At 38.4% G+C, this 57,671-nt stretch carries 52 protein-coding genes and 1 pseudogene (1 of these 53 cut by a window edge); 29 read left to right on the forward strand and 24 right to left on the reverse strand.

Annotated elements, in window-relative coordinates; genetic code table 11:
* Window positions 1-323: 323 nt before the first annotated feature.
* Window positions 324-965 carry an orotate phosphoribosyltransferase gene (pyrE, locus tag AC2INI_RS00490; protein WP_274443612.1) on the forward strand — a complete coding sequence of 214 codons (642 nt, stop codon included), beginning with the start codon at window positions 324-326 and terminating at the stop codon, window positions 963-965.
* Window positions 966-998: 33 nt separating this feature from the next.
* On the opposite strand, the gene AC2INI_RS00495 is transcribed toward pyrE, so the two are convergent.
* Window positions 999-1,739, reverse strand: coding sequence for a ParA family protein (locus AC2INI_RS00495; RefSeq protein WP_486305080.1), 741 nt, complete (start codon window positions 1,737-1,739; stop codon window positions 999-1,001).
* 209 nt (window positions 1,740-1,948) lie between these two features.
* Between AC2INI_RS00495 and ompR the strand changes: the two genes are divergently transcribed.
* Window positions 1,949-2,668 carry an osmolarity response regulator transcription factor OmpR gene (gene ompR / locus AC2INI_RS00500; protein ID WP_122033350.1) on the forward strand — a complete coding sequence of 240 codons (720 nt, stop codon included), beginning with the start codon at window positions 1,949-1,951 and terminating at the stop codon, window positions 2,666-2,668.
* A 576-nt stretch (window positions 2,669-3,244) separates the two neighbouring features.
* Entirely contained in the window at window positions 3,245-4,552 is a 1,308-nt protein-coding gene (envZ, locus tag AC2INI_RS00505) for a two-component system sensor histidine kinase EnvZ (RefSeq protein ID WP_486305081.1), read from the forward strand.
* A gap of 371 nt (window positions 4,553-4,923) precedes the next feature.
* On the opposite strand, the gene AC2INI_RS00510 is transcribed toward envZ, so the two are convergent.
* The gene (locus tag AC2INI_RS00510) at window positions 4,924-6,315 is read right to left on the reverse strand and encodes a uracil-xanthine permease family protein (protein WP_486305082.1); all 1,392 of its coding nucleotides are present in this window, start codon (window positions 6,313-6,315) and stop codon (window positions 4,924-4,926) included.
* Window positions 6,316-6,500: 185 nt separating this feature from the next.
* Complete coding sequence (locus AC2INI_RS00515; RefSeq protein ID WP_486305083.1) at window positions 6,501-7,190, reverse strand: ComF family protein; 690 nt, start codon at window positions 7,188-7,190, stop codon at window positions 6,501-6,503.
* A gap of 66 nt (window positions 7,191-7,256) precedes the next feature.
* Here AC2INI_RS00515 and bioH point away from each other — a divergent pair, with 66 nt between their 5' ends.
* Both bioH and AC2INI_RS00525 read left to right on the forward strand, forming a co-directional pair.
* The gene (gene bioH / locus AC2INI_RS00520) at window positions 7,257-8,024 is read left to right on the forward strand and encodes a pimeloyl-ACP methyl ester esterase BioH (protein WP_486305084.1); all 768 of its coding nucleotides are present in this window, start codon (window positions 7,257-7,259) and stop codon (window positions 8,022-8,024) included.
* 54 nt (window positions 8,025-8,078) lie between these two features.
* Complete coding sequence (locus AC2INI_RS00525) at window positions 8,079-8,558, forward strand: ATP-dependent Lon protease (protein WP_486305085.1); 480 nt, start codon at window positions 8,079-8,081, stop codon at window positions 8,556-8,558.
* Between the two features lie 579 nt (window positions 8,559-9,137).
* Here AC2INI_RS00525 and AC2INI_RS00530 read toward each other — a convergent pair.
* The 5 genes from AC2INI_RS00530 to coaBC form a co-directional block, all read right to left on the reverse strand.
* Window positions 9,138-11,474: a Tex family protein gene (locus AC2INI_RS00530; protein WP_486305086.1), complete on the reverse strand. Its 2,337-nt coding sequence runs from the start codon at window positions 11,472-11,474 to the stop codon at window positions 9,138-9,140.
* A 377-nt stretch (window positions 11,475-11,851) separates the two neighbouring features.
* Window positions 11,852-12,319: a transcription elongation factor GreB gene (gene greB, locus AC2INI_RS00535; protein ID WP_486305087.1), complete on the reverse strand. Its 468-nt coding sequence runs from the start codon at window positions 12,317-12,319 to the stop codon at window positions 11,852-11,854.
* 36 nt (window positions 12,320-12,355) lie between these two features.
* Window positions 12,356-13,294 carry a Kdo(2)-lipid IV(A) acyltransferase gene (locus AC2INI_RS00540; RefSeq protein WP_486305088.1) on the reverse strand — a complete coding sequence of 313 codons (939 nt, stop codon included), beginning with the start codon at window positions 13,292-13,294 and terminating at the stop codon, window positions 12,356-12,358.
* A gap of 58 nt (window positions 13,295-13,352) precedes the next feature.
* Window positions 13,353-13,943: a nucleoid occlusion factor SlmA gene (gene slmA / locus AC2INI_RS00545; protein WP_122033341.1), complete on the reverse strand. Its 591-nt coding sequence runs from the start codon at window positions 13,941-13,943 to the stop codon at window positions 13,353-13,355.
* 47 nt (window positions 13,944-13,990) lie between these two features.
* Complete coding sequence (gene coaBC / locus AC2INI_RS00550) at window positions 13,991-15,220, reverse strand: bifunctional phosphopantothenoylcysteine decarboxylase/phosphopantothenate--cysteine ligase CoaBC (protein ID WP_486305089.1); 1,230 nt, start codon at window positions 15,218-15,220, stop codon at window positions 13,991-13,993.
* Between the two features lie 215 nt (window positions 15,221-15,435).
* Here coaBC and radC point away from each other — a divergent pair, with 215 nt between their 5' ends.
* From radC to AC2INI_RS00580, 6 genes are all read left to right on the forward strand, one after another.
* Entirely contained in the window at window positions 15,436-16,110 is a 675-nt protein-coding gene (gene radC / locus AC2INI_RS00555; protein ID WP_122033339.1) for a RadC family protein, read from the forward strand.
* A gap of 195 nt (window positions 16,111-16,305) precedes the next feature.
* The gene (rpmB, locus tag AC2INI_RS00560) at window positions 16,306-16,542 is read left to right on the forward strand and encodes a 50S ribosomal protein L28 (RefSeq protein WP_122033338.1); all 237 of its coding nucleotides are present in this window, start codon (window positions 16,306-16,308) and stop codon (window positions 16,540-16,542) included.
* 13 nt (window positions 16,543-16,555) lie between these two features.
* On the forward strand, window positions 16,556-16,723 hold the full coding sequence (rpmG, locus tag AC2INI_RS00565) for a 50S ribosomal protein L33 (RefSeq protein ID WP_012549068.1): 168 nt from the start codon (window positions 16,556-16,558) through the stop codon (window positions 16,721-16,723).
* 446 nt (window positions 16,724-17,169) lie between these two features.
* Window positions 17,170-17,625 carry a hypothetical protein gene (locus tag AC2INI_RS00570; protein ID WP_486305090.1) on the forward strand — a complete coding sequence of 152 codons (456 nt, stop codon included), beginning with the start codon at window positions 17,170-17,172 and terminating at the stop codon, window positions 17,623-17,625.
* 228 nt (window positions 17,626-17,853) lie between these two features.
* Entirely contained in the window at window positions 17,854-18,678 is an 825-nt protein-coding gene (gene mutM / locus AC2INI_RS00575) for a bifunctional DNA-formamidopyrimidine glycosylase/DNA-(apurinic or apyrimidinic site) lyase (RefSeq protein WP_486305091.1), read from the forward strand.
* A gap of 7 nt (window positions 18,679-18,685) precedes the next feature.
* Window positions 18,686-20,665 carry an LTA synthase family protein gene (locus tag AC2INI_RS00580; RefSeq protein WP_486305092.1) on the forward strand — a complete coding sequence of 660 codons (1,980 nt, stop codon included), beginning with the start codon at window positions 18,686-18,688 and terminating at the stop codon, window positions 20,663-20,665.
* Between the two features lie 112 nt (window positions 20,666-20,777).
* Here AC2INI_RS00580 and coaD read toward each other — a convergent pair whose 3' ends face one another.
* From coaD to AC2INI_RS00600, 4 genes are read right to left on the reverse strand one after another with little or no spacing between them, the layout of a single operon-like run.
* The gene (coaD, locus tag AC2INI_RS00585) at window positions 20,778-21,260 is read right to left on the reverse strand and encodes a pantetheine-phosphate adenylyltransferase (RefSeq protein WP_486305093.1); all 483 of its coding nucleotides are present in this window, start codon (window positions 21,258-21,260) and stop codon (window positions 20,778-20,780) included.
* Window positions 21,261-21,262: 2 nt separating this feature from the next.
* Window positions 21,263-22,309, reverse strand: a complete 1,047-nt coding sequence (locus tag AC2INI_RS00590; RefSeq protein WP_486305094.1) for a glycosyltransferase family 4 protein — start codon at window positions 22,307-22,309, stop codon at window positions 21,263-21,265.
* A gap of 5 nt (window positions 22,310-22,314) precedes the next feature.
* Window positions 22,315-23,097, reverse strand: a complete 783-nt coding sequence (locus tag AC2INI_RS00595; protein WP_486305095.1) for a glycosyltransferase family 2 protein — start codon at window positions 23,095-23,097, stop codon at window positions 22,315-22,317.
* Between the two features lie 35 nt (window positions 23,098-23,132).
* The gene (locus AC2INI_RS00600) at window positions 23,133-24,176 is read right to left on the reverse strand and encodes a glycosyltransferase family 9 protein (RefSeq protein WP_486305096.1); all 1,044 of its coding nucleotides are present in this window, start codon (window positions 24,174-24,176) and stop codon (window positions 23,133-23,135) included.
* Window positions 24,177-24,369: 193 nt separating this feature from the next.
* On the opposite strand from AC2INI_RS00600, the gene AC2INI_RS00605 reads away from it, so the two are divergent.
* Genes AC2INI_RS00605 through rfbC form a run of 5 tightly spaced genes read left to right on the forward strand, consistent with a single transcriptional unit; the run spans window position 24,370 to window position 28,509 of the window.
* On the forward strand, window positions 24,370-25,062 hold the full coding sequence (locus AC2INI_RS00605; protein WP_486305097.1) for a 3-deoxy-D-manno-octulosonic acid kinase: 693 nt from the start codon (window positions 24,370-24,372) through the stop codon (window positions 25,060-25,062).
* 16 nt (window positions 25,063-25,078) lie between these two features.
* Complete coding sequence (gene rffG, locus AC2INI_RS00610; protein WP_486305098.1) at window positions 25,079-26,173, forward strand: dTDP-glucose 4,6-dehydratase; 1,095 nt, start codon at window positions 25,079-25,081, stop codon at window positions 26,171-26,173.
* Window positions 26,173-27,066 carry a glucose-1-phosphate thymidylyltransferase RfbA gene (gene rfbA / locus AC2INI_RS00615; RefSeq protein WP_486305099.1) on the forward strand — a complete coding sequence of 298 codons (894 nt, stop codon included), beginning with the start codon at window positions 26,173-26,175 and terminating at the stop codon, window positions 27,064-27,066. Before rffG ends, rfbA begins: the two co-directional genes overlap by 1 nt.
* A complete protein-coding gene (gene rfbD / locus AC2INI_RS00620) occupies window positions 27,066-27,947 on the forward strand; it encodes a dTDP-4-dehydrorhamnose reductase (RefSeq protein ID WP_486305100.1) in 882 nt (293 codons plus the stop codon). The genes rfbA and rfbD overlap by 1 nt, the downstream gene beginning before the upstream one ends.
* A gap of 4 nt (window positions 27,948-27,951) precedes the next feature.
* Window positions 27,952-28,509: a dTDP-4-dehydrorhamnose 3,5-epimerase gene (gene rfbC / locus AC2INI_RS00625; protein ID WP_486305101.1), complete on the forward strand. Its 558-nt coding sequence runs from the start codon at window positions 27,952-27,954 to the stop codon at window positions 28,507-28,509.
* 40 nt (window positions 28,510-28,549) lie between these two features.
* On the opposite strand, the gene AC2INI_RS00630 is transcribed toward rfbC, so the two are convergent.
* Window positions 28,550-29,512 (reverse strand): glycosyltransferase family 9 protein, encoded by a 963-nt coding sequence (locus tag AC2INI_RS00630; protein ID WP_486305102.1) that lies wholly within the window; start codon window positions 29,510-29,512, stop codon window positions 28,550-28,552.
* Window positions 29,513-29,611: 99 nt separating this feature from the next.
* Here AC2INI_RS00630 and AC2INI_RS00635 point away from each other — a divergent pair, with 99 nt between their 5' ends.
* Window positions 29,612-31,462: a DUF3413 domain-containing protein gene (locus AC2INI_RS00635; protein WP_486305103.1), complete on the forward strand. Its 1,851-nt coding sequence runs from the start codon at window positions 29,612-29,614 to the stop codon at window positions 31,460-31,462.
* Window positions 31,463-31,512: 50 nt separating this feature from the next.
* Here the strand turns inward: AC2INI_RS00635 and AC2INI_RS00640 are convergent, their stop codons facing one another.
* The 7 genes from AC2INI_RS00640 to rfaD form a co-directional block, all read right to left on the reverse strand.
* Window positions 31,513-32,784 carry a hypothetical protein gene (locus AC2INI_RS00640; RefSeq protein ID WP_486305104.1) on the reverse strand — a complete coding sequence of 424 codons (1,272 nt, stop codon included), beginning with the start codon at window positions 32,782-32,784 and terminating at the stop codon, window positions 31,513-31,515.
* Between the two features lie 11 nt (window positions 32,785-32,795).
* Window positions 32,796-34,064, reverse strand: a complete 1,269-nt coding sequence (gene waaA / locus AC2INI_RS00645) for a lipid IV(A) 3-deoxy-D-manno-octulosonic acid transferase (protein WP_486305105.1) — start codon at window positions 34,062-34,064, stop codon at window positions 32,796-32,798.
* Window positions 34,061-35,230 carry a glycosyltransferase gene (locus AC2INI_RS00650; protein ID WP_486305106.1) on the reverse strand — a complete coding sequence of 390 codons (1,170 nt, stop codon included), beginning with the start codon at window positions 35,228-35,230 and terminating at the stop codon, window positions 34,061-34,063. Before AC2INI_RS00650 ends, waaA begins: the two co-directional genes overlap by 4 nt.
* 21 nt (window positions 35,231-35,251) lie before the next feature.
* The gene (locus tag AC2INI_RS00655; protein ID WP_486305107.1) at window positions 35,252-36,076 is read right to left on the reverse strand and encodes a glycosyltransferase family protein; all 825 of its coding nucleotides are present in this window, start codon (window positions 36,074-36,076) and stop codon (window positions 35,252-35,254) included.
* Between the two features lie 6 nt (window positions 36,077-36,082).
* Window positions 36,083-37,423, reverse strand: coding sequence for an O-antigen ligase family protein (locus tag AC2INI_RS00660; protein WP_486305108.1), 1,341 nt, complete (start codon window positions 37,421-37,423; stop codon window positions 36,083-36,085).
* Window positions 37,424-37,431: 8 nt separating this feature from the next.
* Window positions 37,432-38,454, reverse strand: coding sequence for a lipopolysaccharide heptosyltransferase II (gene waaF, locus AC2INI_RS00665; protein ID WP_486305109.1), 1,023 nt, complete (start codon window positions 38,452-38,454; stop codon window positions 37,432-37,434).
* A gap of 135 nt (window positions 38,455-38,589) precedes the next feature.
* Window positions 38,590-39,531, reverse strand: coding sequence for an ADP-glyceromanno-heptose 6-epimerase (rfaD, locus tag AC2INI_RS00670; RefSeq protein WP_486305110.1), 942 nt, complete (start codon window positions 39,529-39,531; stop codon window positions 38,590-38,592).
* Window positions 39,532-39,911: 380 nt separating this feature from the next.
* Between rfaD and AC2INI_RS00675 the strand changes: the two are divergent.
* The 4 genes and pseudogenes from AC2INI_RS00675 (at window position 39,912) to AC2INI_RS00690 (ending at window position 43,773) form a co-directional block, all read left to right on the forward strand.
* Window positions 39,912-41,286 (forward strand): annotated as a pseudogene (locus AC2INI_RS00675) (MBL fold metallo-hydrolase RNA specificity domain-containing protein).
* 149 nt (window positions 41,287-41,435) lie between these two features.
* Window positions 41,436-41,657 (forward strand): four helix bundle protein, encoded by a 222-nt coding sequence (locus AC2INI_RS00680; RefSeq protein WP_486305111.1) that lies wholly within the window; start codon window positions 41,436-41,438, stop codon window positions 41,655-41,657.
* 179 nt (window positions 41,658-41,836) lie between these two features.
* Window positions 41,837-42,481, forward strand: coding sequence for a TetR/AcrR family transcriptional regulator (locus tag AC2INI_RS00685; RefSeq protein WP_486305112.1), 645 nt, complete (start codon window positions 41,837-41,839; stop codon window positions 42,479-42,481).
* A 164-nt stretch (window positions 42,482-42,645) separates the two neighbouring features.
* Window positions 42,646-43,773, forward strand: coding sequence for an LPS O-antigen chain length determinant protein WzzB (locus AC2INI_RS00690; protein WP_486305113.1), 1,128 nt, complete (start codon window positions 42,646-42,648; stop codon window positions 43,771-43,773).
* Window positions 43,774-43,941: 168 nt separating this feature from the next.
* Here the strand turns inward: AC2INI_RS00690 and AC2INI_RS00695 are convergent, their stop codons facing one another.
* From AC2INI_RS00695 to AC2INI_RS00710, 4 genes are all read right to left on the reverse strand, one after another.
* On the reverse strand, window positions 43,942-46,152 hold the full coding sequence (locus AC2INI_RS00695) for a YjbH domain-containing protein (RefSeq protein WP_486305114.1): 2,211 nt from the start codon (window positions 46,150-46,152) through the stop codon (window positions 43,942-43,944).
* A gap of 2 nt (window positions 46,153-46,154) precedes the next feature.
* Entirely contained in the window at window positions 46,155-46,874 is a 720-nt protein-coding gene (locus tag AC2INI_RS00700; RefSeq protein ID WP_486305115.1) for a capsule biosynthesis GfcC family protein, read from the reverse strand.
* Between the two features lie 10 nt (window positions 46,875-46,884).
* Window positions 46,885-47,487: a YjbF family lipoprotein gene (locus tag AC2INI_RS00705; RefSeq protein WP_486305116.1), complete on the reverse strand. Its 603-nt coding sequence runs from the start codon at window positions 47,485-47,487 to the stop codon at window positions 46,885-46,887.
* A gap of 197 nt (window positions 47,488-47,684) precedes the next feature.
* Entirely contained in the window at window positions 47,685-47,924 is a 240-nt protein-coding gene (locus AC2INI_RS00710) for a hypothetical protein (RefSeq protein ID WP_486305117.1), read from the reverse strand.
* A gap of 437 nt (window positions 47,925-48,361) precedes the next feature.
* Between AC2INI_RS00710 and AC2INI_RS00715 the strand changes: the two genes are divergently transcribed.
* The 8 genes from AC2INI_RS00715 to AC2INI_RS00750 all read left to right on the forward strand — a co-directional run.
* Window positions 48,362-49,504: a polysaccharide export protein gene (locus AC2INI_RS00715; protein ID WP_486305677.1), complete on the forward strand. Its 1,143-nt coding sequence runs from the start codon at window positions 48,362-48,364 to the stop codon at window positions 49,502-49,504.
* 1 nt (window position 49,505) lies between these two features.
* Complete coding sequence (locus AC2INI_RS00720) at window positions 49,506-49,946, forward strand: arsenate reductase/protein-tyrosine-phosphatase family protein (protein ID WP_486305118.1); 441 nt, start codon at window positions 49,506-49,508, stop codon at window positions 49,944-49,946.
* A gap of 71 nt (window positions 49,947-50,017) precedes the next feature.
* On the forward strand, window positions 50,018-52,180 hold the full coding sequence (locus AC2INI_RS00725; protein WP_486305119.1) for a polysaccharide biosynthesis tyrosine autokinase: 2,163 nt from the start codon (window positions 50,018-50,020) through the stop codon (window positions 52,178-52,180).
* Between the two features lie 764 nt (window positions 52,181-52,944).
* Window positions 52,945-53,094: a hypothetical protein gene (locus AC2INI_RS00730; RefSeq protein WP_486305120.1), complete on the forward strand. Its 150-nt coding sequence runs from the start codon at window positions 52,945-52,947 to the stop codon at window positions 53,092-53,094.
* 395 nt (window positions 53,095-53,489) lie between these two features.
* Window positions 53,490-54,770 carry a Vi polysaccharide biosynthesis UDP-N-acetylglucosamine C-6 dehydrogenase TviB gene (gene tviB, locus AC2INI_RS00735; protein WP_486305121.1) on the forward strand — a complete coding sequence of 427 codons (1,281 nt, stop codon included), beginning with the start codon at window positions 53,490-53,492 and terminating at the stop codon, window positions 54,768-54,770.
* Between the two features lie 81 nt (window positions 54,771-54,851).
* Window positions 54,852-55,871, forward strand: a complete 1,020-nt coding sequence (locus AC2INI_RS00740; RefSeq protein ID WP_486305122.1) for an NAD-dependent epimerase/dehydratase family protein — start codon at window positions 54,852-54,854, stop codon at window positions 55,869-55,871.
* A gap of 93 nt (window positions 55,872-55,964) precedes the next feature.
* Entirely contained in the window at window positions 55,965-57,101 is a 1,137-nt protein-coding gene (locus AC2INI_RS00745; RefSeq protein WP_486305123.1) for a hypothetical protein, read from the forward strand.
* Window positions 57,076-57,671, forward strand: partial view of a lipopolysaccharide biosynthesis protein gene (locus AC2INI_RS00750; RefSeq protein WP_486305124.1) — the beginning only. 658 nt of this gene lie beyond the right edge of the window; the window shows 596 of its 1,254 coding nt (coding positions 1-596); its start codon is at window positions 57,076-57,078; the stop codon falls past the right edge of the window. Before AC2INI_RS00745 ends, AC2INI_RS00750 begins: the two co-directional genes overlap by 26 nt.

Consider the following 57,671-nt stretch of genomic DNA (forward strand, 5'->3'; position numbering starts at 1 on the left):
ATTGCAGTGTTCACAATACTGTTCCTCCCCTTGTTCACAAATGTGACTTGGTTTTCAATGCCAATATAAGGGGAGGCTAGGAGGGGTTGTAAATGATGAAGTTCGGTTTATCTGAATAACGTAAAAACAGCATAACCAACCCCCTCTAACTCCCCCTTGTATTAACTATGTTGATCTCATAGTAATAGTAATAAAAGGGGGAGAACTATTCTTTGTCGCTATGATAACAACATTCACCTCTGAACCCTGTAAGCGTAGCGACCTGAAACCTGCTCTTACCAATTTGAAAGTTATAAATTATTAACCAAAAAGAGAGAATGAAAATGAAAGCATACCAGCGTGAGTTTATTGAATTTGCCCTTGAGAAAGAAGTACTAAAGTTTGGTGAGTTTACTTTAAAGTCAGGCCGCACAAGCCCATATTTTTTCAACGCTGGTCTATTCAATACCGGTCGTGATCTAGCGCGCTTAGGTCGTTTCTATGCCGCGGCATTAGTTGAATCAGGTATTGATTATGATGTGCTATTTGGCCCTGCGTACAAAGGCATTCCAATCGCAACGACAACAGCTGTAGCCTTAGCTGATCACCATGATACCGATAAGCCATATTGCTTTAACCGAAAAGAAGCAAAAAATCACGGTGAAGGTGGTAACCTAGTCGGTAGCGCACTTGAAGGTCGTATCATGTTAGTTGATGACGTTATCACAGCAGGTACTGCAATCCGTGAATCAATGGAAATTATCCAAGCAAACGGTGCTGATCTTGCCGGTGTTCTTGTGGCAATCGATCGCCAAGAAAAAGGCAAAGGCGAATTATCTGCAATTCAAGAGGTAGAGCGTGATTTTGGTTGCTCAATTATCTCAATCGTAAGCTTAACTGATTTGATCTCTTTCTTAGAAGAGAAAGGCGGTAATGCTGAACAACTTGAATCAGTAAAAGCGTACCGTGCTGAGTTTGGTATTTAATTCCAAAGCAGTTAAATACCTAACGTAAGGGTATTAATAACGCTTTTTAAGTAAAGAACGATAAGTGGTTGGCTTCGGCTCAGCCACTTTTTTTGTTTCTGGGGCTGGCGTTTGTGGTGGCGTCATATCGACATCAAGCCACTGCTTCATCTTCTGCCAAAGTTCTTTATCTAATTCAGGATGACTAATCAAAAAACTGTTCTTTTCAGAAAACATATTTTGATATGCCTGACTCTCAGACATCGTGCCCAATAGCGGGTATTTCATATGCTGCAGCACTTTATGAACAAACTCAGTGCCTTGCTTGTCTTCTTTACAGCGAGTAATCACAAACGCTAATTCAACTCTGTTGTTTCTAAAGGAAGGAGACTTAATTAAATCCTTAATAAATCCCAGCATAGAGTGAACATCAATCGGTGAGGGTTGAACAGGAAAGACGATTTTATCCACCATCGAGATGTATTTCTCCATTTCAAATTGACTGAAATTAGAGGGAGAATCAATCACCGTAATTCTGGTGTCGGCTTCTAATCGTAATGCGAGAGAGAAGGGCACATTAGAAGAGGGTAAAAACTTCGTCGTTCTAACCCCTTCGCTTTTATTTCCCCAAAAATGACTGGTTCCTTGTGGGTCAAGATCGATAACTTCAGTCTTCACATTTTGATGCGCATAGAAAGACGCCATTGCAATTGCAAAGGTTGATTTGCCTGCACCACCTTTACGGTTGATGACAAGGACCTTCTTACATTGTGCTCTTTTATATCCGACTAACATACAGATGAACCCGCTAGACTTATTGATAACTTACTTAACTAAGCAATCAATATGCCATGTAAATAAGCAGTAGTACTGCATTCTATACTTAAAATTTGAAGCTGTTACATAAAAAGTAACAATTTCATCTCTCATTTTTTATGAAATAGTTCTTCTTTTGCTCACACTTATGAGTAAACTGAAATAAGTCATATATTGAGGTTAAGCCCATGCAAGAAAACCATAAGATTTTAGTTGTTGATGATGATGCGCGTCTTCGTTCTTTATTAGAGCGTTATTTGTCAGAACAAGGCTTTCAAGTTCGTAGTGTCGCAAACAGTGAGCAAATGGATCGCTTGTTAGCACGTGAAACTTTTCACTTAATGGTATTGGACTTAATGCTTCCTGGTGAAGATGGTTTGTCTATTTGTCGTCGTCTACGTAGTGCGAACAATACACTACCTATTTTAATGTTGACCGCAAAAGGCGATGAGATTGATCGTATTGTTGGCTTGGAAGTGGGTGCGGATGATTATCTACCAAAACCATTTAACCCACGCGAACTACTGGCGCGTATTCGTGCTGTTTTACGTCGTCAAGTTATTGAAGCTCCGGGTGCGCCAAGTGCAGAAGATAAAATGGTTGAGTTTGGTGAATTCCGCCTAAACTTAGGGACGCGTGAAATGTTCCGCAACGAAGAGCCGATGCCATTAACGTCGGGTGAATTCGCGGTACTTAAATCATTAGTCACCAATATGCGTGAACCTATGTCACGTGATAAGTTGATGAACATGGCGCGTGGCCGTGAATACTCCGCAATGGAACGTTCTATCGATGTGCAAATTTCTCGTCTTCGTCGCATGATTGAAGAAGATCCAAGTCGCCCTCGCTATATCCAAACTGTATGGGGATTGGGTTATGTATTTGTGCCGGATGGTGCAGAGGGATAGAGAAGGGACGAGGAAGAGCGTAGGCGAGGGTTCAGGTAAAGAACTAGAAACTATACGCTGCGCTAACTGGAACGCTTCGCTCCTATAAGGTCAAAAGCGGAAGATCTAGAATTTAGAGTGTTGTGATTGCAGCGTGTAAAATACAGTTCCTCCCCTTGTTTACTAATGTTACTTGATAGTAAGAGTCGATATAAGGGGAGGCTAGGAGGGGTTGTAAATAGTATAACCAACCCCCTCTAACTCCCCCTTGTATTGACTATGTCGATCTCATCGTTATAGCTATAAAGGGGGAGAACCATTCTTTGTCGCTGTAACAACAGTGTTCGAAACTAGATACTATACGCTAGCGCTAACGAGACCGCTTCGCTCCTATAAGAGCAAAAAGCGAGGTCTCAGGGTTCAGGTTTCAGGAAGAGCAAAAGCAAACCGAACTCAGCTCTTGCTCTTCCTGAACCCTGTAAGCGAAGCGTCCTGAAACCTAAAGTCACACCAGCCATACTCGCTCTTATAGTTTCTAGCTAGCGTAGCGTATAGTCTCTAGCTCTCTTCAAATTCATCATCAAACAGAGAACTCCCATGAAAAGTACCTTCGCCAGAACACTTTTACTTCTCGCTTCACTCCTAATCGCCAGTCAGGTATTTTCTTACCTTGCCGTATTTAACTATGCCCTCTTACCTAGTTTGCAGCAGTTCAACCGTATTTTGGCTTATGAAGTGCGCTTAATGTTGGCGGAAGATGTCACGCTTGAAGATGGTGAAAATGTGCAGTTAGGTCAGCCTTTACGTCGTCAGCTATTAGAACAACTAGGCGTAAGCATTCATGATGAACATGATCCTGAAATGAGGGAGTTTTATCAAGCAAGTCCGGTTGAATTTTTAAGTGAAGAGATGACGCGAGAGCTAAATTCACCAACAGAAGTGCGCTTGATTCTAGGAGCAGATAGTTACGTTTTATGGATGAAGACAGAAGCGATGCCTGAGTTTTATATGCGGATCCCACTTTCTGAGCTGCAAGAAGAAGACTTTGCCCCCTTATTTAGAAACAGTTTGTTCATCGCCTTATTAGTCATCCTCGGCGGGTGGGCGTTTATACGTATTCAGAACCGACCATTGATGGCACTACAAACTGCCGCACGTAAAGTAGGAAAAGGTGAAATCCCAGAACCACTGCCAGAAAAAGGCGCGTCAGAAATTCAAGCAGTGACTCGTGCCTTTAACCAGATGGCGAAAGGAATTCAGCAGCTAGAGCAAGATAGAGCATTATTAATGGCAGGGGTGAGTCATGATATTCGCACACCATTAACTCGTATTCGTTTAGCAACAGAAATGATGTCACCACAAGACGATTATCTCGCTGAAAGTATGATTAAAGATACTGAAGAGTGTAATGAGATCATCGGTCAGTTCATGGATTACCTCAAACCGGTAGCAAAACAAGATTTCATCGATGTGGATATTAACACCATCGTTAATGAAGTGATTTTAGCTGAAGGGGGCTATGAGCGTGAGATCAAAACCAACTTGGTAGATATACCTCAATCTGTGCATGGTAATGCGATTGCGATTAAACGAGTGGTCACTAATTTAGTCGTTAATGCGATCCGTTATGGGGGGGATTGGATTGAAGTATCGACTCGCGTTTCTGCCGATCATAAAACCGCATGGATTATTATTGAAGATAATGGCTCCGGTATTGATGAGGCCCAATTAGAATCGGTATTTGAACCTTTTACCCGCGGTGATACAGCGCGAGGAAGTGAAGGAACAGGTTTGGGACTTGCGATAGTAAAACGTATTGTCGGTCAGCATCAAGGTGAAGTGAGTTTGTCGAACCGTCGAGAAGGTGGATTGAAAGTTCAGGTAGAGTTGCCGTTGGGGAGATAGAGATTAAGAGCAGGGACGAGATTCGAGGACGCTTCGCTCGAGGGTCGAGGAAGAGAAAAAGCGGAAGAGTTAGAATTTAGATTGCTTTGCTTGCAGTGCGCGCAATACAGTTCCTCCCCTTGTTTACTAGTGTTACTTAGTAGTAAATGTCGATATAAGGGGAGGCTAGGAGGGGTTGTAAACTAGAAACTATACGCTAGCGCTAACTAGACCGCTTCGCTCCTATAAGAGCAAAAGCGAGGATTCAGGTTTCAGGAAACTCAAAAGCGAGTACACCTGAAACCTGCAAGCGCAGCGCCCTGAAACCTAAAATATCACCACATCAGTCATACATGCTTTTATAGTCTCTAGTTCTTTTCTCGCCTCTGCTCTTAGATCTTCGCTTCTTCTTTCTCTTCCTCAAACACTTCACTGCTTGGAAGAATAATATTCAGAAGAATCGCTGTCACACCACCCGCCGTTACACCTGATGAGAAAATGTTTTTAATCATCTCAGGCATGAACTGAAGAATTTCAGGTTTTTGTGCTAAGCCAAGACCCATAGAGAAAGACATTGCCATGATTAGGATTGCACGACGATCTAGCTCAACACGAGAGATAATACGCACACCCGCCGCCGCAATCGTACCGAACATCACAATCGTAGCACCACCAAGTACCGGCTCAGGGATCACTTGAACCATGCTTGCAACACCTGGGAATAAACCAAGGATAACTAACATACCTGCAATGAAGTAACCAACGTAACGGCTAGCAACACCAGTTAGCAAGATTACGCCGTTGTTTTGGCTGAAAGTAGAGTTAGGGAAGCTGTTGAACGCGGCAGCGATAGCAGAGTTAAGGCCATCGGCTAATACGCCACCTTTAATACGTTTTATGTACACTGGCCCTTTTACAGGTTGACCTGATACTTCTGAAGTTGCTGTAATATCGCCAATCGCTTCTAGTGCGGTGATTAAGAAGATTAGAACCAGAGGAATAAACAGAGACCAATCAAAGCTTAAGCCATACTGCATTGGAATAGGCAGAGCGATTAGTTCAGCATCGTGAGACATATTCGTATTAAGCATACCCATTGCCCATGCCGCGATTGTACCTACTGTCATCGCAATCACGATAGAAGCCATACGTAAGTAGGGGTTAGTAGAGCGGTTAAGAACCACTATGATAAGTAATACCGTACCAGCCAACGCCAGTTTGTCTAAGCTACCAAATGTGCCATCACCCATTGCTGAGTAGCCACCACCCATTGACACAAGGCCAACTTGGATAAGCGTTAAACCAATTAATGTCACAACAATGCCAGATACTAATGGAGTAATGATTTTTTGAGCGTATTCAAGCACGCGAGACAGGAAAATTTCAGCAGTCGAAGCCACTAAGATAGTACCAAAAATGGCAGCCATCATGGTTGGGGCATCAGCTCCACCCGCTTTAAGTGCCAGACCTGCACCAATGATCGGGCCTAAGAAGTTAAAGCTTGTGCCTTGAACAGAGAGAAGACCTGAGCCAATTGGACCAAAGGTTTTGATTTGAATAAAAGAAGAAATACCAGAAGCGAACAGAGACATACTGATGATGGTATTAGTTTCTGCTGCTGGAACACCAAGCGTCTGACAAATTATCAGAGATGGAGTAATAATCGCGACAAACATCGCCAATAAATGCTGAAGTGCAGCAAATAAAGTTTGCGGTAGCGGTGGACGCTCATCTAATTGATAAATCAGTTCAGATGGTTTTGTGGTGTTATTTTTAACGGTCATGGCCGATATTCCTAATTGTATAACGTTGTCTTCATGGTTCGCTGAATGGGAGCATAAAGTGAGAAGGCGTCAATCTGTGATTGCTGTTAATCAGAACCTGTCTCTGTTGGGGTTGATCGATTAAATGAGTGCTTAATCAATTGGGACGGTATTCTACGGATAAAAAAGCAAAAAGCAATCGTTTGCTAATTATTTTTACTCCACCCCGTTCGACAAACCGCATACACATCAATTCGCTCAACTCCCGCCTTTCTCAACTCCGCACACAACAGATTAATCGTCGCCCCCGTAGTCACTACATCATCCACAATCGCTACGTGCTTCTCATTAATAGGTATCATCACCTTAAATGCACCGAGTAAGTTTGTTTGACGAAAAGAGCGAGATAACCCTTGCTGAGGGCGAGTGGCTTTAATTCTTCTTACTATTTTTGTATCACAGCGAGTCACGGTTTTTTCAAGGTTGAATTCCCTCGCCAACGTCCACCCTAATAAATCGCTTTGATTGTAGGAACGCCACCAAAAGCGTTTCCAATGTAAAGGAACAGGGATGATAAGCGGAGCTGGGTCTGTAATATTTTCACTTAATAGAACGCCTAAGTCCTGCGCTAACCAAAAGTGTTGAGCATATTTCAGCTTGCTGACGTACTCTTTTAAAGGCTCAGAATAATCACTGATACAAAATAGGCGGTCCCATTGTGGTGGGTGTAATAAACACTCTCCGCAGACGTCAGTTTCATGTTCGGTTTGTAAGCCACATTGTTGGCAGCGAGGAACGCTAGGGATTAAATTAATACAATGCTGGCACCAAATGGTTGAAGAGGGTGGCATAGCCAAATTGCAATAATCACAATGGCTAACACCTAACTTTTGCATTGACCTTCGCAGTAACCTGATGAACACTTAACCATCCTTATTTTTGAACACGAGTAGGCAGTGTAGATGACAACTCCTCTTTATTGGCAAACGGAAGGCGAAGGTTCCGATCTGGTTCTCATTCACGGATGGGGAATGAACGGGGCAGTGTGGCAACCTGTTGTTGATAAGTTAAGCTCACAGTATCGAGTTCATACCGTTGATCTATCAGGCTACGGACACAGTGCAGATCTTGGCAGTGCTGATTTTGATGAGATGGTGGCGCAAGTATTAGCTCAAGCACCAGAAAAAGCCGCGTGGCTTGGGTGGTCTCTTGGCGGATTAATCGCAACTCAGGCGGCATTAACGGCACCAGATCGTGTGAGTCAATTAATTACCGTAGCAAGCTCCCCACGATTTGCGGCTGAGAAAGGCTGGCGAGGAATAAAGCCGGCTGTGTTATCTCAATTTACTGAGCAGTTAAAAGAGGATTTCACCTTAACCGTTGAGCGCTTTATGGCACTGCAAGCGATGGGAAGCCCAAATGCTAAGCAAGATATTAAACAAGTGAAGCAGGCTGTTTTTTCACGCCCTTCACCAAATCAAGCGGCTTTAGCTACAGGTTTGTCCATTTTGGCCGATATAGATTTACGAGAAATATTATCTCAATTATCGATGCCAGTATGCAGAATGTACGGCCGATTAGATGGTTTAGTGCCAATTAAAGTTGCACTAGATATGGATACGCTTATCCCTAATTCAACAAAAGTGGTGTTTGAGCAAGCTTCTCACGCCCCATTTATTTCGCACAGTGATGAATTTATCGCTGAGCTACGCTATTTTTTAGAGCAATAATAGCGTCATCATTTTTAGTTTATTACGCCTAGTTTTTCGATAAGGAAACGTTTTATGAACTTTTCAACTAACAGTATTAGTGTGCCGCTGATTGCACCCTCTGTTAATTTGCCAACAGAACAAGTAGCACGTGAAAATCGTGTTAAGAAACCTGTTGTGCCAACGACAAAGATGAGTGAAACGACGTCTGAAAAAGCGATTAAAGGTGATGATAAACAACATAAGCGTGATGCGTGGGAGCCGTCCGATCATCCCGGTTATGATGTGGTAGAAGAAAAAGAAGATCCGAAACCTCGTTTTGGAACCTTGTATGATATTGATGATGACTTGGCAAAACTTGCGAGATTGTTATCGATTGATACTTACGCGCAAGGCGAGGGCACGGGTTACACCATGCGTTTCAATTTACCAAAAGAGTTATTAGAAAAATTGGCTGAGATGGGGAGAATGGTTCGCCGTCGCAGTGTGATCAGTTTTCATTATGATAAAGCGGTAGTGCCGAATAATCCGTCGGATATATTGGCGGTGCTTTAAGAGCAGGGACGAGAGTCGAGGACGCTTCGCTCGAGGGAGGAGGAAGAGCAAAAAGCGAGGTTTCAGGAAGAGCAGAGTTCAGATCGGTCGCAAGCTCCCTTGCAGATTTTAGAGGTGATCGCTGTAATTACAGCGATCATAATACTGTTCCTCCCCTTGTTCACTAATGCTGTTTGGCAGTAATTGTCGATATAAGGGGAGGCTAGGAGGGGTTGTAAGTGATGAGGTTTAGTTTATCTGAATAACATAAAACAGCATAACCAACCCCCTCTAACTCCCCCTTGTATTGACTACATCGATCTCATAGCAATAACGATAAAGGGGGAGAACTATTCTTTGTCGCTGTGATTGCAGCATGCGAGATTTGAAACTAGAGACTATACGCTAGCGCTGACTAGACCGCTGCGCTCCTATAAGAGCAACAGCGAGGTTTCAGGTTTCAGGAAGTTCAAAAGCGAGTACACCTGAAACCTGCAAGCGTAGCGTCCTGAAACCTAAGTTATCACCACGCTAGCTATACACGCTCTTATAGTTTCTAGTCAGCGAAGCGTATAGTTTCTAGCTTCGCTTTCCACATTTTTATTTCTTCGCCTTCGCAAACGCCGCAGCAAACGCACCACCCATCGCCGCATTACCAACATCATTATTTGAACGCTGTTGTCTTGCTGAAGAGGAAGGCCTTGGCGCTTGAGTACGCTCATTACGCTGCTGTGGTTTATTTGATTGACGCTGAGGACGGTTATCTTCCCCTGGAGTATCATTCAAACGCATAGTCAGGGCGATACGCTTACGTTGCACATCGACTTCCATAACCTTCACTTTTACGATATCGCCAGCTTTAACCACTTCACGTGGATCAGAAACGAACGTATCACTTAGCGCAGAGATATGAACTAAACCATCTTGGTGAACACCGATATCAACAAACGCACCAAAGTTTGCCACGTTCGAAACCACACCTTCCAATATCATCCCTAATTCAAGATCAGATACCGTGTTTACGCCATCAGCAAAGGTCGCAGTTTTAAACTCAGGACGAGGATCTCGACCCGGTTTATCAAGTTCAGAAATGATGTCAGTGACGGTAGGTAGACCAAAATCAGCACTGATGTAGTCATTGGCAGCAACCGAGCGTAAGAACTCAGTGTTACCAATAATCGCATCAATCGCTTTATTGTTTTTTTCTGCCATCGCTTTGACGACAGGATAGGCTTCAGGGTGAACCGCGGAGGCATCCAGAGGGTTTTTACCATTCATCACACGTAAGAAACCAGCACATTGCTCAAACGCTTTTGGCCCCAAACGAGCGACTTTTTTCAATGTAATACGGTTTTCAAAGCGACCATTTGCATCACGGTAATCAACAATATTTTGTGCGATCGTCGTCGATAAACCAGCAACACGGGTCAATAATGCAGAAGATGCCGTATTAACATCAACACCAACGGCATTTACACAGTCTTCAATTACCGCATCTAGTTTCTTCGCTAATTGGCTTTGACTAACATCGTGCTGATATTGACCAACACCAATTGCTTTCGGGTCAATTTTTACTAGTTCAGCCAGTGGATCTTGCAAGCGACGAGCGATAGAAACCGCACCACGGATTGATACATCTAAATCTGGGAACTCTTTTGCTGCGAGTTCAGAGGCCGAGTACACAGATGCACCGGCTTCACTAACGATAATTTTGGTTGCAGATAAGCCTGATTTTTTTAGTAAATCACCAACAAACGCATCGGTTTCACGAGAGGCTGTACCATTACCAATCGCAATCAAATCAACGTTATGTTTTTTGATTAAATTTTCAATCGTATGTGCTGATTTAGCTATTTGGTTGTGGGGCTGGTTAGGATAAATCGTATCTGTTGCTAATACTTTACCTGTTACATCAACCACCGCAACTTTAGTTCCGGTACGTAAACCAGGATCTAAACCTAATGTGGTTTTCAGACCAGCTGGTGCCGCCATTAATAAGTCTTTAAGGTTAGTGGCAAATACATCAATCGCTTCGTCTTCAGAGCGCTCTTTTAAGCCGCCCATTAATTCAGTTTCCATGTGCATTAAAATCTTAATGCGCCATGCCCAACTGATCACTTGCTTACGCCATAAATCAGCAGGTTGAGAACCTAGAGTAATACCATAATGATTGGCAATGATGATTTCACAGTAAGAGCCACGAACGCTTTCTTCTTGATTTGGATCGGCATTAATTGAAAGCTGTAAAAAACCTTCATTACGACCACGAAGCATCGCAAGCGCACGGTGAGAAGGAACACGGGTTAGCTTTTCATTATGCTCAAAGTAATCTTTAAATTTCTCGCCTGCATGTTCTTGACCATCAACCATTTTAGAACTTAGTTCTGCATTGCTGGTTAAGTAGCTACGTACTTTCTCTAGTAAGTTAGCGTCTTCAGCCATACGCTCCATCAGGATTGCACGAGCACCATCAAGCACAGCTTTGGTATCAGCAAAGCCATTATCCGCATTCACATACGATTGAGCGGCATCTTCAGGGTTATTTTCAGGTTGGGTCCACAATAAATCAGCCAGCGGTTCAATACCTGCTTCAATTGCAATTTGACCTTTAGTACGACGCTTACGTTTGAAGGGTAAGTACAAATCTTCAAGACGAGTTTTGCTGTCGGCATCTAAAATCTCACGCTCTAGTTCAGGCGTCAGTTTGTCTTGTTCTGTGATCGATTTTAGAATGGTTTTACGACGGTCATCTAGCTCACGTAAATAGGTTAAACGAGTGTCTAGCGTACGAAGTTGAGTATCGTCCAAACCTTCTGTTACTTCTTTACGGTAACGAGCAATAAATGGAATCGTGCTGCCTTCGTCAATCAATTGAACAGCAGCGGCAACTTGTTGAGGGCGAACGTTAAGTTCTTTAGCAATTATATTTATTATCATTTTTGATTCTTTTTTAATTAAAAATTATTGGATAGAAGCAAAGAGCAGAGTTCAGATCGGTCGCAAGCTCCCTTGCAGGGTTCAGAGGAGAACGTGGTAGTTCAAGCGATCACAATACAGTTCCTCCCCTTGTTCACCAATGCTATTTGGTAGCAAATTTTTATATAAGGGGAGGCTAGGAGGGGTTGCTAGTGATAATGTTTAGTTTATCTGAATCACTGAATTATGGTGTAACCAACCCCCTCTAACTCCCCCTTATATTAACAATGTCACTTTCATAACCTCAGTGATAAAGGGGGAGAACCTTCTTTGGTGCTGCAACTACAGCGATCTCTGCTAAGCTCTTCCTGAAACCTTTAGGCGAAGCCGTCCTGCTCTTAGTACCTAATCGAATTCACAAACCATTCTTTATTCCCCTCCGGCGTTTTCACAATCGCTTCTTCATCCACTTCTTTCTTGATGAGCGCTCGCGCCATAGGAGAATCTATCGAAATGTAATCATGGCGACCAAAAATTTCATCTGGGCCGACAATGCGAAAAGAGAGGGTATTGCCTTGTTCGTTTTCAATTTCCACGAACGCACCGAAAAAGATTTTGCCATCTTGTTGGGGGGAGTAATCAACGACTTTGACTTGCTCCAAACGCTTACGTAAATAACGTACACGGCGGTCAATTTCGCGCAGGCGTTTCTTATTGTATTGGTAATCTGCGTTTTCGCTACGGTCACCTAAGCTAGCGGCCCAAGTCACTTTTTTTGTGACTTCGGGGCGTTCTTCCTTCCATAGAAACGTGAGTTCATCTTGTAGCTTATTAAAGCCTTCACGTGTGATTAAATTGGTTTTCATCTTTCCCTAGTTTAACTCCGAAATAGCGACATCCGATTAATCGTAACGAATGCCTTTTTTAATGCTTGGATCTTCCATGGTCTTAAATCGCTTATGCAGCCACATCCATTGAGGAATACCACGAAGAATGACACGCTCAACGGCTTGGTTCATTACTGTCGCAACGCCAGTGGGATCTTTCTTCGGAAATTGATCGCTGATGTCATGATCAATCTGCAGATGATAATTATTGTAGGTTCTAAACCCTGATGCAGTGATTACAGCACATTGGCTAGCACTGATTAAAATATCAGATCCAATAGTGGTGCAAGCATCGGGAACCGCAAAGAAAGGCACAAATACTGACTTATTTCGATTGTAGTCGTGGTCTGGCAAATAACAGACTCGCTCGCCATCGCGCAACTTACGAATCATTTCCTTTACGTCTTTACGATCAATGGCTTGATTTCCGTGGCTAGTGCGTCCCCAGTACTGAATAAAGTCATAAGCAGGGTTGTTGTGAGGTCGATAAACGCCGTAACCAGGAGAGACCGCTGCCATAGCTCGACAAGTTAGCTCAAGATTAAGGGCGTGAACAATAACGACCAATACGCCTTTTTTTTCTTTCTCAAAATCTAATAGATGCTGCACATTCTCGTAGCTAAAGTGCTTTTCTATACGCCAGTTTGGCCACACCCAAGCCATCCCAGTTTCAAAAATAGCCAACCCTGAGTTTTTGAAATTCTCAATAACGATAGCTTCGCGCTCAGGTGAGGTCATCTCAGGAAAAGCCAATTCAAGATTACGGCGAGCAATATGAGCGCGAGACTTACTAAATTTTAATCCTAGAAAGCCTAACCCTCGAGCGAGTTTATAGGTCGCTTTATAAGGTAAAACCGTGACGATAGTGAACAATAAACCAAAGCCAAACCAAACCCCCCAATATTTAGGGTGCAGAAGAGAGATGGAGAATTTAGGGGCTTGATATTTAGACATCGTAAACCTGTTTGAAAAAGACCAATCTAACGTGAAATACCGTTAGATTGGGTTGGATTTATTGGATCTGAGCACTTAATAGTGCCCAATACTCATTAAAGTTTGCGGTTGGCTGATATTTGAAATCAGATCGTACAAAGCGACAGAAGCTGCCTTCCACTTGACCAACAAGTTGTGCAGCAAGAATACCCTCATCAACAGGGAATGCTTTACCTTCACGTATCATACGCTCACGTAATATCTGTTTGAATTGCAGTTCAATACGTTCGAAGATTTGATTAATTCGTTCACGAAGACGCTCATTTTCAAACATTAATGCGTGACCAGTCATAATTCGAGTTAACCCCGGATTACGTTCAGCAAACGCCAGTAGAAGTTTTAATAATAGCTCAATACGTTTTAAGGTATCTTTTTCATCTTCAATAATTCGATTGATACGAGAGAATAGAGATTCTTCAATAAACTCAATCAACCCTTCAAACATTTTTGCCTTGCTTGGAAAGTGGCGATATAACGCTGCTTCGGATACACCCACTTGTTTAGCAAGTTTTGCGGTAGTAATACGTGAAGCACCTTCGTTAGATTCCAACATTTGTGCTAACGCTTGTAATATTTCATCACGACGATTTGTTTTTTTTGTTGTCGTCATTGTTGTTCCTTTGTCTTTTTTATTTTTAAGTGCTGTTTTTATAGTATCTAGTTAGCGCAGCGTATAGTCTCTAGTCTCTCAACTATCTCCAACATAATCGCCTTACCCAACTCTGACTTCACCGTTAACGGTAATGCTTTATCGCCGCCTTTCCAATACAGATGAAGCGCATTGTTGTCGCTATTAAAGCCTTGTCCTTGAATTGAGACATCATTCGCACAGATCATATCTAGATTCTTACGTTCTAATTTGCCACGCGCATACTTTTCTACATCTTGAGTTTCTGCAGCAAAACCAACAGTAAAAGGACGTTGCTCAGTCATTGCAGCAACCGACGCAACAATATCAGGGTTCTTCACCATTGTGATGGTCATACCGTCATTATCGGCGGTTTTCTTCATTTTTTGAGGGGCAACTTGGCTAGGTCTGAAATCAGCCACCGCAGCACAAGCAATAAAGAGTGAGTGAGATGATGTTTTACTCATGACAGCACTATGCATCTGTTCTGCACTTTCAATATCAATACGCTCAACATTAGCTGGAGTAGCCAAACCTACAGGGCCACTAATTAAAGTGACTTTTGCCCCTAATTGCGCAGCCGCTTCTGCAATTGCAAAGCCCATTTTTCCTGAGCTGTGATTTGAGATGTAGCGAACTGGATCAAGCGCTTCACGAGTTGGACCTGCCGTGATTAATAAAGATTGGCCATAAAGTGGTTTATCTTCATCTTTTTGAAAAAAGTCTTCACACAAATGCACCAGCTCCATTGGCTCAAGCATTCTGCCCATCCCAACGTCACCACACGCTTGCTGACCAGCTGCAGGACCCCAAATATGCATACCACGGCGAGCTAGGGTCGCAATGTTCTCTTGAGTCGCTAGATTGGCATACATTTGTTGATTCATCGCCGGAGAAACGGCAATAGGTGAATCCGTCGCAAGCACCAAAGTACTTACTAAATCGTTACCCATGCCAGCTGCCATTCTTGCGATTAAATCGGCAGTAGCAGGAGCCAGTAATACGATATCAGCCCATTTAGCCAGTTCAATGTGTCCCATCGACGCTTCTGCAGCAGGATCTAATAAACTGTCAGCAACAGGGTGACCAGAGACGGCTTGCATTGTCAGAGGCGTAATAAACTCTTTGGCTGCGGTTGTCATCACAACACGAACCTCAGCGCCACGCTCGATAAGTCGACGAGTGAGCTCTGCACATTTATAAGCAGCTATGCCGCCACTAATACCAAGAAGAATACGTTTTCCTGAGAGAGATGCCATGACGCGACTTACCTTTAAGTGATTCACCATTAATGCGCTAACCATATCATAATTTTTTTTCAGAGTGATGCACTTCAATCTCTTGATGCAAGTAAATGAGCAAAAACATAATTGCAATCAAGCTTTGAAGCAGGCCGAAGGCTAGGGAAGGAGAAAGGTAAGGTCAGAGGATTGATTGTAACCTGTATAAATATTAATCATCACATGAGTCATTTATGTCTTTAATGAATTTGCCAGAGGAATCCCGTCCAAGAGAGAAGTTACTTGCCCTAGGGCCAAAGTCATTAACCGATGCAGAGTTGCTAGCTATCTTCCTTCGCACTGGTATCAAAGGAATGAACGCGATTGAACTGGCTGACAAGTTATTAAAAGAATTTGGATCCTTAAGAAAATTATTAGGATCGAACGAAAGTGAATTTTGCAGTCACAAAGGATTAGGCTCGGCAAAGTTTGCCCAGTTGCAAGCTGTCGTTGAAATGACTGAGCGATATTTATTTGAAAAAATGGAAAAGGAAGATGCGCTCACCAGTCCAGAGCACACCAAGCGTTATTTAACACGAATATTAAGAGATCGGCATCGAGAAGCTTTCTATGTACTTTTTCTTGATAACCAACATCGAGTACTTAAAGGGGAGGTATTATTTGAAGGAACAATCGATGCTGCAGCGGTCTATCCAAGAGAAGTTGTAAAAAGATCGATAGATTATAATGCAGCCGCCATCATTTTAGCGCATAATCACCCATCTGGTGTCGCAGAGCCAAGTCAAGCTGACAGAAGGATAACAAAACGTATCTCAGATGCAGTAGAATTGGTTGATATCCGAGTCCTCGATCATTTTGTGATTGGTGATGGAGAAATAGTCTCTTTTGCCGAAAGAGGATGGATTTGAGTGTTTTTTTAAGCAATTGAATAAAAAAAACACAAAAAATAGTAAAAATGACCCATTAGGGTCTTGAGCAATGCGCATTCAGTTAGTATAATGCGCGACCTTTGATAGCCTTGAATTATTAATTTCATTTGGAATTAATAGTGGTTTTTTGCCACCAAGGTGATATCGAGCTGAAACGATTTGGAGAAGACAGCAATGTCCCGAGTATGCCAAGTAACTGGTAAGCGTCCTGCAGTTGGTAACAACCGCTCACACGCAAAAAATGCCACCAAGCGTCGTTTTCTGCCGAACCTACAAACTCATCGTTTCTGGGTAGAAAGCGAAAAACGCTTCGTTAAACTTCGTCTAACCGTTAAAGGTATGCGTATCATTGATAAGAAAGGCATCGATGTCGTTCTTTCTGAAATGCGTGCTCGTGGCGAGAACGTTTAAAAGGATCTAGAAAATGGCTAAAGGCGCACGTGAGAAAATCAAGTTAGTATCAACTGCTAACACTGGTCACTTCTACACAACTGATAAGAACAAACGTAACATGCCTGGTAAAATGGAGATCAAAAAGTTTGATCCTGTTGTACGTCAGCACGTTCTTTACAAAGAAGCTAAAATCAAGTAATTCTATTACTGATTGCAACTTTGATAATATTGAAAACCCAGCCTTGTTGCTGGGTTTTTTTTTTGCGTTAAAATCAGGGAAAGAGCTAGAGTTCAGATCGCTACGCTTGCAGAATTCAGAGGAGCTTGCTTCTAGCTCCTCCCCTTTATCGACATAGCTACTTGGTTGATAAAGTAAATATAAGGGGAGGCTGGGAGGGGTTGCTAGTAAAGAACTAGAAACTATACGCTGCGCTTGCAGGTTTCAGGTGTGCTTGCTTTTGCCTTTCCTGAAACCTGAATCCTGAATCCTTCGCTTTTTGCTTTTATAGGAGCGAAGTGGTCTAGTTAGCGAAGCGTATAGTCTCTAGTTTCAAATATCATACGCTGAAATCACAATGTTCACCTCTGAACTCTGCAAGGGAGCTTGCGACCGATCTGAACTCTGCTTTTAAAAAAGGATTTAAAATGAAAAAACTATCACGCCGTAAATACAACAATATGCTGATCATCTTTGTATTACTCTTCATTGGCGTCCTACAAGCCCCTCAGCTAATCAAAACCTACTTACTCGAACCAGAACAACAAGTAGAAACGATAACAGGCGTACAGCCTTTATTTGAAGGTGTTAATGCCATCCAAAAAATGCACTTTGCAGATTATGATCTTACTTCCGATACGTCAAAAACAGATAGCCAATTGATTAAACGCTGGTTTACTCTTGAAGGTACAGTACTAAACGAAGAATCAGTGAAAGTACTCAAAACCAAATTACCAGCACCAAACACGGTAGAAGTGTGGTTTGCAGATCAAGAAGAACCACAGCGTGTGACTATTTACCAAGCGCCGAATTTCTGGATGATGCAGAACTGGCAGGGTGAATGGATAGCGGTGAGTGCGGAAGAAGGGTATTTGTTTAGGTAAGAGCTAGAATTCAGATCGCTTCGCTTGCAGAGTTCAGAGGAAGTTGCTTCTAGCTCCTCCCCTTTATCGGCATAGTTACTTGGCTGATAAAGTAAACATAAGGGGAGGCAGGGAGGGGTTGCTAGTCTCTAGTTTCAAATATCATACGCTGAAATCACAATGTTCACCTCTGAACCCTGCAAGGGAGCTTGCGACCGATCTGAACCCTTATTTTAAAAAGGATCTTAAATGCCAGAACTACCAGAAGTCGAAACCAGCCGATTAGGAATAACACCACACCTACAAGGTCAAACTATCAAAGCGATTACGGTGAGGACCGAGAAGCTGCGCTGGCCGATCCCACAAGAGCTACAAAAACTCGTAGGGCAAAGAATTCAATCCATCCGCCGTCGTGCTAAATACTTAATGATAGATACCCCAGAAGGCACAGCTATTATTCACCTTGGTATGTCTGGTAGTCTACGCATACTTGAGGAGACTATCCCACCAGCAAAACACGATCATGTGGATCTTGTATTAGATAACGGTAAACTTCTTCGCTATAACGATCCTCGTAAATTTGGTGCTTGGTTATATTCTGAAGTAGGCGTATCACATGATGTACTTGCTAAGCTTGGTCCTGAGCCACTTACCGATGTATTTAATGCGGAATATCTAGCAGAAAAAGCAAAGAATAAAAAAGTCGTCGTAAAGCAGTTTATTATGAACAACGCCGTTGTGGTGGGGGTGGGTAATATCTACGCCAGCGAATCTTTATTTATGGCAAAAATACATCCTAAGACACCAGTAGGTAAATTGAAGCCAAAACAAATACAAAGATTAGTGAGTGAAATAAAAATCGTACTCGAAACCGCGATTAAACAAGGTGGAACTACCCTAAAAGATTTTAACCAAGTTGACGGGAAACCAGGTTACTTTGCACAAGAATTGCATGTCTACGGTAGAGCCAATAAACCGTGCCTAAGTTGCAACTCTCTCATCCAAGAAGAGAAAATAGGGCAACGAAATACATTTTGGTGTGATAAGTGCCAACCATTACCTAAAACAAAATAGAGAAACCATGAACTTTCAACAAAATTTCAAACAACTCAGTAGAACCATTTGGTTATCTGTTTTTATCGCAGTAATTATATTATCGGTTGGCCGTTTGGTGTTTTTAGCCAATATTGTCGACACAACAGAGCTTGCGCATCGAGGTACTGATTTATGGCGTGCACTATTTACCGGCTTACGCTTTGATTTAAAAATAGTAGTGATTGGTTTTGCACCTTTATTGCTCATTGGTCTGGTTCTCGCTATTTTCCCAAAAGCCTATCGTGTCTTTTCAAAAATAATCCCTTGGTACGCAGGGCTTATCTTTTTCCTTGTTACTGGTTTTTCCATTGGTAATTATTACTACTACCTTACCTATGGTAATCACATTGATGTATTTATCTTTGGATTAGCAGATGATGATACTAAGGCCGTATTAGCCAATGCTTGGACTGATTACCCTATTTTATTGTCTTTTATTAGTAGTGTGATAGTGGCTTTTTTGTCTGCCTTTGTTGTACGTACTGCAGTAAAGAAAATGCAGCAATGGGAATGGAAACTACAACACAAAGTAATCACTTCTGTCTCTGTTTTTGTGATGATCTTGACGATATTCTTCTTTGCACGAGGCACGCTAGGCTCCCATCCATTAAAACGTTATCACGCGCAAGTTTCAGATTATAAAGTGCTTAACAGTATCACTCCTAATGGGTTAATCGCACTTGAGTGGGCGAAAAGTGATTATAAAAAACAGAATAAATTTCACTCAGTAGGTAAAGCTGATCTTGAAGCTCAGTTTACCAAGGTGGTTGGTAATCCTACGGGGCAGTTTACGACACCCTATAATGCTTATTTAGCAGAGAACAAACCTCATGTTGTTATGGCATTAATGGAAGGTATGGGAACTAATGTTCTTGTTGAAGATAACTATCCAGAAAATGACTTATTAGGAGCATTGCGACCAGCCTTTGAGTCTGATTTTGTTTTTAAGCGATTTTTAGCGGAAACAACGGCGACCATTAATACGTTAGTGAATATGCTAGGACAAAGTAATGTTCCTACTATCAGTCACTCTTCTGCTCAAAAAGTAGAAGTCGCAGCAGCGGCAGCCCGTCCTTATAAAGCTGCAGGGTATAAAACGATTTTTATTACCGCCACCAATGGTATGTGGCGTAATGTCGCTAATTATTTACCATCTCAAGGTTTTGATGAGATCTTAGATGAAAACGCCATCTTAAAAGCTTTTCCTGAAGCAGAGGAATTTCGTGGTGAATGGGGCCTTTCAGATGAATACGCCTTTAAACTAGCAGAAAAAGAGTTAAAAGAAGCTACTCAGCCTCTTATGATCTATATCTTAACTATTACAAACCACACTCCTTATGAAGTACCAGAAAATTATGATGTAAAGCCAATTAAGGTAAGCGAACGTTTGGTGAATCGAATGCGATCTACTAAAGAAGAAGCGACTCGATTATCTGAAACTTATCAATATGCCAATAATGCATTAGGTGAGTTTATTTCGGATATTAAACAATCCTCACTAGGTGATTCAACATTGATAGCTGCAACAGGGGATCATCGTTTAAGAGGCTTTACAATGTCTTACCCTAATGATCTTCCTATTATTCATGCGGTACCATTTTACTTATATGTACCGATGAAAATCCAACAGCAAGTTCCCAATGAATATGATAAAAATCGAATGGGCTCGCATAAAGATATTTTTCCAACCTTGTATGCATTTAGTCTTTCAGAGGCTAATTACTACAGTTTAGGCGGGCGTAATTTATTGGGAACAGATAATGCAGCAAGATTTGGTTATAATCCTGAAATGACGTTTACCAGAGATGGTATTTATTTAAATGCCAAACCTGAAAAGCTATATCAATGGATTGAAGAATTAGAAGTGAGTAATGAACCCATTCAAAATGACGATAAGCAGTTAGGTAATGAATATCATAAATTACAAAGTTTATATATTAATGGCCAAGTGAAAGGTACACATTAACGTCTATTAGCTTGGTGTGATTTCTCAAGTTGATACAAATTATATTAAAGGCCATTCATATTAGAATGGCCTTTTTTGTGAGGACTTAAATATGTATTTAGAGTTAAGAGTCTTAAGAGTGTAATTTATCTTCTAATGCAGCGTTAACACAGTTAGGTACAAACTCTTCTACATTACCGCCATGAAGTGCAACTTCTCTTACGATTGTTGAAGATAAAAAAGCAAATTCTTCAGAGGGGGTAAGAAAAACACTCTCTAATTCAGGCATCAATTTACGATACATACTAGTTAAGCCAAATTCATACTCAAAGTCCATCGTTGTTCTTAAGCCTCGAACCAATAGGTTTGCTTGTTTTTGTTTAGCAAAATCAACCATTAGTCCAGAGAAGCCTTCGACAGTCACATTATCTAATGAAGATACCGATTGTTTTACTAATTCAACGCGCTCATCGAGAGTAAATAGAGTTTTTTTACTTGGACTAGCAGCAACAGCGACAATGATGTGATCAAACATAGTTGAAGTGCGTTTAATTAAGTCCAAGTGTCCATTTGTAACTGGATCAAACGTTCCGGGGTAGATAACTCGAGTTGCCATAGCTATTTTTTTCCATCAATAATCGTTTGATAAATATCACGATAAAGAGAAGTTGTATGCTTTATGTCAAATATAGCAAGTTTTTCTTGTCCGCCAATAATCAATTTATTGCGTAGAGGTTTGTCTGTCGCTACTTGATAAATAGCATTAGCAAGAGCTTGAGCATCTTTTGCTTTCACTAATAAACCTGATTCCAGATCATCAATAATATCTGGAATACCACCTGCATTACTGCCAATAACTGGTAGTTTAGCGCCCATCGCCTCTAAAATAACAGAGCCTAATCCTTCACTGTAAGAAGGGTGGATCAGTAAATCTGCAGCCGCAAACCAATCCCCCATACGATTTTGTTTCCCTAAGAAGGAGATATTCTGTAAATCGTATTCTTTTACTAAATTTTCTAGTTTTTCTCGTTCTGGTCCATCACCAAGTAAAGCAAGGTGAATGTTAGAATCTAGATCTTGAAGTAACTTAGCGGCTTGAACAGTTGTCTGATGTCCTTTATGGTGCAATAAGTTTGCCGCTTGAATCACTAAAAATTGATTAGAAAAACGACGCCAAATAGTATCTACATTCTCTTGCTCTACCGAGTAACTAACAGGTGAGCTTGGGATTTTATAAATAACCTTGTCTGGATGACGTTCTTTAATTTTAGATACGATCTCATTACTTAAACCAACCAGAGCTGTAGCATTTGAATAAGCAATATTTGATAACCATTTGTCTTTCAGTGGATTATCAATCCGGCGAGTCACAATATAAGGCACACCAAAGCGCTTAGATTGAATTAGCGCCCAGTAAATAGCTCGTCCTTCATGCACATGAATAACGTCACAGTGCTCAGTTATTGATTTTTTGTGCTGTTTTGAAAAGTGACTAGCAAGCACTAACTTACAATTCAGTTTTTTGATTTCGGCCACAAAAGGGCTTTTAGGGTTTGCGACAACAGTAAGTTGATAGCCTTCCTTTAGCTGACGAGTAATCAACTGTAAAGTTTGGCGTTCTCCGCCACTAAAACCAGAGGCTAAATTTACATGACAAATATGCATAGTGTTTACCAAACCTTATTGAAATCTTCGTTCTCAAGTACTTTAGGGTCACGTTGATATTCAAGTAGCTTGGCGTATTTTAAATAGCTATTAATTGCAGAACTAAGAGCGACTGTCATACCATCAACACCACCTAAGAAGCCTCTTTGGAAAACATACTTACGAATAAATGCATTTAAGCCATGAGTAAAAGGAGAAAAGCTATTTGCGCGCTTTCCTTTTTTATACATGATTTTCGCAGCTCGGCCACTAAAGTTGCGGCCTGGTTTTGCAAATAGTTGACCTAGGTTTTCAAAAGAGTAATGAATAATATCGGCATTAATACGATCTGGGTTTTTCGCTTGAACTGATGCGTGTTGTTTTACATCAGCAAAGCGTGTTTTTGTTCGATCATAAAGGCGAATGCAGAAATCAGGATACCAACCACACTGTTTAACCCAACGACTACCAATGTAATTGCGGCGGCGGAAAGCGAATGCATCATGAGACGTCGATGTTAAATCTAATGCTTTAATCGCACCCTCCATTTCGTCGGTTAAACGTTCATCTGCATCTAAACTTAATACCCAATTATTGCTGGCATAATCAAGGCCAACATTTTTTTGAATACCATCGCCAAGGTAACTTTGAGTGATAACCTTAGCTCCAAGCTGCTCTGCAAGCTCTACGGTATTATCTGTGCTGTTAGAATCCACAATAATTACTTCAGAACACACTTTCTGTAGTGATTGAATGCATTCAACAATATTTCTTGATTCGTTTAAAGTAATAACAATGCCAGTGATCATAGGTGCGCCTTGTTTATTGTAATGTGTTTTAATTATTATAAATTGAGTAAGGTTTTTAAGGGAGTTTTTACCATATCAAGACTAATATCTTGCATTATATGGTTGCCTTTGACGCGAGTGCTCCACTTTAATTCATCAATCGTTTTATCATGTTGTGTTGTTACGTGTTGTTCATACACGCTAACCACATAAGGAAAGCTGTTATAAGGCCCGGTACGTTTTGGGTTACTATGACCATACAATCCAACAACAGGTGTATTTTGTGTGGTAGCAATATGAGCGGGACCCGAGTCAGGGGCAATTACAACCTGTGCTTTATTTAATACCGCAGTTAACTGTTTTAATGAAGTTTTACCAATCAAATTAATAATAGGTAATTGAGTTAAAGATTCAATATTGTCACCAAGCTGTTTTTCACGATCACTTGGCGACCCACAAAGCACCACTTGGTAACCATGTGTATGTAACCAATCAGTCAGTTGAGCATAGCGCTCAGTGAGCCAATTACGTTCATCTTTACTTGCTGCAGGAGAAATTACCACATAAGGCTTATTTGTTGGGATATGTTCATCAACAAAAGATAAATCTGCGTTGGATAATGGAATATTCCAGGTTGGTTTACTTTTAGGTACACCTAAATATTCGACAAAAGAATAAAAGCTGTCGAGAACATGTGTCGATGCAGTATCTTTAATTTTGCGATTAGTGAACAACCACTGGCCTTCTTTAGCGCGTTTTCGATTAAAGCCGACTTTATATTTAGCTTTTATACCAAGAGTTAATACACTAGCACGTAGTGCCAATTGCATGTGAACTAATGCATCAAACTTCTGTTCCTTTAATTGTTCCCAAATAGCCTTCATTCCAGTAAACCCCAACTTTTTATCAAATGGGATCACCATAATTCCAGGTAAGTCATGGATCAGTTGTGCTTCTACCTTTCCGACAATCCAAGTGATCTTGGTACTTGGCCACTCTTTTTGAATTGTTTGAACTGCAGCAATAGCGTGGCATACATCACCGATAGCGGATAAGCGCAATATACATAAAGAGTCAGGGGCTGAAGTGAATAAAGCCATAAGGATGTTTACCCAAAAAGAATGAGGTAGAATTATGCTATTAACGTTCATAAATGTAAAATGGCAAACACGCAGGATTCAGATCGGTCGCAAGCTCCCTTGCAGAGTTCAGAGGGAGTTGCTGTTATTTTCGTAATAACGGCGAATACCTCTGAACCCTGCAAGCGAAGCGATCTGAACTCTTGGTTTTTATATGAAAATAATCCAAACAACAAAACAAACCATTTGGTATGACGACTCAATCTTAACTGACTTACCAGAGCAGTGTTGTGATCCCGAATATTGGCAACAGCAAAATAAAGTCATTGGTTCAGCCCAAGGGCGAGGAACGACATGGTTTGTAGCTCTTGATAAGATGGATGCCGCATTGCGCCATTATCGTCGTGGTGGGTTGTTTGGGAAGCTAATTAAAGATCATTACATATTCACAGGTTGGGAAAAAACACGCAGTTACCAAGAGTTTCAGCTTTTAAATACGTTAATAGAAGCGGATGTTAATGTACCAAAGCCAATAGCAGCAAAAGTAGTAAAGCGAATCTTTTGTTATCAAGCTGATTTATTAAGTCAAAAGATACCTAATGCACGTGATTTGGTTGCGATTTTGCAAGAAAAACCATTATCAAAAGAGATATATCAAAAGATTGGTAATGAAATTCGTAAAATGCACGCAGTTCAAGTCAATCATACTGATTTAAATATCCATAACATTTTGATTGATGATAAAGAGAGTGTCTGGATTATTGATTTTGATAAGTGCTATCAACAAAAAGGCGATGACTGGAAGCAAAATAACTGGGATAGATTAAAACGCTCGTTTGTAAAAGAAGTGAATAAAAAGAATATTTATTGGACGAGTAAAGAGTGGAACCATTTACTTGGTAATTAAAAATTAAGGTATAAACATGAAAATATTAGTTACAGGCGGTGCAGGCTTTATCGGTTCAGCGGTTGTTCGTCACATTATCAGTAACACACAAGATAACGTTATTAACCTAGATAAATTGACTTATGCGGGTAATTTAGAATCACTATCTGATGTTGATTCTCATGAGCGTTATGCGTTTGAACAAGTTGATATTTGTGATAGAGCTGAATTAGACCGAGTATTTTTAGAGCATAAACCAGATGCTGTGATGCACCTAGCAGCAGAATCTCATGTTGACCGCTCTATTGATGGCCCAGCAGCATTCATTGAAACTAATATTGTAGGTACTTATACCTTACTTGAAGCAACGCGTTTTTACTGGAATACCTTGTCTGATGATAAAAAACAAGTATTTCGCTTTCACCATATATCAACAGATGAAGTGTATGGTGACTTAGAAGGTACAGATGACTTGTTTACTGAAACAACATCGTATGAACCTTCTAGCCCATACTCTGCATCTAAAGCCTCTTCTGACCATCTGGTTCGAGCTTGGTTACGTACTTATGGTTTACCGGCAGTAGTAACCAACTGCTCAAATAATTACGGTCCGTATCACTTCCCTGAGAAACTTATTCCATTAATGATTTTGAATGCACTAGATGGTAAGCCATTACCGGTTTACGGGAATGGTATGCAAATTCGTGATTGGTTGTTTGTTGAAGACCATGCGCGTGCTTTGTACAAAGTAGTTACTGCAGGTGAGGTAGGGGAAACTTACAATATTGGTGGTCATAACGAAAAAGCGAATATTGAAGTAGTTAAGACCATTTGTTCATTGCTTGAAGAGTTAGCCCCTAATAAACCAGAAGGGGTTAACCAATACCTTGATTTAATTACCTATGTAACAGACCGACCTGGACACGATGTTCGTTACGCAATTGATGCGTCGAAAATTGAGCGTGAGCTAGGTTGGAAACCAGAAGAAACATTTGAATCAGGTATTCGTAAAACTGTTGAATGGTATTTAGATAACAAACAATGGTGGTCACGAGTGTTAGATGGTTCTTATGCAAGAGAGCGTTTAGGCACATCTTCAGAGTCTACAGTAATTGAAAAGGCGGCTAAATAATGAAAGGTATTGTACTTGCAGGTGGTTCTGGTACTCGTTTATACCCACTGACTCGTGGTATATCAAAACAGCTTTTGCCTATTTACGATAAGCCAATGGTGTTTTATCCAATTTCGACGTTAATGCTTGCGGGTATTAAAGACATTCTAATTATCACCACTCCTGAAGATAATGCTGGTTTTAAACGTTTATTGGGTGATGGTTCAGATTTTGGTATTAACCTAGAGTATGTCATTCAACCAAGCCCTGATGGTTTAGCACAAGCGTTCATTATTGGTGAGGAATTCATTGGCGATGACAGTGTGTGCTTAGTGCTTGGTGATAACATCTTCTATGGGCAGTCTTTTAGTCAACAACTGATTCGAGCTAGAGAGTTAACAGACCAAGGTTTAGCTACGGTATTTGGTTATCAAGTAAAAGACCCTGAGCGTTTTGGTGTGGTTGAGTTTGATGAAGAGATGAAAGCGGTTTCGATTGAAGAAAAACCAGAAACGCCAAAATCAAATTATGCTGTAACAGGTTTGTATTTCTATGATAATCGAGTGGTAGAAATGGCAAAGCAAGTCAAGCCTTCACATCGTGGTGAGCTTGAAATTACCACACTAAATGAAATGTACCTAAATGACGGCTCGTTAAGTGTTGAGTTATTCGGTCGTGGTTTTGCGTGGTTAGATACTGGTACTCATGAGAGCTTGCATGAAGCATCGTCGTTTGTACAAACCATTGAAAATGTACAAGGGCTAAAAGTAGCATGCTTAGAAGAGATTGCTTGGCGAAATAGTTGGTTAAATGACGAACAAGTATTAGCTCTTGCAAAGCCAATGATGAAAAATGAATATGGGCAATATTTAACTCGCCTAGTTAATGAAAATCAGAAGAAGGTGGCGAGCTAATGCGAGTATTGATTACAGGTTGTCACGGGCAGGTGGGTTATTGTTTAACTCAACAACTTTCTGGTGATGAAAATACAATCGCACTAGCGCTTGATAAAGAGAATCTTGATATTACAAATCAAGAGGCGGTAAATAATGCAGTAGCTGAGTTTCAACCAAACATCATTATTAATGCTGCTGCGCATACTGCAGTAGATAAAGCTGAAGAGGAAGTTGAACTTTCTTATGCTATTAATCGTGATGGTCCTAATTATTTAGCACAAGCTGCACAAAGTGTTGGTGCTGCAATACTGCATATTTCAACGGATTATGTATTTGAAGGCAATAAAGTGGGTGAGTATCAAGAAACTGATACTACAAACCCACAAGGTGTCTACGGTGAAAGTAAATTAGCAGGTGAAATTGCAGTTGCTAATGCGTGTGATAAACACATTATTCTTCGTACTGCTTGGGTGTTTGGTGAGAATGGCAATAACTTTGTGAAAACCATGCTGCGCCTAGGCACTACTCGAAATGAACTAAGTATTGTCGGAGACCAATTTGGTGGTCCGACATACGCAGGTGATATTGCTCATGCGTTAGTTCAAATAGCAAAGCGAATTACAGGAGGTAATGAGATTGATTACGGTATTTATCATTACTCAGGCTTACCTCATGTGAGTTGGTTTGAATTTGCTGAAACTATTTTTGATACAGCGGTTAAACAAACCGTTATTTCAAATAAGCCGATCTTAACAAATATTACAACTGACCAATACCCAACACCAGCAAAACGTCCAATTAATTCTCGATTAAGTACAGATAAAATCACAAAGAACTTTGCAATTAAAGCCAGTGATTGGACTGCTGCATTAAAGAATATCCAAGCATATAAAGGCTAAGATAATGAAAGCAATTGATACCCGCATTCCTGATGTGAAAATTATAGAGCCAAGTGTTTTTGGTGATGAACGAGGTTTCTTTATGGAAACTTGGAATCAAAAGCAGTTTGAAGAGCTTGTAACAGGTAAGGCTACGCAATTTGTTCAAGATAACCATTCAAAATCTAAAAAAGGGATTTTGCGTGGATTGCATTACCAAACAGAAAATACGCAAGGGAAATTAGTGCGTGTGGTGTCTGGTGAAGTGTTTGATGTTGTCGTAGATATTCGAAAAAATTCACCGACGTTTGGTCAGTGGGTTGGAGAATATTTGTCGGCTGAGAATAAGCGTCAACTTTGGGTGCCAGAAGGCTTTGCTCATGGTTTTTACGTGATAAGTGATGAAGCAGAATTTGTTTATAAATGTACAGACTATTACAATCCGAACGCTGAAATATCAATTAAGTGGAATGACTCTACATTGAATATAGAGTGGCCATTAAATGATGAGCCCTTACTTTCTAATAAAGATCAGGTTGGATTATGTTTTTCACAAGTACCTTATCATTGTGTGATTAAATGAATAAACTTACCTTGTTTTGAATTCAAGGTAAGTCAGTTCTTTATTGTCGATTAAGTTGTGCTAAAGCTAATGCGCTAACCTTATCGACAGTAATTGAATTAATACATTTATCTTCTTCATTTGGTGCAATAGTCCAAGAGTTTTCATGTGAATAAAACCACTCATTCATTGTGTTGTATGGAGAAGCCTCTGGGTTTTTCCATCCCCATAGTGTTATTAGAGGTACGGTTAACATCTGAAAGATATGAGTTGGTCCGCAGTCATTAGCAATAGAAAGTTTAGAGGACAAAGCTAGTTCAATCAGGCTTGATACCGTAGGGCAATGATGAATTTTGGTTGGAATATTCGCAATTTCACTTGGAATGCTTTCTTCGTAATGTTTCTCATCAGGACCAAGAACCAAATTAACTACGGATAGTTCAGGGTAGTGAGTAGCAATTTGTTCAGCAGTAGCTAGATAATGTTTTAGAGCCCATCGTTTATAGTCACCAGCTCCACCGCCTGGAAGTAAGGTTAATCCCACGGCTTCTTTTTGGGTGTTAGTATTAACTAAAGACTTGATAATGTTAGGTCTGTAGTTCTTATCTCTAACGCTATTTAATAAGTTTAGGTGGCTATTTGCAATGTATTGAAAACCTTTATTTATATGAAGATAGTGTAGGTAGCAATACTTGTGTAACGTATTACTACTGTGCCCAAATGATTGTTTAATATGACTTAATTTTATAGCGGCATGTACTTTATCTGAACCTGAATATAAATTATATACGGCATCATATTCATGAGCTTTAAGTTCATTAACTAAACGAAAAAAACTAAACTTTTTATAGTTGATAATTGAAGTAATAGCATCCACAGTAAGTAACACTTTGCTTTGTTCGAACTTTGACCATACTTCAATTTTTGCATTCGGGTATTCAGCTTTTAATGCGCAGAAAAAAGGTAATTGAGTTAGAATGTTACCAAAGTGTGGTCTGCTTGGAACAAAGACCGCTATTTTCATTGTTATTTCCCTTTTTTATTTACACATTAAATCTGTGCGAGATTATATAACGTTTTCAATATTTACAGTACAGGTGATAAGGCTTACACCGAGTTAATTATGCAGAATATATCTAATTTTAAACAAAAACTTCATAGTCATGGCTGGTTTATATTAATAAATAGCTTAATTGCAATGGCGATTACAACTCGTTATTTTGCTTTTTTACCAGAAATTCCAACAGATATACTGGGACTAACCTTTTTAGTATCAGCTACTTTTAGCCAAATGGTATTGCTTGCTGGGCTAATAGGCTTGGTTGCAATTCCTATGCTCCTTATCTCAAATAGTAAAATTAGAAATGGACTTCAAGCATTCATAGCCTCGCTTGGTATTGCTGTCTTATTTATCGATACGTTAGTGTTTGCACAATATCGGTTCCACATTAATGCGGTTGTGCTTGAATTAGTTTTATCTGGGCAAGTCGTTAGTTTTCCATTGATTACATGGATAACGGTTATTGGCGGGGTGATTGCACTTGTTGTCGGTCAATACTTATTGATTTCATGGCTAGAAAAGCCAGCTGCGATAACACAAAATAAGTTAGGCCGTAAATTTGCTCTTATTACGTTCCTTGCACTGTTAGCAACACACGGTATTCATATATGGGCTGCAGCGAATGCTTATCAACCAGTGACTACCGTTAAGCGTTATTTACCTGTGTTTTATCCTGCAACATCAACAAGTATGATGAAAAAATATGGCTGGGTAAATGAAGAGGCTATCGCTCAACAAAAAGCGATGAAACTTAATCGTAAGAGTGATTTAAATTACCCACTTGCGCCATTACAAAAAGAAGTTGTAAAAAAACCAATAAATATAATGATCTTAACGATTGATTCATGGCGTGCAGATACTTTTAATGCTGAAAATACCCCAAACATGTGGCAATACGCACAAGATGGGATGATTTTTAATAATCATATAGCAACAGGTAATGCGACACGGACTGGTATCTTTGGTTTATTTTACGGTATTCCTGGAACGTATTGGCATGGTTTTCTAGCGAACCAAAAATCACCAGTATTGATTGATCGTCTCCAAGAATTAAATTATGAAATGGGAATATTCACAGCCGCGCAACTTGAGAAGCCTGAATTTAATCAGACTGTATTTAAAAATATCCCTAATTTACGAATCAAATCAGAAGGTAACTCACCATCAGAGTTAGATAAAGACTTAACTAAAGATTGGTTGGAGTGGTATGACGAACGTGACACCTCAAAACCTGCATTTTCATTTTTATTCTATGATGCACCGCATGGCTATGATTTCCCTAAAGACTACGCACATCGTTATGAACCAATGCTAGATAACATTAATTATTTAGAATTAAACAATGACACCGATCCAACCTTGTTTTTTAATCGCTATAAAACCAGTGTTCACTTTGTTGATAGTGTAGCAAAACAAGTTTTAGATAAATTAAAAGAAACAGGTGATTTAGATAATACAATAGTGATCATTACAGGCGATCATGGACAGGAAATGAATGATAATCGTATGAATTTCTGGGGACATAATAGTAACTTTACTGATGCTCAAGTAAACGTCCCTTTTGTTATTATTGCTCCTGGTGTAAATAGTAAAACATTAGATTGGAGTTCGGATGATTTAACAAGTCATCAAGATATAGCACCAACATTAATGAAACACTATTTAGGAATAACTAATAACATTAAAGATTATTCTGCAGGTGAAGATTTACTAGGTAAGCATGTAGATAGGAATTGGATCATGTCATCTAACTACAGTGGTTATGCAATTATTGATAAAGAATCAATTTTAGAGGTTGGTGCGACAGGCCAGTATCAATTGCTTGATAAGAAAAACCAACCAATGAAAGATGCTCAATTAAATTATCAACATCTTCAAGAAGCGCTAGAGCAGATCAGTCGATTTAGTAAATAAACAGTTGTAACAAGAAGCCTTCTTGATTAAGAAGGCTTTTATGAAATATTTTAATAAAACGTTTTGTTTTTAAAAACATCTCCATTTATGGTGATAAACACTTCATCAGCTTTGATGTGTGTTTGAAAATAACTATGGTTACCATAATATTGGTAGCCATTTTTTTTTATTTTCTGATTAACCCAGCGTTTAAGTCTTTTCTCAAGTCTATCTTTCGAACGTAAATCATGCATCGTATCAAAAGCGAGGACTTTTTCTTGCTGCTTTGAGTAAGCCAATGCGTGGCTATAACAAGAGCTATCGCCTAGTAATGAGCTACTTCCAAACCATGGTGGCAGAGCTGTTCTAGAATGCTCTGGGCCATAAGGGAATAGTTTTATGCCTCGTAGATGATTAACATAAAATAGAATATTTTCAGGAATAAATGTACTTTTTTGTAGTGCTAAATGTAAAGCAATAGCAGAGGCAATATGCTCATCGTGAGGATCAATTTCAGGATGAGTAACCAAAATAGTTCTAGGTTTAATATGCTCAATAAGTTCAATAATATCTTGAATTAGAGACTCCCCACTATTTATATTATGAGTATCATTAGATAGCTTCACATGATTCCATTGACGAAAGTTATTCGGAGATATATCAGAAATGGAAGGGTGTGAGACAATGTCTTTTGGAGTATTCAGTACAGATGAACTTGAAATGTTAAAGTAACCTAAAGACAACAGTTGTTGCATAGGTACTTTAGCGAGTAAAGGCGTTGTCATTGCGTTCCAGCTTCGAACATAACCTTTACGTTTCTCAGCTAGTGAAATGTCAGTATCTAAGTTTTGAATATATTGGCGTTCTAATCCTTGTAAATTAGAGCCAGTATTAATCGTTGCGATCCAAGTATTAAGAGCGTGATCACTATATAAGCCATATGCAGAAAGCTCTGCGTCATCAGCATGAGGGGCAATAATTAATATTGGCCCTGATGTTAGATCAGGGTTTTTAAAACCAAGTAATTGACTATTAGAAGATATTTTACAGTTTTTGCATGTGATTGAGATGTCTTTTAAGTTTTTTATTCCCGTAATATTTAAATATCGAATACCTTTCTGGCCAGCTTCAAAGTATTGTTTGGTCGATAACACATGATTATTTACTGAAATGACTCCAGGCTTCTTTTTGCTTAACGATGTATAGTTGAAACGCAGTAAAATCGAGTGGTTGTCGATTATAGATGAATCTTGATTCTTGCATTCCACAAAACCACTATCCGAAATAATAACTGAACATTCCCAAGTGGATTTTAATGGATATTCGTAATTAACTTCTTTCATTCCATCATCGCCTATATCTTATTAATTTGATGCAGTGTTTTCATTACAGCACCTGTATTTTTTTTCATAAAACTTAAAGCATTTTTTCGTAGAAAATCTCTATATTGTTCATTCTGAAAAATGGAAATAAGGCTATCAGTTAGCTCCGTAGCATTATGAGAAATGGTAACAGTATTATTATTGATAAGTTGTTGGGTAATTTCTTGAAAATTAAAATAACTTGGACCAGTCAAAGATGGTTTTCCCAATGCTACTGGTTCTAATATATTATGACCACCAACTTTATCACCAAGTAAGCTTCCCCCCATAAAACAGATATCAGAAGCACCAATTAACGTCAACATCTCACCCATCGTATCACCTAAATAGACTTGAGTATTTTCCGTTACTGTTTGTTTAGACGTACGTTTAATCGTGCGAAAATTGAAGTTTTGACATAGTTCAAATACTGAATTGAAGCGTTCGGGATGACGAGGTACTAAAATCAATAGCGCATTAGGAGTGTCATTTATTAAAGATGCGTGAGCTGCTAAGATTTGTTCATCTTCACCCTTATGCGTACTTGCCGCAATCCATATAGGCCGTTCTTCTCCAAGTTGTATACGTAGGTCTATTCCTGATTTTCGTATTTGTTGTGTAATGTCGATATCAAACTTTACAGAACCAGTAACATGCACTTTTTCATTCTTTATACCAAGAGCAATGAATCGTTCTGCGTCATCTTGATATTGGCAACAAATATGAGTTAAGTGCTTACCTAGTAGGTTAAATAGTGGCTGTATTTTTTTATAACCTAAGAATGACTTGTCAGAAAGACGAGCGTTTAATACTGAAATAGGAATACCAAACTTTGCAACAGTATGCAGAGTATTTGGCCATAATTCTGTCTCCATGATCAGCATATTTTCAGGTCTTGTTGTTTTTAAAAAGCGACGAACCGCAAAACAAAAATCAATAGGCATATATCTATGCTCAACCAAATCGCCTAGTTTTTCGATTTGTTCAGCACCAGTACTAGTTGTCGTTGTTATAAGGATCGGTTGTGCAGGGTTCTGTTTCTTTAATGCATTAATAATAGGTACTGCAGCAATGGCTTCACCAACCGAGACAGCATGAATCCAAATCGGCCTTTCTTTGGATTTTAAGGGAGGAGAAAAACCAAAATGCTCTTTCCAACGCAGATGAAATGGCGGCTTCCCATCTTTTTTTTTATATAAAGAGTAGAGTAAAATAGGAGACAGTAAAAAGAGCAAAATAGTGTAAAAAAAGCGAAGTATCATGCTGAAAACTCATTTATATATTTATTGATAATCGTTTTAGCATCAAAATTATTCAGTGTCTCTTTTATAGAAGAATCAAATGACTCGTTCCATTCGGTATGTAAAGCTAAGTATATCTTTTCACCAAGAGACTCCGGAGTTTCCTGTGCTAGAAAATGGGTTAAACTTCCATTCATAATTTGTCTAACTCCCCCTTTGCAGTCTGTGGATACAACTTTTGTCTTACAAGCTAAAGCTTCAATCAATACCATACCTAAGCCTTCTGATTTAGAACTTAGGACAAATAATTCTGCTTGTTTATACCAAGGGAAAGGGTTGGATTGTTGGCCTTTTAAATAAATACGTTCTGTAAGATTAAGATCGACAATTTTTTTCCGTATCGAATCTAAGTCTTTACCGCCTCCTACAATTAATAGGTCTTCTTCAATGTTATAACGACTAACAGCATAATCATAAGCTTCAATAAGCAAGGAGAAATTTTTATTAGGAACTAATCTACCTAAACCTAAAATGTATGGATTATGATGAAGTTGTTTTGGCGTATGGGACTCTAATTCAATTTGTTGAAAATCATTTGGATTGGAAATCATCAGGTGTTTTTTGGGTTCAATTGAATGAGTGGTTACTAAATCCAAAAAACTCTCATATGCACCATCAGAAACACAAATAACTTTTCTATTATTAAATAATTTTGAGAATATATATTTAGATAACTTTCCATATCTATATTTAGTTTGCACACTTTCACAAACATAAACATATCGAGGATCATGTAAGTTCCATAAATGTTCAAACGTACCTTGCCCCCTAAAGATAATCAAATCAAATGGGAGTCCATTTTTTTTCTCTAATTGGTTAAGTTTCTTTTTAAAAAAATAAGACTCAGCAAAAGCAAACCAAAGAGGGAATGTTTTTTTTAAAACTATATTTAAAATTTTGCAAATAAAAAACCATATAATCCCAATTCCCGTTGATAAAACAGCTTTTTTTAAATTAAACAGATGAACAGGTAAATTTTTATTTCTTGGGTTAACTTCTTTTTTTCGGTTTTTTAAATAAATTAATTCAGTAGAATGGCCATCATTGTAAAACGCATCGGCTAAATTGACAGCAACGCGTTCCATTCCTCCAATTTTTAAGCAATTAACAACAACGGCAATTCGCATGGTTTTTCCTAAATATTTAAATTAATTACAACGAGGGTGTTTACCAGTTAATAAAGTCTTTAAAAGAATGCTAGTTAGCTCTTTGTTTTTGCTTGAAAAGCTTTCTAATAACACTTTTCTGAAGCGTTTTAATGATGAAAAACTAGGGTAATGCCGTAATGTAAGGGCTGTATGATAACCCATTTCAATTTTTCTAAATTGTTGTTTGCTTTTTGATTCATTTTCATCACGAGACAGTGAGTGATCAAACCCTGGAATAATACTGAGTTGATTTATTGCTTTCAGTTTTCTAATTCTTAAGAAAAACGAAGTATCTACACCATAGAGTGCATAATGTTCATCAAATAAATTACCATATTTTTGAATTATAAGCTCAGAGAAAGAGTGAGAAATGGTTAATCCACTGCCTATAGCTACAATCTTATCTCTTCGGCCAAAACTAGCAGATGTTTTTTTTGGGAATTTATTTGGGCTACATATTTTACCAGCAGATTTAACGATAGGAAGACCAAGCCCTTTGATGCTGTTGCCCATAATGGTATTAATATACTCATTACTTAATTTAGAATCATGATCCAGTATAATGTAGTGGTCATTTGGATTTTCTTTTACAAACTGGTTATAGATGTAGCTCAAAGGTTTATTACTAGTATCTTGAATTATGGAGCATTTATATCCTTTATTACTTAAAGTACTTACTAAACTGTCATCTATATTTATTGGACCATTATTATACAAAACTAATGTCGTACCAAAAATATTAACTTTTGTTAGTTCTAGTGCTTTTATTGTTTCGGATTGCTCTAATGAGCAATTATATAAGACAACAAGAATAGAGGATGTCATAGTAAATTATTCCGTGTCTTTATCTTTTAAATCTAGTTTTATAGCTAGATAAAAAGTATAAAGACCAGCAAAGAAAACATTATGTGAATAAACACCATAATTTCTAGAGTTAAATGATTCAAATGCATTTATCGTTAACCAATAGGTTATGCAACAAAGAGATAAAAATATCCATAAGTTAGCATTTGGTAGTTGTTCTTTTATAGATAATAATGAGCGAGGTAAATTAATATAAAGCGCATAAATTAATAGTAAGCCTATAATTCCATATGATACAAGAATTTCAAGATGAAAATTATGAAGATGACTTAATCCTTTTATTATTCGGAAATTTTCATTAATTCGGTCATTGAATAATTTTGATTGTGAAATTACTAACCCTGGAGTATTAGAGTCTAAGCCAAGGACTGGATGAGAGTTGATCCATGGTATTGATTCAATCCAAGAGTTGAGTCTAATACCCACGCTACTCATGGGGATATTTTTAGTGTCAAGGTTAATTATTTTATGAATAGATTGCATATCACCTTGGCCACTACGTTTTTCAACCATAGGTGAAATTTCTTTTATTATAAAAAATATAAGAAATAATATGATTACGTATCCACACAGGCTGTGTTTCAATTTTATTTTTTCATTACAAATGGAAAATAGAAGAGGAAGAAAAGTAATAGTTATTAAGATTGCTAGCCATACCATACGAGATTGGCTTATTATTATCATGGTGAAAAATAAAACACTTAAAATAAATAGAATTATAGAACAAGTAATTCTTATTTTTATATTACTTGTTAAATTCTTCGTAAATGAAAGTAAAATGAAGTGGAAAAAACAGAATATAAAACTTAATCCTGAAAACATTGACGTATATTGAGCGTTTTTAATATTGAAATCAACTCGGATTCCTTGTAGCCCGGAACTAAATTCATTTATAAATTCAGAGTGGACAATGCAACCAGTCAAAAAGCCTAAAATGTAACAACTCCATAATATATATACATTTTTAATTTTTCCTTTGAGCCAATACGCCATGAATATAAATATGAATAGCTTACTTAAACGATCAATCTTAGGGTATAAATTAGCAAGGTCAGGTATATATACTAAGCTGTTCACCCAGCTTAGTACTTGAATTAATATTGTAAGTAATAAAAGAATGACCATAGGCTCTTTATATATTTTATCTCGATGAAGATAAAGTATCCCTAATGATCCGGTAAAAAAAGCAGCCCTGAATAAATCACTTAGTTCAGGAAATGGAACAACGGAAAAAGTATACATAAAAACTGATAAAAGCATTATGTTACTGTATGTTTTTGACTCAAACGTATTTTTTAATATAGACATATAAGCTACTACAAAGTGTTAATGATTTTTATTGGTTTTAATTCTTTCAAACACTTCAAATGTCCAAGAGGGCATTCTCGTTTGAAACATGGACGACACTCAATATCAGTACTTACAATATCAACTTTTTCTGCTAATGGCGGTGTGTATTTCGGAGAAGTCGAGCCATATACACCTACAACATGACAACCAACAGCAGCAGCAATGTGCATTAGGCCAGAATCATTACTAACTACGGTTTTACAAGCAGCAAGCAGGTCAACCGCTTCAATTAAGTTAGTATCACCAGCTAGGTTAAATACTTCTGGTTGGTTATCTGAATCGACCAAAAATTTAATGCTTTCAGTTGTCTCTTTATCTTTTTCAGAACCAAATAACCATATTTGATGGCCACGATTAATCATTTCATTTGCTACTGCTGCATAGTGTTCAACAGGCCATTGTTTTGCTGGACCAAATTCAGCTCCAGGACACAAACCAAGTATTGGTTTATCGGTAGATAGGGAGAATTTAGCAAGTGTGGCTTTTTGAATATCAACATCAATAGTAAGTCTAGGATGTGGTAAATTATCCAATCCACCTAACGAACTTGAATTGAACATCTCAGATTTGGGATGAGCCAAGGCTACATAGCGTTCAACCATATACTGGAAAGACTTTTTATTTGAACGTAAATCGGTAAGTAAGCCATAACGCATTTCGCCTTTCCAACCGATACGTTTTGGAATATCAGCAAACCAAGGGATCAACGCAGATTTAGCAGAGTTAGGGCAGATATAAGCATGAGTATAATTATTGGCTTTAAGTTGTCTACCTAAACGACGACGGCCAAATAAATCAAAGTCACCATGACCAAGCGGCATATCAATCGCTTGATTAACCTCTGGCATGCGTTCCAAAATGGGTTTACACCATGCCGGAGCCATGACATCAATAACAGCGTCAGGATGTTGTTGTTTAAGTGTGATATACAGTGATTGAGACATCACCATATCACCAACCCATGAAGGGCCAATAATTAAAATTTTCATGTAATACCAATGATTAAGAATTTAGATCGGTCGCAGGCTCCCTTGAAGGATTCAGAGAAGTATGTTGTGAATTAATTAATCACCGCAACAATATCTGAATTCTGCAAGCGCAGCGATCTGAACTCTGCTCCAACCTTATTTATTCACAATCGCCATATACTCAGCAACACCATCAGCTACCGACTTAAACTCAACATCACAACCAGCAGCACGCAGCTTAGTTAAATCTGCTTGGGTAAACTCCTGATATGCGCCTTTTAAATGCTCAGGAAAAGGAATGCTTTGAACTTTGCCTTTACAATGATGTTTAATTACAGCATCAGCAACAGCGCGGAACGGTTCAGCACGGCCAGTACCACAGTTGTAAATACCTGATACGCCATTTTCTAAGAACCAAAGATTAACCGCAGTCACATCACCCACGTAAACAAAGTCACGTTTGAACTCATCACTGCGTTCAAATAATTTAGGATCTTCACCGGCATTCATTTGGTTGTTTAAATGAAAAGCAACCGAAGCCATTGAGCCTTTATGTTGCTCACGAGGCCCATAGACATTGAAGTAACGGAAACCAGTAATTTGAGAAACCGTTTCACCGTGCGCTTCAGCATCAGCCCATAGGCGACGTACGTAGTTATCAAATTGTTGTTTAGAGTAACCGTACACGTTTAATGCGCCTTCATACTCACGCTCTTCAACGAAAGTATCCGTATCGCCATAAGTTGCTGCAGATGATGCGTATAAGAATGGGATCTCACGCTCGATACAAAAATGAAGTACTTCTTTAGAGTATTCATAGTTGTTCATCATCATGTATTTACCATCCCACTCAGTGGTAGCAGAGCATGCACCTTCGTGGAAAATAGCATCAATTGTACCAAAGTCATCACCCGCCATAATTTGCGTAATGAAATCTTCTTTATCCATATAATCCGTAATATCAAGATCAACTAGGTTCTTGAATTTCTTGCCATCTTTAAGGTTATCAACCACTAAAATATCGTTGAAGCCCTTGTCATTTAAAGACTTAACAATGTTGCTGCCAATCATGCCAGCGCCGCCAGTTACAATGATCATTTTGATACCACGATTTATTAAGATAATTGATTCGATTGTAGCAAATAAAGGAGTAAAAGGCAGCGGTAATTTTTCGACAATGTATTAGTGAGTCGTCGCCACTAGAGACTATACGCTTCGCTAACTAGAAACGATAAGATCATATTGTTGTGAGTAATTCATGAGATATGAACCGAAAAGCAAGTTGTAAGTACAATGAATGAAGCGGATTGATTAAGTATCGAATGCTTAATGAATAGAAATTGAGTTATAAAAGTTAAGTTCTGGAATGTATGAGTTAGTGATGTATTTGATTAATCAGTATTACTGGCTTTTATAGCTTCTAGTCACGCAGTGAATACAGTTAGCAAAGCGTATAGTTTATTTAAAATGGAGTAATCATGCCAACACCCTCAAAAAATTCAACCCAAACCACAAACCTTGAAATAAACCTAAAACACCACGGTGGAAAACTCGGCGTCACCGGCTCTTGCCACGAACTCAACATTAATAACAACGGTAACAAGCACGGCATATTAATCGACTACGGCTTATTTCAAGGAAAAGACGCGAAAGATAAGCATGGTAATGACAAAAAACTCGACATCGAATTTCCCATCTCACACCTAAAAGCATTAATTCTTACTCATACTCACATAGATCATATTGGTCGCTTACCTTGGTTATTAGCAAAAGGCTTCAAGCAACCCATTTACTGCACACCAGCCACAGCAGAGCTAGTACCATTAATGTTAGATGATGGCTTAAAATTACAACTAGGCCTAAATAAAGGCCAAAGAGCAAGAGTATTAGAATTAATAAGAAAACAAATAAAACTCATCCCATATAACCAGTGGCACCGAATCCCACTTTCTTCTACAGTTAAATCATCGGACTCAAGCTCTTACTCTAAATCTTCTCGCTCTCATTCTTCCCTCTCTTCCTCGTCCCTAAAAACTAGCCCCTCGCACCTGCTCTTAAGATTCCAACCCGCAGGTCATATTCTCGGCTCGGCCTATGTCGAAATTAAACTCCCCAATAATGAAGTCGTCGTATTCTCAGGTGACTTAGGCCCATCAAATACCCCATTATTACCTGATCCAATCCCACCGAAACGTGCCGACTTACTAGTAATCGAAAGCACTTATGGCAACAAACTTCACGACAGCGTAGAAACCAGAGCAAAACGCTTACAAGAAATAATAGAGCGTTCATTAAAAGATGGTGGCGCAATCATTATTCCTGCATTCTCAGTGGGCAGAACCCAAGAGCTGCTGTTTGATATCGAGCATTTAATCCACCATCAAAAATTCCTATTATTTTAGATTCCCCATTAGCCAACAAAGTCACCAGACAATATCGCCGCTTTAAAAAACTGTGGAGTAAAGAAGCCAAAACCAAACTCAACGTCATCCGCTTAACTTTGAACAATGCATTACCATAGAAACTCACAAAGAACATATGCAAGTCGTCAATCGCCTAAAAAGCACCGCAGAGCCTTGCATCATTCTCGCTGGCTACCAAGCTCATGGCACATTAGGCCGAGATCTGCAAAACCAAAAACAAACCGCCTGGATAGATAATCAATCAATAGATGTAAATACACAAATTCATACCATGTCAGGCTATTCAGCTCATGCCGATCAAGCAGATTTAATTAAGTTTGTTGATGGGATTGAGGACGGAAGGAAGGAGGTGGTTGTGGTGCATGGGGAGAATAACGTGCGCGAGGAGTTTGAGAGGATTTTGGAGGCTAGAAACTATATGCTGCGCTGACTAGAGACTATAAGAGCTGGTGTGTTCATTGCTGATAGTTTATCTATGTATTTTATATAGCTAGAGATGTTTAGAGTGGCTAGAAACTAATAAGAGTGGCTACGTCTATCGGTAAGAGTTATTAAATTAAACAAAATAGGGGTGATGAAGTGTTATTTGAAAATTTGAGGGTATGGCAACGTTCTGCTCGATTAGCTTGCGATATTATTGAGTTATTTGAAGGGAATAGAAATTTTGCCCTAAAAGATCAAATACTGCGTTCTTCGTTATCTGTGCCTTCAAATATCTCAGAGGGAGAGGAACGAGAGACGCTTAAGGAGAAGATTCGATTTTACTATTATGCCAAAGGATCCTGCACTTCTTTTAGTTAACGAAACACGAGAGATAGCAAAAATTATCGCAACAATTATTCAAAAAGATAAGAGAAAAAAATGAAGAGTGGGCTTTTGATCTTATAGTCTCTAGTTAGCTCAGTGTATAGTATCTAGTATCATATAATTTTTTCAGTTACAATTTTGAAATATTTGAATTCAATTGGCGCGGAAAGAACATGAAAACAAAAGATAGAATAATCCTCGGTGCCTTAACTCTTTTCAACCAAAACGGTGAGCGAAACATCACCACCAATCATATCGCTGCCCATCTAGAGATCAGTCCAGGTAACCTTTATTACCACTTTGGAAACAAAGAAGAGATCATTAATGGGATTTTTGATAACTACGCGCAAGAGCTAAAAATACGCTTTAAGCCGATGGCGGAGGACGACCAATCGAACATGCCTAGCGTGCAGATCATGCTAAGTTATTTAGATTCGATTTTTGAGTTGATGTGGAACTACCGTTTTTTTTATGCCAATTTACCTGATATTTTGAGCAGAGATGAAAAACTAAAACTAAAATATACTAAAGCCCAACTCGCACTGCACGATAACTTAATAGCGATTATGAATAATTTTCGTGATTCTGGTCTAATAGCACTTGAAGATGATGAGCTACAAGCATTAACTAAAACCCTGCATTTAGTTGCCTCTTGTTGGATCAATTATCAGACAGCTTTACTTTCTGACAAAGAGATAACAGAAAACATAATCTATCAAGGTATGTTGCAAATGTTGAATGTAGTTAGACCAATGGCGACAGAGAAGGGTAGAGTACAGATTTTAGAATTAGAAGCACATTATAAGGGTAGATTATAGAATTCTGCTAGCGAAACGATCGGAACTCTTTTCTTGTTTTTATTGCCTCTAGCTATGTAAACTCGTATATAATTTACAAAAACAAAAACAAAAACAAAAACAAAAACAAAAACAAAAACAAAAACAAAAACAAAAACAAAAACAAAAACAAAATTTGGAAGAATATGAATAATCAATCACCACAACAATTTCAGCAGTACCCTCAGCCGCCATCATTTCAGAATGATGAGATTGATCTTAAAGAACTATTTATGGCGCTATGGAAAGGGAAACTTACCATTATTTTATGTACCTTGGTATTCGCGATTGGTGCTGTGTGCTACGCAGTTACAGCCCAAGAGTGGTGGTCATCAAAAGCTAAAATTATGGCTCCTCAAGTGTATAACTTTGCGGAATACCGTGATCAAGTAAAGCAGTTTCAGCCTGTCTTTGATATTTACCAAGATGATGGAACGGTTCTAGTTAGTGAAGCATTGGATTCACTAGTTGACAGTGAAGTGTTATTTCAAAACTTTGTGAGTGCTTATAATTCATCAAATAATAAAAAGAAATTTTTAGATGGAAGTGTCGAGTTTCAGTCTTTTAAAGCAAAACTTGACACAGACACAGACACAGACACAGATAAGAAAGAAGCTACTCGTAAGTTATATTCAGAATGGTTTCAAAAGATAAGTGCGGTAGCTGATAATAAAAAAGCAGAGTTATCTCCATTTAATATAAGCTTACAAGCGACGACAAAAGAAAGTAGTTATACATTATTAAATGAGTATATTACGTCAGTCAAAGCAATTGTATTTAATGATGAGTTGAATAACCTTCAAGCGATGGTTAATGGTAAGCGTAATGAACTGCGTCAACAAAAAAATATCTTAGAAACTCAAGCAAAGAACAGATTAGCTGTTGAAATTGAGCGTTCTCAATATGCGTTAGAGATAGCTAAAGCGGCTGAAGTAAGTAAACCTATGCAAAACATGGGAAGTAATGAATTATTTGCGATTGAATTAGGCTCACAAGCCCTGAATGCAAAAATTAAAGCTCTAAAGTCGCTGGAAAATTTAACAGTTATAGAACCAAAATTACAGCAAATTGATGCAAAACTAGAGATGTTGAAAAACATGAAAATTGATCGAAATATTAAATTTCAATCTTTCCGTTACTTAGAAAATGTAGAGCAACCATTCAGTCGTGATAAACCAAAACGTGCGTTGATAGCTGTATTGGGAACTCTACTTGGCGGTATGTTAGGTGTCGCGATTGTTTTGATTAGATTTGCGTTTAGAAAAGAAGATTAGGAGCTTAGGATTCAGTTCGGTCGTAAGCTCCTTTGCAGAGTTCAGAGGTAATAGTGGTAATCTATATACTTAAAGTCAACACCTCTGAACTCTGCCAGCGAAGCGATCTGAACCTTATCTTTGATTCTTCCGCTCTTACTCGTCCCTAGCCCCTGCTTTTACTAGCCCCTAAAGTCCTTTTTTCGTAAACCACGGCGATCTCTCATCTGTCAGCTCATACAACTCATGCTGTTTATTCAACATCTGTCCACCATCACGTGTCAGTGGTTGCCAGTTAAACATTGCGCGGTTCTTACTTGGTTTCACCGTCATGATGTCAAACGGGATCGAGATATAGAAACCTTTGGTGTAGCTGCCTTCACCAAACTCTTCAGCTGATAAATCGGTAAAGCTTGCGTAAGCACCGGCAATAACACCCGAATCAAACTGCTTCGAGAAATCAATGCGTGTGCCTTTATCGCCTGCCAAGAATTGACCTACACCGACTTTAAATAAGGTATTTTTTAAGAAAGACCATTGAGGGGCATAATAACCGGTCACAAAACCCGTCATGCCACTCGAAACTACCGTGTAGTCACTGCCATCAGTACCGCCAGATTGGAAATCCTGTTCGTAAAAGCCAAACCAACTATCCGGTGAGCGCTGCTTAATGTAAGTTGCATCGACACCAACAGCCCAATTACTGTTTAATGGGCGATACATTATTTCAGAACCAATTCCACCAAACATGCTTTCTAAATAACCGGCATAGGCTTGGCTATATAAACCTGAACCGTACTCTTCAAACCAAGTCAGTTGCAGTGAGTTTAAGCGTACTGGGTTATCATGAACATACGCTCTAAACATAGTACGAACACGAGGAGCTGAATCACCCGTGCCATCAGGTGGTGTGATGTAATTAAACTTATCGTAGTTATCGATAATATTAAAATACAAACCTCCAGAGAATTGAACCTTATCCGTTAGCCAGATGGATGCATCAGTATTGACACCAAGTGCGTATAAATAGAAATCTTCTGCATTACCAATAGATTGCGCTAATGTAGGAGAGATTGAATAATCCCAACGCTCTAAATTATTACTTTTTAGCTCATCATCAGAAGGGGTATACGTTACCTCATCGGTTTGACTTGCATCGGTAATATCAGCATGAAAATATTCGTTGTTTGCTACTTTCTTATATTGTTCTGCATCGATAGTCGTTTCAGATATTGGCATCGATTGATTGGTTTCAATAATGCGGTAAGTTGAAATCGTAGTAGGAATATTATTTGCCAAAATACGAACAGCACGATCATGACCTTTATCACCATCACGATACTTGGTTTGTGTCGCTACGATAGTAACGGAATTATCGTTAGCATAGATTTGGCTCTCTTCATAACCTGCATTGTTATTAAGCTGCTGATTTACTCGTTGCCAATCAACCTCATTAATTGACTCTGCATTTGAGGCTGAGTAAGCTGCAATGGGTTCATCACGCCAAATAGCACGCATAGTATTAAAGTTGGTGGTTAGATTAAAACCAAGCGTTAAGGTATCACCCCGCTCATAGCTCAGTTTCAAATCACCCCAATCGCCAAAGCCATACAACACACCCACATTCCAAGGTGTATGCTGAGTCATATCTGCAACGCCACCTTTTACAGGATAATCTTGGCTGTAATCGTTCGCGTCATATTCTATTTTTAAACGCAGTGGTTGATAAGGCGTTTGATACTCTAAACCACCATAGATAGCGGCAGGACCTTTAAACCAACGTTCGAAATCAACACTGCCACCATTGCCTTTAAAGCTAGCCTCTCTAGAGCAGTATTTGTCTGATGCTTTACAAAATGGGTTAGTAATATTGCCACTTTGTCCAAGATAGCCCCAACCCATACCTAGAGTGACATCAAGATTGCCAAAACGCTTGGTTGCAGCAACAAACTCACCATCAAATAGACCCGTACCACCAAAATCACGAATACCAATAGAGGTTTCAGGTAACCAAGTGCTCTCTTCGAGTAAACGGATTTTAAAATCGATGCCTTTATCGGTATGAGCAGTATCACCACTGAATTCAGGATCACTGCTGTATTTCATATCCTGCGTCATGGTGTATCGAATGGTAGTTTCTAGCCACGGCATTACTTGTAATGAAATATTATAAAAATGGTATTCATTATTAATGCTAGCCCCAATATTGAACTCACCTTCAGGAGCCATTCGGCCAGAAGGCATTTGCATTAAACCAACGCCACCAAAATCAGTTTGAGAGGTAGATAATGTGACTGGTTCAAATTGGGTTTCATCGACTTCATACGCATAAACAGTATAAGGAAGTACAGAAGCGACAAGGCTAGTAGCGACAGAAAGAGTGAATGGAAAAGGTTTCATAATCACAATGCCTTATTGCGCAAAAGTTGGATGATTGACTCGTTTAATGAGATTAATTCAGACGGTAACGAGGAAAAAGGTACGTAAACAATAGCACCAGGAGCTAAATAAACAGGGTTGTTTTTCCAAATGGTAAATTCGGTGATTTGAACTATACCACCAGGTTGAATCACTGCGATTTGAGTGTTGTCAGCATGAGTAGATAGTTCGACTTGCTTTAGATAATTATCAACCGAGGCGTGCTCTATTAATGGTAATACAATAGGAGAGTCAGATTCAATCGCACCAATAACCGTAATGGCGTTGGGTATTGTCGAGGTGCTTAATGTGTAGTGTCCAGAAAAAAGGGGGTTATAGCTATTATTAATACGAACTCGATCGCGATCTAAAGAAGTAAAAACTCGAGAAGTATAAGAGAAAGTATTGAGCTGAGAAACGAACGCTTTGCTATTCTCAACTTGTTGGAGTTGATTAATGATCTGAGTTTTTAAATCATCAATCTCATGTTGTTTGTCATCATTACTTAATACCGCACCTAGCAGATAAAAGTCATCTTCAGTATTGGCGTAATAATCGTTAAGTACCGTGACCATTCTTGTTGGCTGCGGGTAGTTTAATTGGAGTGATTGTTTATCTAAGGTGACCGTTAGAGTGTCGCTGTCAGTTGTATTTGCAATAGCAGAGGCACTAATAAATAGAAAGTAAAGGAAAAAACGTAGCATGATAAGTCACCTATAAAGAGAAGGGTTTTAATATGGTCATTTCAATCTTCCCTAACTTGGGACCTAAATATTGAACGCTTTTTACGACATCGCCTTGTTTATCTACCCAATAGCGATTAGTAAAAGAGGTATCCAAACTTTTAATATTGACCGTTTCATAGACTAACTTGGTTTGCTTTTGCCATAACGGGGTGGAGATAAACTCAGAGGTAGAGATAATAGGAGTGATGTCAGCTTGATAGTGGTAAAGGTAGTGATTGGTGGTTTTCCAGCTATAGCTCGCATTTCTGCTAATTTGTTTTTGTAATAGTTCAGCGAAACTTGGCGCTGTTTTAGTACTCGGCTCTATCGATTGTAAATTCGCTTGAGCCAAGCCAAGTGTTTTTACTACACGTCCATTCTCAGTCACTATCATCGCTTTATCAGAAGAGAGCCATTTTAACTGCATTATCCCTGTTGCTGGGTTTGGCTCTGCAAACGCCAATACCATAAACAACTGCGCACCATCATTAATACGAACAAAACTACTCGCATAAGGCAATTCAGCGATTTTATCAGAAGTTAATGCCACATCTTCTGCACCAAAGAGTGCTTCATCAAGGGTCGCATTCACATCATTAAACTTTTGAGTGCAGGCGGAGAGTAAGAGAAGGCTGGTTAATATAGTGAGATATTTAAACACAAGAGGCTCTTTGGTTATAAAAATAAGAGGGGTCTAAGATACTAGGGACGAGTAAAAAGGGACGAGAAGTAGAGCCTAGAACCTAGCCACTAAAATCTCGTCCCTTAATTCTACAACGAGAAACTAAATTACTTAGAAGCTGTAGTCGTTGTAGAGTTTGAGCCCGAATCAGCAACAGCAACAACAGCAACTGCAGCTGCAGCACCTACAGCGATAGCCGTAGTTGAAGCAGCACCAGCAGCAGCAGCAGAAGCGCCTGCAGTACCAGCAGCAGAACCAGAAGTCGAAGCAGCAGTTGTTGCTTCAGCAGCAGCAAATGCAGAACCAGCAGTCATAGCTAGCATAAGAGCAATAGCAGTCTTTTTCATAAGATTAACCTTTATTATTTGATGAAGTGTTGATTAAAGTTTACTCAAGGAAAGGTAAACGTCGTGCAAAATAACACAGGATTCTCTATAGAGTAAGTGAAAATAAACCGATATAGGCATTATTTTACAAAAAAAAGTGTGGCATAAGTAATAATTGTGTCAATTAAGTGGCTTATTGATAGATTTATCATTGCTATCCTTGCTTTTTTGTGCTTGCTGTTGTTGTGGTGATCTGTATAATTCGCGGCTAATTGATATCTGTTATTTATAAAAGCGTTGATGTTTTTCTGCGAATGCGAGGCTAACATTGTATTGTTGTTTTTGTTAATATAGCAGCTGTTCATGATTAATTTATGTTATTGCGCTGAGAGGGAATGTGCCTATACCTCCGGGCGGTAGCGTATCCAAATTCTACTAGTTAAGTCGAAATCATGTTTATGAACATAAAATACCAACCACTTTTCGCTGGGTTAACCTTGCTCCTTCTTGGTGGTTGTACCGTTTTTCCGGGCTCGCATATTTCAACAACAAATAAGCATTCCGTAGAGCAAGAGCAAGAAGAGGACGAAGAGCAATTTTCGGAAGAAGTGAATGTATACGCATTAACCCCTCAACAAGTCGCTAAATATCAAACAGCAAAAACATCAGCACAAGCTAATCCTGAACTAGAAGCATTAATCGCTAAATACGAATACCGCGTAGGACCTGGCGATATATTAAATGTGACGATTTGGGATCACCCTGAATTAACCATTCCTGCCGGTTCTTATCGTAGCTCTAGTGAATCAGGTAACTGGGTTCATGCTGATGGTACGATCTTCTATCCTTATATCGGTACAGTAAAAGTAGAAGGTAAAACCGTTCGTGAAATCAGAACGATTGTATCGAACAAACTAAAGCGTTTTATTGAAAGCCCACAAGTTGATGTAAACGTTGCAGCCTTTCGCTCAAAGAAAACCTACGTTACCGGAGAAGTGACACAACCTGGCCAACAGCCGATCACTAACATTCCTCTTACCTTACTTGATGCAGTTAACCGCTCTGGTGGCTTAGCTGAAAATGCCGATTGGCGTAATGTGACCTTAACGCGTAATGGTAAAGAAGAAACCTTATCGCTTTATGCATTAATGCAACGTGGTGATTTAACCCAAAACCGTTTATTACAACCAGGCGATATTATTCATGTCCCACGCAACGATACGCAAAAAGTATTCGTTATGGGTGAAGTGAAAAATCCACAGTTACTGAAAATGGATCGCTCAGGCATGAGCCTAACCGAAGCATTAAGCAGTGTCGGCGGTATCAACGAATTAGCCGCAGACGCAACCGGTGTCTTCGTCATCAGAGCAACAAGCCAAGATAAAAAACAAGATAGTATGGCGGACATTTACCAGTTAAATATCAAAGATGCCTCAGCCCTTATTATAGGTACAGAATTCGATTTAAAACCTTACGACATAGTCTACGTAACAGCAGCGCCAATCACCCGCTGGAACCGTTTAATCATGCAGTTAATGCCAACAATCACTGGCTTTAATGAGCTAACCGAAGGCGCGTTACGCGTTAAGACGTGGCCATAATATGTTTAATAAAATTTTAGTCGTGTGTGTCGGTAATATTTGTCGTTCACCAACTGGTGAACATCTTTTAAAAGAACTATTACCAAATAAAATCATTCATTCTGCAGGGGTCGCTGTTGAAAAAAGTCGTCTCGTCAATAAGCCTGCAGATGTAATGGCAACAGAAATCGCTGCTAAACATGGTATTAGTTTAGGGGGGCACCAAGCTCGTCAACTTACTAGTGCAGTTTGTCGTGAGTATGATTTAATTTTAGTTATGGAAGTTGGTCACAAAAAAGCAGTAACCAGCTTAGCGCCAGAAGCTCGAAGCAAAACTATGTTATTTGGTCAATGGATAGGGCAACAAGATATTCCCGACCCATACAGACAAAGCCGAGAAGCGTTTGAGCATGCTTACGGATTAATAGAAAAAGCAGCCCACGAGTGGGTGAAGAAGTTGTAGGTTTAGTTTTGAGGAACTATCCCCTAAAAACATGTATCTATTAGCCCTTATCTATAATTATTGGAATCTCCATGTCGCAAGTAATCAATTCTAATCGAGAGTCATCTTCTTCCGATGAAATCGATCTATCCAAACTCTTTGGATACTTAATCGATGGTCGTTGGATTATTATCAGTATAACTACTATTTTCGCTATTGCTGGTATCGCTTTTGCACTTCTATCTACACCTATCTATAAAGCCGATGCCCTTGTTCAAGTAGAACAAAAAAGTGGTGGCGGTATGTCTTCTCTTGTAGGCGATATGGGTGATATGTTTTCTTCTGAATCTTCAGCAGTGACTGAAATCGAGATCATCAAGTCTCGTATGATATTAGGTGAGACGGTTGATAAGTTAAACTTAACCACTATTGCAGCGCCGCAATACATGCCCTTTTTTGGTAAAGGCTTATCTCGTTTAATGGGTGAAGTTAAAGCGATTAAGATCAGTCGTTTTGATATCCCCTCTTATATAGAAGTTCCGACGTTTACTTTAGTGCTTGATGATGCAGAAAAAGGAACTTACAGCCTATTTGATGCAGAAGAGCGTAAAGTGCTTTCGGGTGTTGTTGGTGAGTTAGCAGATAAACAAGATTATCATTTATTTGTCATGCAACTAAATGGCCAAACGGGTGATCTGTTTAATGTAGCTAAAATCTCACGTTTTGATGCAATTTTAGGATTACAGAAAGGGTTGGTCATTAGTGAACGTGGTAAACAATCTAATGTGCTCCAGTTTTCTCTGCAAGGTGAAAATAAAGTAAAAATCCAAGCAATCCTTAATAATGTCAGTCAAAACTACTTTTTGCAAAACATTGCTCGTGATAGTGCAGAAGCAGAGAAGAGTTTAGCGTTTTTACAGCAACAATTACCTAGTATTAAAGAAAAGCTAATCAATTCTGAAGATAATCTAAATAATCTTCGAGCTGAGCGCAAGTCTGTGGACTTAAGCTTAGAAGCACGTGCCGCATTAGATGGCATGGTAAAACTTGAAGCTCAATTAAATGAGTTAACGTTTAAAGAGAGTGAGATCAGTCAGCGTTTTACTAAAGATCACCCAGCTTATAAATCATTGCTTGATAAGCGTAATGTCCTTCTTGGTGAAAAAGTACGTTTTAATAAACAAGTACAAAAACTACCAAAGACTCAGCGTGAAGTTCTGCGTCTACAACGTGATGTTGAGTTAAACCAACAGATTTATATTCAATTATTAAATAAGTCTCAAGAGCTGAGTATTCTTAAAGCAGGCACAGTTGGTAATGTACGTATTCTAGATAGTGCACAAGCGTATTCTGCTGCCGTTAAACCGAGAAAATCATTAATCGTTGTTTTAGCTACTTTACTTGGTGGAATGTTTAGTGTCGCTTTAGTATTAGTTAAAGCTGCATTTCATCGTGGTGTAGAAAGCCCTGATGAGATTGAAGCGTTAGGTATTCCTGTTTATGCTAGTATTCCAAAATCAAACTGGCAAGAAAAGTTGGATATTCGTTACAACAAGAAAAAGGTTCAGCATTTAGAAACTTTACTTGCTGAATCAAACCCTGCTGATTTATCTATCGAAGCATTGCGTGGCCTACGAACGAGTATGCACTTTGCTATGATGGAAGCGAAAAACAACGTCGTAATGATTACTGGCCCTGCGCCAAATATTGGTAAATCATTTGTAACAGTAAACTTTGCAGCTGTACTCGCAAAGACAGGACAAAAAGTATTGGTTGTTGATGCAGATATGCGTAAAGGTTATATGCAACGCTACTTTGGTATGCAATGGGATAATGGCTTATCTGATTATCTGTCTGGTAAACTGACGTTAGAGCAATCAATTCAAGCATCAGAAGTTGAAAACCTAGATGTTATGACGCGTGGTCAAATACCACCGAATCCATCAGAGTTACTAATGAAAAAACGCTTTAGTGATTTTGTTGATTGGGCGTCAGCTAATTATGATTTAGTACTTATTGATACACCGCCAGTACTTGCTGTAACAGATCCTAGCATTGTTGGGGCATTAGCCGGAACTACGCTAATGGTTGGTCGTTTTGACCAAACATCAGTAAAAGAAATCGAAGTAGCAAGACATCGATTTGAGCATGCAGGTATAGAAGTGAAAGGCTTTATTTTGAATGCAGTAGAGAAGAAAGCGAGTAGCTCATATGGCTATGGGTATTATAACTACAGTTATGAGAGTGATAAGTAAATCAGGGCCGGCACATGTATAAAACGCAGTGTTTTTCAGAAATCGAAGTGAAATTTTTTAAAAAATCACTACTAATTATTATGAATATGTGAACCTATACCTTTCTAAAACAAAGAATGGAAAGAAATAGAAGTCTTTGATGAGTGTAACTTAGAATGGTTACGTAACTTCAGAGAGTTTGAAAGAGGATGGCACCATCGCTAAAACAGTGAGTGTGGTTGACACTGATGAGTTTTCAGTTTGTTTTACACGGTGGTATAATTATATTCAGCATGAAAAATCATTACATACGACTTATGTAGCGATTGATGGGGAATCATTAAGAGTAATATATAACTATAGTAAAATAAATACTTTACTCATATGGTAAATGCTTATTCTGTCGATACAAGCTTGCTTTTAGGTCAATTAAAATCAAATTTCAAAAGCAATGAAATAACGACAACTCTTGAAAGAGTAAAGTTAAAAATAGAATTATTAGCCTTGATACAATGGACTGCTAGAGGTCAATTACTGAAGGTATTATTAATAGAGACGGTGATTACTTATTAGTTGTGAAAGGCAACCAAGAACGCTTATATAATATGGTTTAAATAAATTTTATTTTGCTCAATTTGTTCATTTAGAGTGTGATAAATGAGCAAGTGGAAGAAGCAGGTAAGCGTGGGAGAAAAATGGTTAGGTCTTATTATGTTGTACCATTTACAAAAGTATTTGGAGACTTCTCTGTTGATTGAGATGGTCTAGAAAGTTTATGCATAGCAGTGACTTATAATAAAGATAACAAAAGTAATGCAGGTTCTTTAGGTATTAGATATTTTATATCATCTAAGAAATTATCAGCAGAAGAGTTTGGTAAGTTATGCAGAGGCCATTGGGGGGAGAAAGTATGCATTGGTGGTTGGATTGCGTAATAGAAGAAGACGATAGTAAGATAATGTATTCAGCATGCTGCAGAGAATTTGTCTAGGATCAGGCAAATGTGTATTAACTTTATAAAGTTGGTGAATTTAAAAGGAACGTTGAAGAAACGACAGCTAAAATGTGCGTTAAATACAGATTCTAGATAGATGGTATTATTTGGTACTTAGCTGTAATTTCATATTTTAACAACTCGTGCATGGACCCTGTTCCTCTAGAGTATCTATAGTAACAAAAGGATTTATTGAGACTTTTTTGGGATGTAGGGAAGCTTGTATTATACAAGGGATAGTAGCAAATTAGACTGTCCTTAGATGAATAAAGATCTCTCCGTGAGAATAAAAACGGAGATATATAAAATATTTATATAAATTTATAGAAGGTAAAAATGTCTGTCACTTTCGATAATCTAAAAATTGCAATTATTGGTCTAGGCTATGTGGGTTTACCACTTGCTGTTGAGTTTGGAAAGAAGAATAAAACAGTTGGCTTTGATATCAATCAAGTACGAATTGATGAATTAACATCTGGTAAAGATTCAACATTAGAATGTAGTTCAGAAGAATTAGAAGAAGCCACTTATCTTAGTTATACTACAAACTTAAAAGAACTAAAAGACTGCAACTTTTATATTGTTACAGTACCAACCCCAATTGATGATCATAAACAGCCAGACCTAACTCCACTTGTTAAGGCATCAGAAGCTCTAGGTTCAATTATTTCAAAAGACGATATTATCGTATATGAGTCAACAGTATACCCTGGTGCAACACAAGAGGTTTGTCTTCCAGTGATTGAACGTGTATCAGGTATGACTTTTAATCAAGATTTTTTTGCTGGGTATTCTCCAGAGCGGATTAACCCTGGTGATAAAGAGCATCGTGTTACTAATATATTAAAAGTCACTAGTGGTTCGAATGATGAAATCGCAGAGTTTGTTGATCAAGTGTATAAAACAATTATTACGGCAGGAACTCATAAAGCATCGTCAATTAAAGTTGCAGAAGCAGCAAAGGTAATTGAGAATACTCAGCGAGATGTAAATATTGCATTAATTAATGAGTTATCGATTATTTTTAATAAGCTTGGTATTGACACCCTAGAGGTTCTTGAAGCTGCAGGTACTAAATGGAATTTCTTGCCATTCCGTCCTGGTTTAGTCGGTGGTCACTGTATTGGTGTTGACCCTTATTACCTAACACATAAAGCGCAGACTGTAGGTTATCATCCGGAGATGATTTTAGCTGGTCGACGTTTAAATGATGGTATGGGCCAATATGTAGTCTCTGAACTAGTGAAAAAAATGCTTAAGAAGCGTATTCATGTTGAAGGAGCTAACGTATTAGTCATGGGCTTAACCTTTAAAGAGAATTGCCCTGATTTACGTAATACTAAAGTTGTTGATATTGTTAACGAGTTAAAAGAATACAACATTAACGTAGATATCACCGATCCGTGGTGTTCGAGTGAAGAAGCACAGCATGAATATGGCTTAACGTTAACGCAGCAGCTAAATCAGAATCACTACGACGCTATCATTTTAGCGGTAGGCCACAATGAATTTAAAGAGCTAGGTGCAAAGGCGATCCGCAAACTGGGTAAAAGTGAGCACGTCCTTTATGACTTAAAATATGTGTTAGACAAGAATGTAGTGGATATGCGTTTATAGTCTTTAGATTTATTCTTGTTAACGAAGTGTGTTTAATAGCTTCGTTAACAGTAATGTCATTAATTAAATATTGGTATAGATATGTCTCGGTTTGATGAAATAAAAAAAGAGTTACTCAGCGCTCCTAAAACATGGCTAGTGACAGGGGTTGCTGGGTTTATTGGCTCAAACTTATTAGAAACACTATTGAAACTTAATCAAAAAGTAGTCGGCTTAGATAACTTTGCAACAGGGCATAAATATAACCTTGATGAAGTAAAAAGCTTAGTTTCAGAAGAACAATGGAAGCAATTCTTTTTTATAGAAGGTGATATAAGAGAATATAAAGACTGTGAGAAAGCGCTTAAAAGTGTTGACTACGTACTTCATCAAGCTGCGCTTGGTTCTGTGCCACGGTCTATTGCAAATCCTGTTATGACAAACTCAGCTAATATAACTGGTTTTTTAAATATGCTGCAAGCTGCAAAAGAAGCTGAAGTGACAAGTTTCACTTATGCAGCATCAAGTTCAACTTATGGTGATCATCCAGCTTTGCCTAAAGTTGAAGAAAATATTGGTAATCCATTATCTCCTTATGCGGTGACTAAATATGTAAACGAATTATATGCAGATGTATATAATCGTACTTATGGTTTTAAAGTTATTGGATTACGTTATTTTAATGTATTTGGTAAGCGCCAAGATCCAAATGGTGCTTATGCTGCTGTAATCCCCCGTTGGACGGCTGATCTGATAAATCATGATGAGGTATACATCAATGGTGACGGTGAAACAAGTCGTGACTTTTGTTTTATCGAAAACACAGTGCAAATGAATATTCTAGCTGCAACGGCAAGTGATGAGGCTAAGGCTCAGGTATACAACGTAGCTGTGGGTGATAGGACAACACTGAATACATTATATGGCAGCATTCAAAATTCGCTTGCAAGTAATGGATTGGAGAACCAAAGTAAACCAACTTACCGAGAATTTAGAACTGGTGATGTTCGTCATTCTCAAGCTGATATCAGCAAAGCAAAAAATAACTTAGGGTATGAACCTGAATTTGATATACAACAAGGTATTGATAAAGTAATGCCTTGGTATTTGAAATTTGTTTGAATAAAACATCTCTAAATGTGAAATATTATTTACTTCATCCCTTTAGAGATAATTAGTAAATATACCTAGTGCTGATTTTCTGGGGGCATATAAATGTTCAGAAGCATACAAATAAATATTAAGATAGATACCTTCATAGTTTTTATTATATTATTATTAAGTACTTTAATAAATTATCAAACTACGATTTTATATATTGTTATTTTATCATTATGTATATTAAGTTTGGTGCTACAAAGTAATAAATACAATAAAAATAGTATAGTTATAGTATCAGCTATATTTTTGTTTTTGGTGTTTCAATTTATGCACGGGGCGATTAGGTTTGGAGTAAGTCTAGAAAGTTTTAAAGCCTTGAACTATTATATTACATTCTTTTTTGTATGCCTTGTCTTTTATAAACGTATAAAAAATTCTAGAATGGAACGTCTTGTTGATGCTGTACTTGTACTCCATATTTTTTACTTTCTTTATCAATTCATTTCTTTATATATTTTAAAAAACCCTCACTATTTTACGCCATTAGAATTATTAGGTCGTGATAATCGAATTTCTGGAACGGGTAACATAAAAGATATTTATAGGTTGAGCGGGATTTATGTTGAACCTGGTACTTACGCAACATCACTCTCTTCTTTAATGTTTTTTAAATTATTTATAAATAAAAGTTTAACTAAGAATCAAGTGATTTTAGCAATAAGTTATTATTTTACTCTATCTTTTCAATCTATTTTACTTGCAACAATAAGCTTGCTAAAACTTATGAAGCGGCCAAGAAATATTTTTATTTTTATTTTTATAATATTCATTACTATTTCTTTCTTTAGTGCTCATTTGGAAAAGGTATTTAGCTATATAGGATTGAGAATAGGAAATATGATAAACTCAAGTGATAATTCTCTGAATAGTAGGTATGAAATATTTAATTTTTTTTTAAATGGTGAAATATATGATTTTATATTCGGTTATGGTATAGGAGTTAACCCTTGCAATTGTCTTATACCTGATGGGGGAATGTGGATGTCTTCTTGGATATCATTTGGAGTGATAGGTTTTTTAGGGCTGTTATTTTTATTCATTCCAATATATAGATATTCAGGTTTTTATCCAAGTGTATTTTTTCTTTGTATGCTGTTTACCAAAACAGAGGTATGGCATCTTCCCTTTTCACTAGTTATCAGCTCTGCAGCCTATAGTTTATTTTATGTTAAAAAGAATATTATTAAATAGTGCAACACTATTAACGTCATCTGTAACAGCATCTATTCTGATATTAGTAAGTATTAGTTTGATTACAAAAAACTTTACGCTTGAGATAGTAGGCTCGTATTTACTAATGAGAGGGATCTTCGAGTTTATCGGTATGTTCATTTCTCTTCAATCTTGGCAGTGCTTATTAAAATTAATGAGTGAAGAGAAATTTATTTCAGAACAGCGAAACCTTTTCGCCATAATGTTATCTTTAGAAGTGTTAATTAGTTTGGTTGCTGGCTTTTTTATTTTTAACATATCACATATGTTAGTTATAGCTTTTGATCTAAATGGTTTTGATGATGTGGTAAAAATATATAGTTTTATTGGACTTGTTTATGCAGGACAAGTTAGTTTCTCTGTTTTTAGGTTAAGCAATAAATTTAAATATCAAGCGTATCTCGAAATTTCCAGTGCTTTGGTAACTTTAATTGGAGTCCTAATATTAATAGTATTAGATATGAGTATTCAAAGTGTGTCGATTTATATAATTACAGTATTGATGTTTTTTTCTTTTTTAAGCATTGTAATTTCATTTTTAATGCTGCC

The organism is Aliivibrio friggae, from assembly GCF_057368515.1.

What these genes read in the sequence shown, in the direction of transcription:
- rfbD (WP_486305100.1), top strand. Translation starts at nt 27,066, where the DNA reads ATGCGAGTATTGATTACAGGTTGTCACGGGCAGGTGGGTTATTGTTTA.
- rfaD (WP_486305110.1), bottom strand. Translation starts at nt 39,531, where the DNA reads ATGATCATTGTAACTGGCGGCGCTGGCATGATTGGCAGCAACATTGTT.
- envZ (WP_486305081.1), top strand. Translation starts at nt 3,245, where the DNA reads ATGAAAAGTACCTTCGCCAGAACACTTTTACTTCTCGCTTCACTCCTA.
- AC2INI_RS00580 (WP_486305092.1), top strand. Translation starts at nt 18,686, where the DNA reads ATGAACTTTCAACAAAATTTCAAACAACTCAGTAGAACCATTTGGTTA.
- tviB (WP_486305121.1), top strand. Translation starts at nt 53,490, where the DNA reads ATGTCTGTCACTTTCGATAATCTAAAAATTGCAATTATTGGTCTAGGC.
- AC2INI_RS00690 (WP_486305113.1), top strand. Translation starts at nt 42,646, where the DNA reads ATGAATAATCAATCACCACAACAATTTCAGCAGTACCCTCAGCCGCCA.
- AC2INI_RS00605 (WP_486305097.1), top strand. Translation starts at nt 24,370, where the DNA reads ATGAAAATAATCCAAACAACAAAACAAACCATTTGGTATGACGACTCA.
- AC2INI_RS00710 (WP_486305117.1), bottom strand. Translation starts at nt 47,924, where the DNA reads ATGAAAAAGACTGCTATTGCTCTTATGCTAGCTATGACTGCTGGTTCT.
- AC2INI_RS00510 (WP_486305082.1), bottom strand. Translation starts at nt 6,315, where the DNA reads ATGACCGTTAAAAATAACACCACAAAACCATCTGAACTGATTTATCAA.
- waaF (WP_486305109.1), bottom strand. Translation starts at nt 38,454, where the DNA reads ATGAAAATTTTAATTATTGGCCCTTCATGGGTTGGTGATATGGTGATG.
- AC2INI_RS00720 (WP_486305118.1), top strand. Translation starts at nt 49,506, where the DNA reads ATGTTTAATAAAATTTTAGTCGTGTGTGTCGGTAATATTTGTCGTTCA.
- rfbC (WP_486305101.1), top strand. Translation starts at nt 27,952, where the DNA reads ATGAAAGCAATTGATACCCGCATTCCTGATGTGAAAATTATAGAGCCA.
- waaA (WP_486305105.1), bottom strand. Translation starts at nt 34,064, where the DNA reads ATGATACTTCGCTTTTTTTACACTATTTTGCTCTTTTTACTGTCTCCT.
- AC2INI_RS00695 (WP_486305114.1), bottom strand. Translation starts at nt 46,152, where the DNA reads ATGAAACCTTTTCCATTCACTCTTTCTGTCGCTACTAGCCTTGTCGCT.
- coaBC (WP_486305089.1), bottom strand. Translation starts at nt 15,220, where the DNA reads ATGGCATCTCTCTCAGGAAAACGTATTCTTCTTGGTATTAGTGGCGGC.
- AC2INI_RS00700 (WP_486305115.1), bottom strand. Translation starts at nt 46,874, where the DNA reads ATGCTACGTTTTTTCCTTTACTTTCTATTTATTAGTGCCTCTGCTATT.
- bioH (WP_486305084.1), top strand. Translation starts at nt 7,257, where the DNA reads ATGACAACTCCTCTTTATTGGCAAACGGAAGGCGAAGGTTCCGATCTG.
- AC2INI_RS00540 (WP_486305088.1), bottom strand. Translation starts at nt 13,294, where the DNA reads ATGTCTAAATATCAAGCCCCTAAATTCTCCATCTCTCTTCTGCACCCT.
- AC2INI_RS00630 (WP_486305102.1), bottom strand. Translation starts at nt 29,512, where the DNA reads ATGAAAATAGCGGTCTTTGTTCCAAGCAGACCACACTTTGGTAACATT.
- AC2INI_RS00600 (WP_486305096.1), bottom strand. Translation starts at nt 24,176, where the DNA reads ATGGCTTTATTCACTTCAGCCCCTGACTCTTTATGTATATTGCGCTTA.
- greB (WP_486305087.1), bottom strand. Translation starts at nt 12,319, where the DNA reads ATGAAAACCAATTTAATCACACGTGAAGGCTTTAATAAGCTACAAGAT.
- AC2INI_RS00635 (WP_486305103.1), top strand. Translation starts at nt 29,612, where the DNA reads ATGCAGAATATATCTAATTTTAAACAAAAACTTCATAGTCATGGCTGG.
- AC2INI_RS00530 (WP_486305086.1), bottom strand. Translation starts at nt 11,474, where the DNA reads ATGATAATAAATATAATTGCTAAAGAACTTAACGTTCGCCCTCAACAA.
- radC (WP_122033339.1), top strand. Translation starts at nt 15,436, where the DNA reads ATGTCTTTAATGAATTTGCCAGAGGAATCCCGTCCAAGAGAGAAGTTA.
- AC2INI_RS00685 (WP_486305112.1), top strand. Translation starts at nt 41,837, where the DNA reads ATGAAAACAAAAGATAGAATAATCCTCGGTGCCTTAACTCTTTTCAAC.
- ompR (WP_122033350.1), top strand. Translation starts at nt 1,949, where the DNA reads ATGCAAGAAAACCATAAGATTTTAGTTGTTGATGATGATGCGCGTCTT.
- AC2INI_RS00660 (WP_486305108.1), bottom strand. Translation starts at nt 37,423, where the DNA reads ATGTCTATATTAAAAAATACGTTTGAGTCAAAAACATACAGTAACATA.
- rfbA (WP_486305099.1), top strand. Translation starts at nt 26,173, where the DNA reads ATGAAAGGTATTGTACTTGCAGGTGGTTCTGGTACTCGTTTATACCCA.
- AC2INI_RS00595 (WP_486305095.1), bottom strand. Translation starts at nt 23,097, where the DNA reads ATGATCACTGGCATTGTTATTACTTTAAACGAATCAAGAAATATTGTT.
- AC2INI_RS00715 (WP_486305677.1), top strand. Translation starts at nt 48,362, where the DNA reads ATGAACATAAAATACCAACCACTTTTCGCTGGGTTAACCTTGCTCCTT.
- slmA (WP_122033341.1), bottom strand. Translation starts at nt 13,943, where the DNA reads ATGACGACAACAAAAAAAACAAATCGTCGTGATGAAATATTACAAGCG.
- AC2INI_RS00725 (WP_486305119.1), top strand. Translation starts at nt 50,018, where the DNA reads ATGTCGCAAGTAATCAATTCTAATCGAGAGTCATCTTCTTCCGATGAA.
- mutM (WP_486305091.1), top strand. Translation starts at nt 17,854, where the DNA reads ATGCCAGAACTACCAGAAGTCGAAACCAGCCGATTAGGAATAACACCA.
- AC2INI_RS00590 (WP_486305094.1), bottom strand. Translation starts at nt 22,309, where the DNA reads ATGCATATTTGTCATGTAAATTTAGCCTCTGGTTTTAGTGGCGGAGAA.
- coaD (WP_486305093.1), bottom strand. Translation starts at nt 21,260, where the DNA reads ATGGCAACTCGAGTTATCTACCCCGGAACGTTTGATCCAGTTACAAAT.
- AC2INI_RS00655 (WP_486305107.1), bottom strand. Translation starts at nt 36,076, where the DNA reads ATGACATCCTCTATTCTTGTTGTCTTATATAATTGCTCATTAGAGCAA.
- AC2INI_RS00525 (WP_486305085.1), top strand. Translation starts at nt 8,079, where the DNA reads ATGAACTTTTCAACTAACAGTATTAGTGTGCCGCTGATTGCACCCTCT.
- AC2INI_RS00745 (WP_486305123.1), top strand. Translation starts at nt 55,965, where the DNA reads ATGTTCAGAAGCATACAAATAAATATTAAGATAGATACCTTCATAGTT.
- rpmG (WP_012549068.1), top strand. Translation starts at nt 16,556, where the DNA reads ATGGCTAAAGGCGCACGTGAGAAAATCAAGTTAGTATCAACTGCTAAC.
- AC2INI_RS00515 (WP_486305083.1), bottom strand. Translation starts at nt 7,190, where the DNA reads ATGCAAAAGTTAGGTGTTAGCCATTGTGATTATTGCAATTTGGCTATG.
- rffG (WP_486305098.1), top strand. Translation starts at nt 25,079, where the DNA reads ATGAAAATATTAGTTACAGGCGGTGCAGGCTTTATCGGTTCAGCGGTT.
- AC2INI_RS00640 (WP_486305104.1), bottom strand. Translation starts at nt 32,784, where the DNA reads ATGAAAGAAGTTAATTACGAATATCCATTAAAATCCACTTGGGAATGT.
- AC2INI_RS00740 (WP_486305122.1), top strand. Translation starts at nt 54,852, where the DNA reads ATGTCTCGGTTTGATGAAATAAAAAAAGAGTTACTCAGCGCTCCTAAA.
- AC2INI_RS00650 (WP_486305106.1), bottom strand. Translation starts at nt 35,230, where the DNA reads ATGCGAATTGCCGTTGTTGTTAATTGCTTAAAAATTGGAGGAATGGAA.
- AC2INI_RS00495 (WP_486305080.1), bottom strand. Translation starts at nt 1,739, where the DNA reads ATGTTAGTCGGATATAAAAGAGCACAATGTAAGAAGGTCCTTGTCATC.
- pyrE (WP_274443612.1), top strand. Translation starts at nt 324, where the DNA reads ATGAAAGCATACCAGCGTGAGTTTATTGAATTTGCCCTTGAGAAAGAA.
- AC2INI_RS00570 (WP_486305090.1), top strand. Translation starts at nt 17,170, where the DNA reads ATGAAAAAACTATCACGCCGTAAATACAACAATATGCTGATCATCTTT.
- rpmB (WP_122033338.1), top strand. Translation starts at nt 16,306, where the DNA reads ATGTCCCGAGTATGCCAAGTAACTGGTAAGCGTCCTGCAGTTGGTAAC.